This is a genomic window from Streptomyces sp. TAA486, assembly GCF_000426165.1.
Map to the genome: position 1 here is coordinate 1 of NZ_AUEV01000008.1, position 57,671 is coordinate 57,671.

The following is a 57,671-nucleotide window of genomic DNA, read 5'->3' on the forward strand; positions in this document are numbered from 1 at the left end:
AGGTGGAACGCCGGCTCACGGAGCTGGGCGACGACGCACCCCAGCACGAGAAGGCCCGTGCGGAGATGCTCGTCGCCGACGCCCGGAAGGCCGTGCAGGAACAGGAGAGCGTGGAGCAGGTCCGCTCGCTCACCTCGGAGCTGCAGCAGCTCTTCCACTCCCTGGGAGCCCGGGGAACAGGGCCGGAGCAGGCTGCCTCGACCGACGGCACCTCTCCGAGCGGCCCGTCCGAAGAGGGCGGTCCGGGTGACGACGTGGTCGACGCCGAGTTCGACAAGGGCTGAGGCGCGACATGTCGAGCGAACACGAGCCCATGGAGACGGAGTTTCCGTTGGACGAGGGGGACAGGGCCGACGAGCCCGACGTCCCCCGGGAGGGCGACGGTGGCCCGCAACAGGCCGCCGTGGCCGAGTCCGAGGAGCAGTCGCAGGCCGTGGAGGAACTGACGGAGCGCTGGCAGCGCACGCTGGCCGACCTGGACAACCTGCGCAAGCGTCATGCCCGTGAACTCGAGCGGGAGCGCTCCGCGGAGCGTGCCCGTACGGCCGCAGCCCTGCTGCCCCTCATCGACCACCTGGAGCTGGCTCTCGAACACGCCGAGGCCGGCGAGTCCTCCGTCATCGAAGGCGTCAGGGCTGTGCGTGACGAGGCGGTAAGCACCTTCGAGAAGCTCGGTTTCCCCCGGCACGACGAGACCGGGGTGCCCTTCGACCCCACACGTCACGAGGCGGTGAGCACCGTCGAGGACGACGGAATCGGCCCCGGCATCGTCCGCGAGGTTGTGCGCCCGGGCTATGGCGACGGCGTGAATCAGCTGCGTCCCGCGGCCGTCACCGTCACCGCCCGGCAGGAGTGACCTGCCATGGCTCAGGACTACTACGAGGTCCTCGGACTGCACCGGGGTGCGAGCGCCGACGAGATCCAGCAGGCTTACCGCACGTTGGCCCGGAAGTACCACCCCGATGTGAACAACGACCCCGCGGCGGAAGAACGGTTCAAGGAGCTCAACGAGGCCTACAGCGTTCTCTCCGACCCCAAGACCCGTGCGCGCTACGACCGTTACGGGCCGGCGTTCCGTCAGATTCCCGAGGACTACGACGAGCGGGTGGCCGCCGGCGCAGGCGCGGGGAGAGCCGGGGCATGGCGTGGCGGCGGCCCGCGTGTGCGCGTCTCGCAGGACGTCGGGGACGGCTTCGGCGGTTTCCAGGACGTCGGGGTCGACTTCGAGGACCTCTTCGGTTCGATGTTCGGCGCGGGCGGCGCCCGCGGACCGGTCCGCGGCGCGGACCAGGAGGCGGAGATGCCGCTGAGCGTCGAGGACGCCTACCGAGGGGGCCGCCGGAGCATCACCCTCGGCGGCGCGGAAGGAGGCCGCACCTACCAGGTCGACATCCCACGCGGTGTCGTCGACGGTCAGCGCATCCGGCTCGCGGGTGAGGGCGGCCGGGGCAGTCAGGACGCCCCTGCCGGTGACCTGTTCCTGCGGGTGCGGATCACACCCCATCCGCAGTTCCGGCTCGACGGCCGCGACGTCCACGTCCAACTGCCGGTCACACCTTGGGAGGCGGCGCTCGGGGCGACCGTCCCGGTGCCGACTCCCGACGGGCAGGCGAAGGTGACCGTGCCTGCGGGTTCCTCCAGCGGCAGGCGGCTGAGGCTGCGCGGCGAAGGCATGCCCAACCCCAGCGGGACCCCCGGCGACCTCTACGCCGAGCTGCGCATCGAAGTGCCGCCCGAGCTCACGCGTCGTGAACGCGAGCTGTTCGAAGAGCTCGCCGCCACCTCCGACTTCGACCCGAGGAGGCAACGATGATCACGCGATCGAAGCCCGCCTCCCACATCACAGATAGGGGTGTGCTTCGGCCGACCTACGTATTGGCGCCGGTGCACCGGTTCAGCCTGGAGGCTGTCGCGCGCCGCTCGGGGCTGCATCCCGACGTGGTGCGGCGGTTCGTCGCGCTCGGCCTGCTCGACGACGTGCACCGCGACGCCGAGGGACGTCTGTGGTTCCCCGCGTCCGCCTCCCTGACACTTGCCCGCATCCAGCGGCTGCGAGCCGGCTTCTGCCTCAACTACGCGTCGCTGGGCCTCGTTATGGAACTGCTCGACCGCATCGCCGAGCTCGAAGCCGCACTGCGCCGCAGCGGCGTGAGGAGTGATGACTCGCCATGGATATGAACCGTCTGACTCAGAAGTCGCAGGAAGCGCTCCAGGAAGCGCAGTCCACCGCCACGAGGCTGGGGCACACCGAAGTCGACGGCGAGCACCTGCTGTCCGCTCTCCTTGGCCAGAGCGAGGGCCTCATTCCGCGCCTCGTCGAACATGCAGGAGCCGATCCCTCGGCGCTGAGGGAGGCGGTGGAGAGCGAGCTGGGCCGCAAACCCAAGCAGACCGGCGCCGGGGCGGCTTCGGGCGAGGTCCGTGTGACGCAGCGTCTGGCGAAGCTGCTCGAGTCCGCGGATCAGGAGGCCCGCAGGCTCAAGGACGAGTACGTCTCCGTGGAGCATCTGCTGCTCGCGATGACGGAGGAAGGCCCGGCGACCGGAGCGGGTCGGCTCCTGAAGGAGCACGGCGTCACCCGTGACGCCTTCCTGAACAGCCTCACGCGTGTTCGCGGCAGCCAGCGCGTCACCTCCGCGACTCCCGAGGGTGCCTACGAGGCGTTGGAGAAGTACGGCCGCGATCTGGTCGACGAGGCGCGGGGCGGGACCCTCGACCCGGTCATCGGCCGGGACGCGGAGATCCGCCGGGTGATCCAGATCCTCAGCCGCAAGACGAAGAACAACCCGGTGCTGATCGGCGACCCGGGCGTCGGGAAGACCGCCATCGTCGAAGGGCTGGCGCAGCGCATCGTCAGCGGCGACGTTCCCGAGGGGCTGCGGGACAAGACTGTCTTCTCCCTCGACATGAGCTCGCTCGTCGCCGGAGCCAAGTACCGCGGCGAGTTCGAGGAACGGCTCCAGGCCGTGCTCAGCGAGGTCAAGGCCGCCGAGGGCCGGATCCTGCTCTTCGTCGACGAACTGCACAACGTCGTCGGGGCAGGTGGCGGTGCCGAGGGCGCCATGGACGCCGGAAACATGCTCAAGCCGATGCTCGCCCGCGGAGAACTGCACATGATCGGCGCGACGACGCTCACCGAGTACCGCAAGCACGTCGAGTCGGACGCCGCACTGGAGCGCAGGTTCCAGCAAGTCATGGTGGACGAGCCGTCGGTCGAGGACACCGTGTCGATCCTGCGCGGACTGCGGGAACGGCTGGAGATCTTCCACGGCGTCAGCATCCAGGACACCGCGCTGGTCGCCGCGGCCACGCTCAGCCACCGCTACATCTCCGACCGGTTCCTCCCCGACAAGGCCATCGACCTCGTCGACGAGGCATGCGCCCGACTGCGCACCGAGATGGACTCGATGCCCGCCGAGCTGGACGAGCTGACCCGCCGCGTCACGCGTCTGGAGATCGAGGAAGCCGCCCTCTCGAAGGAGACGGACGCGGCGAGCGCAGCGCGCCTGGAGGAGCTGCGGCGGGAACTGGCCGATCTGCGGGCCGAGGCGGACGCCAAGCAGGCCCAATGGGAGGCCGAACGCCAGGCGATCCGCAGGGTGCAGGAGATACGCCAGGAGCTGGAGCAGGCACGGCAGGAGGCGGAGGAGGCCGAGCGCTCCTACGACCTGAACCGGGCGGCGGAACTGCGCTACGGCAAAATCACCGAGCTCGAACGCAAGCTCGCCGCGGACGAGGACCAACTGACCGACAAGCAGGGCGAGTCGCGGCTGCTGCGCGAGGTGGTCACCGAGGACGAGATCGCCGAGATCGTCGCCGCCTGGACCGGCATCCCGGTGACACGTCTCCAGGAGGGCGAGCGGGAGAAGCTGCTGCGGCTCGACGACATCCTGCGGGAGCGGGTCGTCGGACAGGACGAAGCCGTGGGGCTGGTCGCCGACGCCGTCATCCGCTCCCGTTCCGGGATCCGCGACCCCCGGCGGCCCATCGGGTCCTTCGTCTTCCTCGGCCCGACAGGCGTCGGAAAGACAGAGCTTGCCAAGGCCCTCGCGGAGGCCCTGTTCGACTCCGAGGAGAGCATCGTGCGGCTCGACATGAGCGAGTACCAGGAACGGCACACAGTCAGCCGACTCGTCGGCGCACCTCCCGGATACATCGGCTACGAGGAAGGCGGACAGCTCACCGAGGCGGTCCGGCGCAAGCCCTACTCCGTCGTGCTCTTCGACGAGATCGAGAAGGCGCACGCCGACGTCTTCAACACCCTCCTCCAAGTGCTCGACGACGGAAGGATCACGGATGCTCAGGGCCGCACCGTCAACTTCCGCAACACCGTGATCATCCTGACGTCCAACATCGGCTCGGTGCACCTGCTCGACGGCGTGACAGCCGAAGGGCAGATCAAGGCGGACGCCCGCAGCCGCGTCATGGACGAGCTGCGCAGCCACTTCCGGCCCGAGTTCCTCAACCGCGTCGACGACATCGTCCTGTTCAGCCCGCTCGGCCAGGAACAGATCGAGCAGATCGTCGAGCTCCAGTTCAACGACCTGCGCTCCCGCCTCGCCGAACGCAGGATCACCGTCGAACTCACCGAGGACGCACGTCGGCTGATCGCACACCAGGGCTACGACCCCGTCTACGGCGCCCGGCCCCTGCGCCGCTACATCTCGCACGAGGTCGAGACGATCGTCGGCCGCGCCCTGCTGCGGGGCGCCGTCGAGGACGGCGCATCGGTCCTCGTCGACGCGGCCGACGGGGAACTGACCGTCACCTACGAGGCATCGGCGGAGGAGCGGGCCGCCGACGACTCTCTCGCCAGGGCAGCGTGAGATCCATGAGCACACCGCAGAACAAGACGGTGTCCTGCCCTTCCTGCGGGCGGACGAACCGTCTCCCGGCTTCCGCAGCCGGAACACCCCGGTGCGGCAACTGCCGGTCTCCACTGCCCTGGATCGTCTCCACCACGGACGACTCCTTCACCGACACCGTGGAGCGCGCCGATCTGCCCGTACTCGTCGACCTGTGGGCCCAGTGGTGCGGGCCCTGCCACACGGTGAGTCCCGCGCTGGAACAGGTCGCAGCCGACCTCGCAGGCCGCATCAAGCTGGTGAAGGCCGACGTGGATCAATGTCCGCAGCTGGCCCGGAGATTCGAGGTGCAGGCGGTGCCGACTCTGCTGATCCTCGACCGGGGTGAGGTGATCGGGCGCCGTGCCGGTGCCCTGCCCGCGGCGAGCCTGCGCTCCTGGGTGGAGGAGACGCTCGCCCGACACGACCAGGCGGCCTCCGCATCCCACGGCCAGGAGGTGTGATCCCCGGTGGCCATCCGCATCGATCTGCAGTCTCGCGTGCGCTGCTCGGCGCCGTGCGCTCACAGGCTGCCGTCCGGTACGGGAGAGGAGCTGATCTGATGTCCACCGAGACCCCGGACATGCACGGCGCCTATCCACGGCTGACGGACGAACAGGTTGAGCTGCTTGCCGCGTCAGGTGAGCGGCGTCCGACAGTGGCGAGCGAGGTGCTGTTCCGCGAGGGCGAGTCGAACCGGGAGTTCCTGGTGGTCCTCAGCGGTCTGGTCGACGTCGTGCACGACTTCGGCCTGCCGGAGGAAGGGCTTGTCGCCACCCACGGTCCGGGTCGCTTCCTGGGTGAACTCGGTCTGCTGGAGGGGCAGCGGGCCTTCTACACAGCCGTTGTCCGGGAGGCCGGTGCAGTGCTCGCCCTTTCGGTGGACAGTCTCCGTGAATTGGTCGCGAACGATGCCGTCCTGGGGGACCAAATCCTCCGCGCCTACCTCGGACGCCGTGCCCGACTCATCGGTGCCGGCGCGGGCTTCCGGATCCTCGGTTCGTGCCGCTCGCCGCAGACCCGGCGGCTGCGCGAGTTCGCCGCACGCAACCGTCTGCCGCACCGCCTGGTCGACCTGGACAGCGACGACGAGGCCGAGGCGCTTCTGCGCCGGTTCGGCATCACCCCGCAGGAGACACCGGTCGTCATCTGGAATGGCCGCCAGGTGCTGCGGAATCCGGACGCGGCCGACCTCGCGCGTCTGGTGGGCCTGCCGGCGCCATCCGGAGATGCGTCCGTCCATGATCTTCTCGTTGTCGGTGCGGGTCCTGCCGGACTTGCCGCCGCTGTCTACGGGGCCTCCGACGGCTACTCGACGGCCATGATCGACGCCGTCGCCACCGGTGGCCAGGCAGCCAGAACATCTCGCATCGAGAACTACCTCGGCTTTCCCTCCGGGATCTCCGGGGGCGAGCTGATCGAACGCGCCGTGCTTCAGGCTCACAAGTTCGACGCCGACATCCTGGTGCCGGCCGAGGCGGAGGCCCTGCGACGCGACGGAGATCACTACACCGTGGCCCTCGCCGACGGGAGTGACGCCGCCGGACGCACGGTCGTCCTGACCACGGGAGTGCGCTACAGGCGACTGGTCGTCCCCGGCAGCGAACACTTCGAAGGCAGCAGCATCCACTACGCAGCAACCGCCCTCGAAGCGCACATGTGCGGCCAGAATCCCGTCGCGGTAGTGGGCGGCGGCAACTCCGCCGGTCAAGCGGCCGTCTTCCTCGCGGACAACGGTTCCCGCGTCCACATTGTCGCGATCGACGACTCCCTGGAGCGGAACATGTCCCGCTACCTCATCGACCAGATCGAACAGCGCCCCGGCATCGAGGTGCATCTGGAACAGGAAGTGGTCGAAGTGATCGGCGAGGACACGATCCGGCGGGTGAAGGTCCGTGACTTGCAGACACGGCAGGAGAATGACCTGGAGGTGCGGGCCCTCTTCGTGTTCATCGGCGCTCGTCCCTGTACGGACTGGCTCGGGGAAACGCTCGTTCTCGACGAGCGCGGATTCGTCGTCACCGGAAGCGCACCCGGCGAAACCCGTTACGAGGGCCCGTGGCGGCAGCTGGAACGGGAACCGCTGCCCCTCGAAACGAACTGGCCTGGAGTGCTCGCAGCGGGAGACGTACGCAGCGGCTCGGTCAAACGCGTCGCCTCCGCCGTGGGAGAGGGTGCCATGGCCGTACGCCTCGCCCATGAACACCTTGCTCGAACCCCTGCGAGAGCCATGTCCGCCCTGTGATCGGAACGAGAGGTCCGTCATGAAGAGCGACCAATTCCTCGCCCGCGTGCGCGAACGCGGCAAGTACCGGGACCAGGCAGAAGCGATGCAGATCACCGAAGCAGTCCTCGATGTACTGAGCTCCCGGATCACCGGTGGTGAGGCCAAGGACCTGGCCTCTCAGCTGCCCGAGCCGATCGACCGGCCACTGCTGGACAGGAGCACGGAGGCGGCCGAGTCCTTCGGCGTCACCACATTCCTCGCCCGGGTCGCCGAACGGACCAGAGTCCAGACCAGGACAGCCGAATGGGACGCAAGCGCTGTACTGTCCACCGTCGCCGAATCGGTTTCCGGCGGAGAGTTCAACCAGCTCCTCACCCAGCTGCCATCCGGCTACGCGGCGCTGTTCGGGGAACCGGAGCTGAGCGACTGAGCGTCGGCGAACCGGCACACCGGACCGGCGGCCGGTGCGTTCGCTGGACTCGCTCCGAAGGGGCTGGTGTGCTGGGCGGATGCACACTCCCGACAAGCCGGTCGAGGGCGACGTCGGCGAAGCGACGATCGAAATCGTCGTCGGCGTTGCAGCCTCACCGGGGATGGTCTCGGAGTTCGTCGGGGGGATGGAGGCGGAGTTCGCCGACCGGATGACCGCACGGGTGCCCGATGTGCGCTGGAGGTTCCAAGCCGTCTCCGACCGGCTCGCCGTGCCACCCACCGACGTGGCAGAGATCATCTCGGCGGGCCGGCAGCGCCTGCTCCGGGAAGGCTGGGATCTCGCGGTCGTGGTGACGGACCTGCCGATCGCGACCTCACGCCGCCCCGTGATCGCGCACGCCAGCGCGAGCCACGGGGTCGCGGTGGTTTCGATGCCGGCGCTCGGCGCGATGGGGGTCAGACAGCGGCTCGCCGAGACCGTCACCCGGCTCGTCGCGGCCCTCATCGGGGACATCAGTGCGGCGGAGGTGGATCAACACGGAGTTGTGCATCGTTTTGGTCCACCCCCCGGGGTGATGCGCAGAGTGAGGGAACTCGGCCACAAGATCGAAGAGGACGAATCCGACGTACGCATGGTGGCGCGGGTCACCGCGGGCAACATGCGGCTCCTGGTGGGAATGCTGCGTGCCAATCGCCCGTGGCAGCTCAGCATGCACCTCACTCGTGCGTCCGTCACCGCCCTCGGGACGGCGGCATTGGCGCTGGTCACCAGCGACATCTGGCAGCTGGCGGACGACCTGGGAGCATTGCGGCTCGGCTTGATCACCGCTGCGTCGGTTCTCACCACGATCTGCACGTTCATCATCGGCGCCCAGCTGTGGGAGCGCAGTCCCCGGCCCGAGGCACGAGAACAGGTGATCCTCTTCAACATCGTGACCCTGGCAACGGTCACGATCGGCGTCCTCTCCCTCTACGGCACTCTGCTGGTGCTGACATGGCTCGGTTCCCTGCTTCTCGTGCCGACAGGGCTGCTCTCCGAGACGCTCGGCCACCCTGTCCGGATCGGCGACAAGTGGGAACTCGTGTGGCTGACAAGCTCCCTGGCCACGATCGGCGAGGCCGTCGGGGCGGGCTGGGAGAGCGATGAATCGGTGCGGGAAGCGGCCTACACCTACCGCGCGGACGATCAGGCTCTCCCCGAGGAGACATTCACGCAGGCGAGCACCTGACCTCCCGTCCTTGCCTTACTTACCCTTCGGACTCCTGTGACGGTTCCGCACAGCACGAAGGTGCATCGTGACGCCCACACGGGTGACGGCCTGCAGGACCGGTGCTCTACCGCAGTGTGACCGGGAAAAGCCACCGGGTGCCGGACGTCCGTGAAGCCATCGCCGGTGTCCTGCACCGCCGCAACGACCCTTCGGTCATCCAGACCGTCCGTTCCTCAGCGGCGGCTGTGCTCAGCTACCTGGCTGCACTCTGGCTGAGCAGCGCCCAGGTCCCGCTCCTCGCCCCGCTGACCACTCTCCTCGTCGTACAGCTCACCGTCTACGCCACGCTGACCCGAGGCATTCGGCGGATCATCGCTGTGGTCGCCGGCGTGCTTCTGGCTGTCGGTTTCAGCTCACTGGTGGGGCTGAGCTGGTGGTCGCTAGGCGTGCTCATCCTTGCCGCCCTGATCCTGGGCCATCTGGTGCGCGTCAACGAATTCGTTCCCGAGGTCGCAATCAGCGCCATGATCGTGCTGGGCGTAAGCGTGACAAGAGTGGCGGAGACCGCCCTGGACCGGGTGGTGGAGACCCTCATCGGCGCAGTCGTGGGCTTGCTGTTCAACGTCCTCTTCGTTCCCCCGATTTGGACACAATCCGCCGGTGAGTCCATTGAGGACCTTGCCGAACGAATGAGAGATCTTCTGTGGAGCCTGGGCGAAGAGGTCGGCCGGCCCACCCCGGTGGAAGAAGCCGAGGCACGCCTGGAGGAGGCGCGCCGACTCGACCACGACATCGTGCGGGTCGATGCCGCTGTTGCGCAGGCCGAGGAGAGTCTGAAGCTCAACCCCCGGGTCAGGGAGGGCACACTCTCACGGCTCGTTTTGAGGACAGGCCTGGACACCCTGGAGATCTGCGCGGTCGTACTCAGGGTCATCGCCCGAACGCTGACCGAACTCGCCGAGGAAGGTGCGCATGAGTCGCTCTTCCCTCCCGAGACAACCGCTGCACTGCAGGAGCTGTTCGCTGAACTGGCCGCTGCCATCGATGCGTTCACCGTACTCGTCACCAGCGACGTCACCGCGGACGCAGACGACGCGGAGGTCGCGCTGACGGACAGGCTCCGCGATGCCCACGATGCCCGCGACCGGATTGCCCAGCTGCTGCTCGCCGAACAGCAGCGCCATCCGGAACAGTGGCAGCTTCACGGCACGCTCCTCACCCAGATCGACCGGCTCCTGGACGAACTCGCCGCGGAGAAACGCTCCGCGCGGTTGACCGAAGAGCTGGACTTCCAAAGCCGCCAGCCCTTCGCCCGGCACCCCCAGCTCGCGAAGCTCACTCGCTATGCACCGTTCCGCCGCGTTCTCCGCCGACGTCGAAAGGAGACCTGAGCGGATGGGGTCCGCAGCCTCGTGGGCGCGCGAACGCGCCGAAGTTTCGAGCGCAGCGCGGGTTCATTCATCCCGTCTCAGCGATGACGGGTCGGCGATTCATCTTGGCAAGTCATCCAGGCAGCAGTGATCGTCGAGCTTTCCCGCGGGAGGGTCGGAGATTGGGAAACGATCACTCGCGGATCGGGGAACGATCTTCTGGTGCTTGCGACGCCGCTGGTCAGACGTACTCGTGAACACCCCCCGGACCGGAAGGGCCGCCACGGCCGACTCCGGCTCTCACCCCGGCGAGTGCACCATCGGTGATGGCGCCGCCGTGCGACAGCAAGTCTCGTCGGGCGAAGCCCACAGCGATCTGGTCGCGGGCGCCGAGGTGCGGCACGGACCTTGCACCCAACGCCTGAGACGACCCGGCTTCTTTCACCCCACGCGGCACGGTGAAGCCGGTGTCATTACTGAGGCAAGCCGGAACATTTCATTGCGACAATTGCCGTCCCTGCTCTGGCAGCTGGTCTTCCTCGGGAATCAGCCACCACGTATCGACCTCCTCGGCATCCCAGGGCAAGATCCGCGAAGGTGCGGTGGGTAGCGCTGGGCGCGAGCCTGCGTGTGGCTCGCAGACAAGAGCGGTGGTTGCTGTGGCACTTGCACATCGGCGGCAGGCGTCTGCCAGGCGCCAGCACCTTGCGTCCTGGGTCAGCGCGAGGACGATGTCTCCTCCGCAGCCGCGATGACGGGCGTGCCAGCGGCAGCCCCCTGCGCTGCACCGACACGTGCGCAGGTGGGGTGGTAGCCAACTGCCGCGCGCGTGTTGCGCGAGATGCCCCAACGCGTCCTGTCGCGGGCCGGCCGTGCCGGCGGGACGGCTTAGTGGACCGCAGGTGGTGCATCTCAATCTCGTCGAACCGCGGTGTGGAAGAACCTCGACTGTCCACGCCCGGGGTGGTGGCGTCACTGAGGTCGGTGCGGTGACGGTCACCGGACCCTCCTTGTCGAACAGAGCTTGCCTGCAGGAACCAGCAGGCGGCGGCACTGTAGTGCAGATGTCTGCCCTGCGCGGAGGTCGACTGAGGCTGTGTCAGATAGGGCAGATGTCTGCACTGACAGGGCAAGGGTCTGCACCGTCCGATTACTGAGTGACGATCTTCCCGCCCGAGCCGGACCTCGAAGCGATGCGCTTGGAGCTCTCGCGCTTGCGAGCGGAGCGCGGCTGGACCTACGACGAACTCGCCGAACGTAGCGGCCTGGCCAGGCGCACGCTTATCGAGATCGAACAAGGGCGCACCGTCGGCACCCTGAGGACCTGGCACGCAATCGCCCATGCACTCGGCGCTCCGGTGGGTGAGCTCCTTTCGCACCTGTGCGATGACCATCCGCCGCCGGTACCGCCAGGCGAATAGCGGCTGATCGCGGGTGGTTCGCCCTCGGAGTCGGCACTGTGGGTTCTGCCCGAAGAGATGACCGGGTGAGAATGTGTGCTCGATCAAGGGAACATTTGAGCGCTCCTGGTGCTGCGTCAGAGGGACATAGCGGCTAGGTCAGGACTGTTGCGGCGTGGCGGCTGACACCTTCGCGTCAAGCACGACCCCTGTTCCTGCCCGAGCTGTGAGTCAGCTGTCGGTGAGCGGCCACTACTGCCCGGGCGTGAACACCACGGTCCGTGCTCCGTACTTCTGCCGCTTCGATAGGAACTCTGCGCATGCTGCACCCCACCGACGAACAATCGGCTGCTGTCGAGGCCTTCCGCGACGGCCACCACCTCGCCTTGCAGGCCGGAGCGGGAACGGGAAAGACCACCACGCTGGTCATGCTGGCTGAAAGTGTCACCAGCCGAGGCCGCTACATCGCCTTCAACAAGGCCATCGCAACCGCTGCAGCCCGAACCTTCCCGCGCCACGTGCTGTGTAAGACCGCCCACGCCATGGCTTTCGCCGCGGTGGGCCACAAGTACCTGTCCCGCATGAACGCACCCAGAACAGCAAGCTGGCGAACCGGGCAGAGCCTGGGCATCACCAAAGACGTCCGCATCGGAACACGGGATGTGAGCACGCGTGCCCTCTCCCACTGCATGCTGCAGACCGTCACCCGCTTCTGCCACTCGTCAGACCCAGAACTGGCAGCACGTCACGTGCCGCCTCTGCGAGGCATCGAGGCTTCTGAAGAACGAGCGGAACTGGCTGACTTGGTACTGCCGTATGCCCGTAAGGCCTGGGAGGACCTCCAGCAGTCCGACGAAGGCATCGTGCGCTTCGAACACGACCACTACCTGAAGATCTGGGCGCTGACGGAACCGCGGATCCCCGCCGATTTCCTCCTGCTCGACGAGGCCCAGGACACCAACCCCGTTCTGGAGAAGGTCTTCAATGACCAACGCGACCACGCACAGCTGGTGATGGTCGGAGACTCAGCCCAGGCGATCTACGGTTGGCGCGGCGCACGTGACGTCATGACGGGGTTCGACGGAACGCACCTGCACCTCTCACGCTCATTTCGCTTCGGCCCCCGCCTGGCGGAAGAAGCCAACAGGTGGCTCGCCATCGCCGAGGCTCCCATCCGCCTCACTGGAACACCCGACATCGCCACAACGGTCAGCCCAGCCACGGCATCACCGGCCGCGGTACTGTGCCGAACGAACGTCGGCGCCATGATCGAAGTCCTTCAATACCTCGACGCCGGCAGGCGAGTTGCCCTCGCTGGTGGTGGAGGGGCTCTTCAAGCACTTGCCGTCGCGGCCCGGGACCTGAAATCCGGTCGCCGCACCACGCACCCAGAACTGATCCTCTTCCGGTCCTGGGGTGAGCTACAGGATTACGCCGACAAGGACCCTTCCGGCAGCGACCTTGCCCCCCTGGTGGACCTCGTCGACGAGCACGGTGTCGACGCCATCCTCACTGCCGTCGACCAGCTCACTCACGAAGACCGTGCCGAGATCACCATCTCCACTGCCCACAAGGCGAAAGGGCGGGAGTGGCCTTCGATCCGTATCGCCGATGACTTCACCCCACCACCGGACGACGAGGAGAGCCAGGACGAGCACGGCAACCCGCTCCCCGGGCCGATCGACCTCGGCGAAGCCCGACTCTCCTACGTCGCCGTCACCCGCGCCCGCCAACACCTCGATCTGGGCGGGCTTTCGTGGATCCATGAGCACCCTCAAGGCATCCCCAAGTAGTGGTTGAACCCCGGCTTCTCGCTCTCAAGTCGGCCGGGGCGACGGTTGGAGCAGTAGTGCACTGCACAGTGGTCCGCCCGTGTCCTCGGACGTGAACGAATCCCGATTCGCCTCCGTAACAGCACCACGCGCTATGTCACGGTTCAGGTTGGACTGCAACCATTCGGCGTTCTCGCATGTCGCAAGTTGGTACATCGATCAACCAACGTGATTTCGTGGGAGCTTCCTTGTCGTTCCGATTCAACCCGCCACCTTCCTGGCCTCAGCCGCCGCAGGGCTGGATGCCGCCCGCCGACTGGCGCCCCGACCCTTCCTGGCCTGCGCCGCCGGAGGGTTGGCAGCTGTGGGTGCCCGTTGACCTGGCGACCGACGTGCCGCAGCCCGTTACCCCGGTCGCGGTCCCTGCATACGGTGGAGCTCCGTCTGCTCCAGCCAGGGCCGACGGCGGTGTAGGCGTCTTCGGCAGAAGACGTAAGCAGGCGGAAGCCGAAGTGGACCGGCTGACGAGCGAGTTGCATCGCTTACAGGCGGAGCTCGCCCGGCAAGGGGCTGAGAAGACCGCCCTGCATCAGCAACTCTCGCGAGTGCAGGGCGAAGAAGCAGCCACGCTGATCGTCGACACCGAACGGCTTCGCGCTTCCTACCAGGAAGCGGACGAGCTGCTGCTCGCCAAGATCGACCGAGCCTCCGACCAACTGCATCAGGCACTCAGCGAGGAGCAGCACGCGTACGACGATCTGGTGCGTCGAGCTGCAGACATCCAGGCGGAGACGGCGGGGACCGAGCAGCGCTTGGAGCAGCTTCGCGGTCAAGTGGTGCACACCGAAGAGGCAGCCATGCTCCAGGAAGCCGGGATCTATGAGTACCGGCATCCGCTGGAGGATGCGATCGCGTACAAGTCCGAGCTCAACCGCCTCAAGGACGAGGCCAAGGCGCTGGTCAAGGGCAACCGTGCGGTCCAAGCGGCCACTGACTGGCACGTGAACGGCTCACTGACCGAGGGCAGGAAGATGGTGCGCGACTTCTCCAAGTTGATGCTGCGCGCTTACAACGCGGAAGCCGACAACGCCGTGCGGACAATGCGGCCTCACCGCCTGGTCTCACTCGTCGACCGGCTCGAGAAGTCCCGGCAGACCATCGCCCGACTCGGCGCCACGATGCACATCCGCATCTCCGACAAGTACCACCGTCTCCGTGTACGCGAGCTGGAACTGACCGCGGACCACCTCGCCAAGCAGGAGGAAGAGAAGGAACGGCGACGTGAGCTGCGGGAGCAACAGCGCGAAGAGGAACGCCTGCAAAGGGAGTTGGAACGCGAGCGAAGCCGGCTGGACAAGGAGCGGCAGCACTATCAGTCGGCCCTGGAACGGCTGCGTGCCTCACGCGCCGACGGCGGGGCCGGCGCCGCGGAATTGCGGGACAAGCTCGCCGAGATCGAGGCGTCCATGGCTGCGGTCGACGCCCGCGAGGCCAACATCCGCGCCGGCTACGTCTACGTCATCTCCAACATCGGTGCCTTCGGCGAGCGCATGGTCAAGATCGGCCTGACCAGGCGCCTAGAGCCCATGGACAGGGTCAACGAACTCGGAGATGCCTCCGTACCGTTCCGCTTTGACGTGCATGCCTTGATCTTCAGCGAAGACGCTGTCGGACTCGAACGCAAACTCCACGACGAGTTCGAGGACCGCCGCGTCAATCGGGTCAACGTCCGCCGCGAGTTCTTCTACGTCCGCCCCACCGAAGTCCGTGAGGCACTCGAGCGGTTCGCAGGTCAGCACCTGCTCGAGTTCAGAGAGGACTCCGAAGCACCGGAATGGAGAGCCAGCAGCGCGCCATCGGAGCCAAGCACCACCGCTGATGCAGGCGCGGCGGGGCGCCGCAGAGAGGGCTCTTGATGCAGGTGTAAATAGATTCTTCACGATCGAGGGTGTAGTCGGGGTTTCCGATCCATAGCCGACCTGTCATCGAAGGAACCGGACGGACCCGATGAGTTCGTGGCCCGCGGCCGGTCGAAGCTCGTGACACCGGAGGAAGGACACCGCCATGTCAGAGCTTCTCGTCGACTTCATCACCTCCCTCGACGGCTACGCATCGGGAGAGGGCTGGCCCGGGTTCTGGGGTCTCGAGGGCCCGGAGTACCTCGCTTGGCTCGGTGAGCAGCCCGAGGTCACCCACCTCATGGGGTCGAACACCTACCGCTTGATGTCAGGTTTCGCCGCCGGCGAGGTCCCGGATGGCCAAGACGAGTTCAGGGCCGAAGAAGAGGCGTCCGTCGACGAGCTCACGCAAGCTTCCAAGGTGGTGTTCTCCTCCTCGCTCGAGGAGCCTCTGACGTGGGCCAACTCCACGCTCGTCCGGGACGATGCCGTCGAGACGGTCCGCGCCATGAAGGAGAACGGCTCGGGGCTCCTCAGCACGATCGGGAGCCTCAGCCTGTGCCGGTCCCTGCTACGGGCCGGACTCGTCGACCGTTTCCGGGTCGGGATGTTCCCGGTGATCACCGGGGCAACGGGCGCAGAACGTATCTACGACGGGCTACCCGGACGTCGCCCTCGAGATGACCGAGCACCGGACCTTCGACGGCCGCATCCAGCTGGTCGAGTACAAGCCACGCGTGCTCGAACACCCGCCGCTCGGCGCCCCTGCGTGACGTCGCCCGTCCGCACGTGTCGAACGCCACTGGCGACCGCTTCGTCCAGCTGGTCGAACCGATGGCGGTCGTCACGTACCTGGCGCCTGAGCCGGCCAAAGCAGTGATGGCGCTGGACGCCGAGGACGATGTGGGACGTCTACTTCCGCGCCCAGGGGGCCTCTACGCCGCAGTGCGGAGGCTGCCCGTGCCCTCCGAGCCGCTGGCGCGGCCTGGCACGGGGGCAACCTGCTGCGCGACCACCGCGGCGACGGCCACGTCGCCGCGCTCGTGGGCGCGGGCATTGGTGGGACGGAGGCGCAGGTGCTCCACGCCCTCGCCAAACGGCTCTTGGGGCGAGAACGCATTCACTACGTGGTGGCCCTGATCAGCGAAACCTCAGCTCAGCACGAGCAGTGCTCGCGGCTCTGCAGCTCTGCCTCTGGGGCGGCAGTTTTCGCCAAGCATGTCCCTTAACCGACGGATTCCGGCCCTGGGGCGGCAGAAGCCTCTCTTCTGCCAACTACAGCCTGTCAAACTGCATTGCCAGAACGAGTGAGTAAACGTCGGGAGCACTCGGGGGGACTCAGGATGGCGAGCCGCAAGGGTTATTACCGTGCAGCGCACTACGTCAGGCCATCTGGCCTGTCTGGACGTTCAAAGAAGCCAGCGACGTGGGTGATCGTCGTGGTTGTTGTGCTGATCATTGCCGGGTGGAACACGCTGTTCGGTAGTGACTCGGACAAGTCCAGGCCGGCGCCGGAGAAGACCGGGCCCTCCGCTCCTGCTTCTCCCGGCCAGTGAGAACCTGAGCAGCGGCGAGGGAAACCAAGTCTGGGGAGCAGGCTTCAGTTGGGGGCATCAACGCTGGCCGCGGGCCTGGATTCGCCGTGTCAGCTTGCCCCAGATGCCCGCCGTCGGTGGCCGGGTCTGCTGTTGCTGCTCGTGTGCCGGGGGGTCCTCTGGAGCGGGACGAGATGATTCCGCTCGGAGCCTCTGCCAGGCAGACTTCCACTGAGCCACCTGATCCTCCGGCACACCGCATGCAGATAGATAGATGGCAGTTGTCTTCCATGTCTTCGGCAACGCTGTTCGGTTCGATAAGGCGCTGACCGTGCTCTTTGAGATCTCTCCGCCGGAGCGCCGGCTGACTCCCTCTTGTGTGAGGCCGGACACCCTGCGGACGTCGGCCAGTTTCTCGATAAAGCCCTCGGCGGTACGAACGTTGGTCGGCTGTGGCCACTTCCGTCGATCGAGGTCTGGGGCAGAGACACTGACCGGCTGAGCCGGCAGAAAGGCTTGGTTGCGCCCGAGTGCGAGTCGCCCGCCGGTATTGCGGTTCCGGGCCTGTGGCAGCGGACGTCCCTTGGCCCCCAATGACAACCGCAGGTGTCGGTAAACGACATCAAGCTCCAGCAGTTCGGGGCCGTTACGGATGCCGCTGCGCAGGACGTCGAGCAGTTCTGCTGTGAATGCGGTGTACGTTTCGCCCGCCGGCGCAAGCGCCGGGCGCGTCTCCGAAGCCGCGGCCAACAGGTAACTACCTTCTACTGTTGCTTGGTTCACCAGCTCCGAGGCGCCGCCGCCCATGGTGCCCAGGGCCAGACCGCCGTAGCAGCAGTCCAGCACGACGACGTGTCGCTCTGCCTGACTGCCGCTTAGCGCTTGCCGCAGCCAGTCATAGGGCAGGCCAGTTTCAACCAGCTGCTGCTTCGTTTGGGGCCTTCCAAGGAAGAGCCCACCCTGCGGATCCACGAGTCCGTGCCCGGCGTAGTAGACGAAGAGAGTGTCGCGCGCTTGCTTCCCCGAGTCCCGGACAGCTGCCATCACTTCTTCTGAGCTCATTGGGTCAGAGATGATTGCGCAGTTCTGCGGCGGCAGGCCCCAACAGGCAGGGCTGGCGAGCGCTTCCGCGAGCGCCGTCAGGTTGTTGGCGACGGTTGGCAGCGGCTCGAGATGGTCGTACTGGCTCGTGCCGATGAGTACGGCTCGTGAGGCCCCCGGGTCCGGCAGCTCACTCACTGATCGGCAGCCTCTCCCGTCGGCTGTTGGTTAAGGAAGCGGATCACTCGTTCAACTTCCTCGTCGCTACAGTTGGTGAGCGTGACGGATGTATCGCCGTGGTTGATCGTGATGTTCGGGTTCTGTGGGCGAGTGCGCTTCCACGCGACCAGCGCCATAACGAATGATGCCGCGCTCCAACTGTTGTCGGTCACGAGTTGAAGCACGTCGACGAGGGAGCCCATCTGCTCGGGCCGTGGGGGTGCTTCCCTGAGCTCCAAGCCGACAGACCGGCGTATGTCCGCGTCGCCACGAAGCCAGGCGTGTAGCGAACGGAGCTCACTGGCGTCCTGATCTACGCACAACTCGGCCTGCAAGAGTCCCCCTCATGGCTAGGTCAACGGTGTTGAGCCGTCTCTCCATGGTCGGCCATTTCGGTCCTGCGAGAGGCGTACACGGTGAAAGAGGCAGACCTGTTGGGGCTGCTTGGCGGCGCACGCGGTTTGAGCCGTACGCGGCCGGTGCGACCGTATGCCTCAGCGAAAGGACTTGGAGGCCCACGGTTTTCATCTGCCCCGGCCGGGGGACTGGAGATGTCGCAGACGCACGCCTCATCTGCTGGCGTGCGCGGCTATCTGCGAGCAGCGGTACCGGGTCGCCTAGCACCTCGAACATCGCAGCGGCACGATCCGCCTCTCAGCCGTCAGCGGTCGCACGGCCAGCACGGTGCCACGTCCGTTCTTATCAGCGGCCACGCCTTCAGCCCGAGACGAGCGCGAAGTTCAAGTGCCCGGTCGTCGGCACCCGATGCGGTGCTGAATGGGGCTGTCGCCCTTGAACAGGTAATGCGACCTTGGACCGGCAGGTGTTCGCCTCCGATGGCTGGTCCCAGATGAGGGTCGAGCAGGTCGTGTTCACTGCTAGGTGAGCGGTTCCCCGTTGTCGATGCTGCGGGCCAACTGGGTCGCGTAATCGGTAAGGACATTGCGTAGATCGGCGTAGTGAGGGATGGCATCAGGGCGGGTCAACAGGTGCCAAGTCGTGTTGCGCGTGCGTGCCCACTCGCGCTGGACGTCGGGCGTCTGAGCAGCTTCGATCGGTCTCGGGGCGAAGACGTGCTGGCCTCGGGTCACTTGAACCCAGACGAAGACAGAGGCTGATTGCCGCTTCCGATCGTCGAGCAGCAATGGCGAAAAATGGTGACCAGGGATCGGTGCCAGTCGCTTGGTGATGTGGTCCCAAGCGTCCTGATCAAGAGCCCAACTCTGAAGGGCCTCTCGGCGTCGATGGTAGTCGATCGGATAGGGCGTCGAGGAGATTTCTTGGGCAATTCCTTCAAGCGCCCTGTGAAACTCAAATGGATCGACCCGCTTGATCGCCGCTGACGAGAAATTATGACGTTTCAACGGAATTCCCAGGTATGCCGCAGAAGCCCCCATTGATCCGTCGAGCACCCACTGTACTAGACGAACAGCCGCATTCATGCGTAGGACCTTGGGTGTCGCGCCATGAAAATGGTGAAGGTGGCGTTCGAACCAGCCTTCCTCCAAGAACGCGGGAATGTGCGCGGGTCGGTAGTCATTGCGCGTTGCCGAACGGAGTCTGGAAGAGCCTCCGGCTCTCCGAAATGTTCGCGTCAAGGGTTCAACGGCGATTCGGAATCTAGGCGTGCAATTTTCCTCGTGTCGAGATAGGAGTCCTTCCCAAGAATACCGTTCGTCTCGATCCTTGAATCCTTCGCGAATTAAGGGGGATAGGCTTTCGCGAAGATCTTCGGCATTAAGGACTGAACGTGACGCTAACAAGAGTGCTGCGCTCGCAGTAGCGTCTCGCGGGAGCGCGTCAATCCGGTACCTCCGGGCCCTTCCCCGGGTTGTTCGCCGGTAATCAGTCTGGCCTGACACATGGAAATCAACACTCTCTCTGTGTTCAGACTCGATGAGGTGGCTGCTTGCCGGCCAAGCCGCAGTGAGGGCAGCGACGACGAGCCGGAGGTCAGTGAAAAAGGACGCGGAATCGTGATGCGACGTTGTGAGGTTGAGGGTCTCGATGATCTCCTGTTGCAAGGCGAACATCGAATCCGTGGGCTTCGCGTAGTGACGCGCCGCAGGGGAATCGTCGAGGCGGTTGCCGCATGCCTCACTCATTCGTTTCCGGGCTCCGGGCGTCTCGAACGTCCACCGACACTGCGCCGGATGCAGGGTGTGGTCGTTCGGTCGCTGCATCAGCATGGCGCTGTCTTGTGCCGGCTGACCACAGCGAGGGCACTTGTGGCTCAGGAATACGCGGTGTTCCATGCAGGCGAAAGCAACAGGGAGGTGCCATTCTTTCTTCCACGGTCCTCCGCACGGCATTCGCGTATTTGCTTCTTCGTCCGCGAGGCACTGCGGACAGAAGCGTGGAACACCGAAGAGCCACGTATCAAACAGGGTACGCTGTGCAGGCCCAGGAAGAGAGCGAAGAATTGGAGGGTATCGATACTTCCATGAGGACAGGGTAAGAGAAGTGGCCTCCTCTCGGGTAAGCCGCGTCGCCTGACTGAAGGTAGTGACGGTGTCTCCGTCGAGCTCCATCAATGCATGTCGCCCCATGCGATTGTCCAGCTGATTGGCGTTGTGCAGGCCCGTGACGCTGGCGAGATGCACTGGAGAGATTCCGAGGCGATATGCGAGCCTTCGCAAGTAGCTCCCCATTGATTCATCTCGGAGCGGGTCCAAGCTCCGGGGTAAGGGATGCATTGCTTGGTTCAACTCCCTGTTGCCTCGGCCGGGCCGTGGTCGTCGAAGACGGTGTTCCGGCGCCGTTTCACCTGCCGGGTCTTCTTACCGACGACAGTTGAGTCGGCCGGGATCACCGGCTCGTCCGGCGCCTGTTCGGGCTCGTCCCGGCGAAGCACGATCTCGTCCAGCAGGCTCTCGTCGATCAGCTCCTTCCCCGACTCGATGGCCTCGTGGGCACCGTCCTCGAGCAGGCGCCCCAGGAGGCCGACGACGCCTCCGGTACGACGCATCAGGTACTCCGGCATGGTGCCGCCGGTGAGCATGCCCTCCTTCGCGTTCAGAAGCCGCAGGTGCTGCTCGATTCCCTGCAAGTGGTTGACGAAGGCCTGGATCTGCTGCCGGGTGGTGTAGCGGAAGCGGTCGAGTTCGATGAGTTCGAAGCGGTGCTCGGTCTGGGTGATCTCCAAGCCGTGGATGCGGGTCGACTCAAGCGGTGGCATCTCCCACTGCCGGGTCCTCTTGTTCCACTTGGCCTCACGCAGCAGCCCAATGCCGGAAATGTTGACACCGATCAGGATCAGGGTGACGTTCAGGCTCATGAAGGCCCGGATCAGGTCGAGGACATCCTGGTCGTCGGCTCTGTGCATCCGCAGCCGGCTGATGTCGTCCAGGATCAACGCTTTGACGCCGTTGTCGTGGAGGGAGTCGGCGACCTGCCGGACAAGCTCCGGCAGTGTGGCCGACTTCCGGGTCAGGGCGCGGAAGAAGCCCAGGATTGACGCGCAGAGACTCTTCGGGGTCGCTGTCACTGGGGTTGAGACATAGACGACCGGCGTGTGGAGATCACGCGAGCACGGCAGAGCGGCGGGGTTGAGGTAACTGTGCACCTTCAGCCAATTGTCTTCGAATACGGCGCCCGCGGAGCAGGCGGAGACGGTCTTGCCGTAGTTGCCCCAGCCGCTGACCATGACGCCGGCGCGCGTCGGGTCATCCTTCTTCATCGTGTTGCCCTTCAAACGACGCCGGATCAGCTGGGCGACCTTGTGATGCATGGGAGTGTCCTGCAGCGGGAGGTTTGCGTTCGTCAGCTGCCGGTATAGGTCATAGTCGGTTCGGCGGCTCTCGGGGATCGTTGGCCACTGCTGCAACGAGATCACCGGGGAGGGGACGAGCAGGCCCCAGTGGGTGCGAAAGTGCTGCCAGCCGGCATAGGTGTCGCGGGGCGGGTATTCGCCCAGGATCAACTCGGCGATCTTTGCTCGTGAGGGCAGGCCGTCTAGCGGATCGTCGTGGGAGAGGGCTTGGGTCACGTGTCGTCCTCCCGGACAATGGTGTCGGACTCTGAACCTTCGCGGGGCGGCGGCAGGAACATGGGTCGACGGCTCAGGGACTCGTGCAGTGTCGGCGGGGCGGAGGGTCTGGTTTCGGCGAGTGCTTCGTCGCGACGTCGGCGGCGGTCGGTATCGACCGCGCGGTCAATCGTGCGGGCATGCTCGGCCCAGGGCGCAGGCATCTCCGTCGGGGTCGGCTCGACTGGCGGAGTCGGGGCGGTTGGGCGGTCGGCGGACGCGGCTTGTGCGCGAGTGATCTCGCGGGCCTGGGCGGCACGCCGCTTCTTCCCGACCTTCTTCGTGGCCTGGCTTGGCCATTGATCGACCGGGGTGACCGATCCGAGGATCTCCAGCAGATATTCCAAGAGCTCGCTCTCGGAGTGGATCTTGATGTTGTTCGCCTTCACGTGTGTCAGGAGGGCGTCGGCGGTCTTGTCGGAGAAGGCGGGGATCTCACCTTCGGGCGGGAGCCCCCTCCAGCGCAGGATGTGCCAAGTCTCGTGGTTCTCCGGGTCCTGGAAGAACACCTGTCGACGGTCCCTTCGGTCACTGCGGACCACCCACTTGCCCGTGTGCTTGCCGCCTCGGGCGGAGGGTTGCAGGAATGGCGGCTCGTCGAGGACGGGGTCGTGATACCAAAGCCCGAGAATCTTCACTCCGCGCCGCGGATGGATCTTCACGTGGTGCTTGCGCAGGACCTTGTAGTAGAGGCTCGGCTCGGGGAAGTCCAGGTCGAAGCCGCCCTGTTCCATCGCCGCTGCGAACAGGGTGTTGGGGCTGTGGTCCTCACCAGGTGCCCAACTCGGAGCATATTCGCCTAATTTGCGGTTCTGCCAGATCCGGACGATCCAGGTTGCGATGACGTGTTCCGCCTGTGCGAGCGTGAGGCTCGCGTCGCGTTCCGGGTCGGCCCCTCGGTCGGCTACGTCGCCGCCGGTGAAGCCGAGCAGGTGCTCGAAGAGCATGGTCTGGATCGTGAGGAATTGACGCTCGACCGCGAACTTGTCGGTCTGCCGCAGGACGCGGGCGGGCAGGATCCGGCAGCCGATCTCCCTCTCGGCTTCCACCAGGTCGTGGTTCTTGTACGGGCCGCCGTGGTCGGTGGTGACCGTCTCCGGGGTGAAGAACGGCAGAGCGGCGACCTGGTGTCCGGTGAACTCGGCGATCACGTCAGCTGGGACGCCCGCGTAGGGCCATTCCATCTCCGGGCTCCAGCCGTCCCGCATCGGGAGCGGCAGCATCACGTCCCGTAGCAGCATCGCGACATCGACCGAGGTATCGGACAGCAGCGTGAGTCGAAAGGCCGGCAGCCCGTGCGTGTAGAGATCCAGCGCGAGGGTCAGTGTCGCGGTCACCGCATCACCGAACACGGTCTCGCGCAGCTTCACCGGCATCGGGGTTGAGTCCAGAGCCAGAACCTGGCCCGGTCGATGGACCACCATCCGACCGGAGACCCCGGCTTCCGCGGCGGCTTCGGCCGTCCGCCTGTAGCGCGACCGGGCGCCGCCAGACCCGAACCACTCCTCCCAGACGTCCGCGAGCGTCCAACGGGATGGGATCTTCTTGGTCGGAAACTCCGGGAACCGCTCATGCATGTACTGGTGCATCAACCGGTGCCTCGCGGCCAGACTCAGGCGGGCGCGTTCGCTGCACTCACCCTTGACCGCGAAGATCGCCTCACGGACCTCCTCGGTGATGCAGCGGTGCCCGCTGCGTCGCCGTGTCCAGCGCCCGTCCGCACAGGCCAGCAGAAGACTGTCGCCGGAGAGAGCCGAAAGACGCTCCAGAGTCCGGTAGCCAAGGTGCTGCAGACCGAGCCGGACCGCCTCCGGACGGGGCATCGCCTTCGTCTCCGCCGCCTTCGCATGGCGACGCTGGGTCAGCGTCGTGCGGTCCGGGTCGTAGGCAGGCCGGGGCTCACCCGGCAGCGCTCGAGCCGGGTGGCCTTCCCGGAAGCCCGTCTCAGCTTCCAACACATGCGCCGCCCGAAGCCGGGCACGCTCCAGCTGGTCCGTGGTCAGGTCGGCGAGTGTCCTCGGCTGACGGGAGACCGGCAAGTGTTGCCTTGAGGCTTCGATCGTCGGCAGGAGCCGCAGGTCGGGATGGTTGATGAGCCAGCGGAACGAGCGGGTCTCCGCGCGGCCGTCGTCATCCACGAGAACGAGTCGGCCGAACTGGCCGTGGACGTCCTCGATTGTCCACCCGACTCCGTTGAGCGCGAGCCGCCTGCCTGGAGCGACCTGCAAGAACCCTCTCGACGCCATCACACCCCCCAGATCAGGGAGCTGTCCCGCAAGGGACTGCCAAGATCAACACCGAGCTCGCGTTGCCAGAGCAGCCGGACGATGTTGGCACGACCAACGGAGGGGACGCTGGTCGCGTCCGCCAACTCACAGAACGGCATCACCCGCCCCTCCCGACTGCCGATAGCCGTGAGCAACTGATCCCGCATGCCCAGCAGATCCTTCGCAGGCCGCCGCCTCGACGACAAGTGATCAAGGACGCTCCACACATGAGGACGCCAGCCCGCGACCACCGAGTACCGCCAGCCGCATGCCGCCGCCACCTCCCTGGCGGCCGCGAACTTCAGCGCGTCCGCATCCTTGACCAGCTCCATCGGTCGGACATCCAGTAGCCACATCCCGCCGCCGATCATGGCCAGGTAGTCCGGGATGTGCCACGCCTGTCCGTCCATGTGCTCGAAGTCCAGCCGGAACGGCTGCGACAGCACCTCTGAAGCACCCAGGAAGTCCAGCGCGACCAGCAGCCGCATCTCCTCCAACGACTCGAAGCCGTGCGCTCTGCCCGTCGACGCCATCACCTCAAGCCCCGGGCGATGCCGCTGCTTCGCCCGCCACGTGAATCCCCGCATCGGCCGAGAAGACAGCGCCGGTACGTGAGCCATATCGCGGACCGGCCAGCACACCTCGCCAGCACCGATCCGCCATGTCGAACTCCACCGACGCAACCAGTCGCCCCCGAGGCCCAACCGATCCCGTACTCCGGCATCCCCGTCGAACTCCACGACCAACTCGTCCAGGTGACTTGAATCCGAAGCGATCTTCGCCCTCGCTACCTCGCTCACACACCCACAGCAGCACTCACCGGCTGGCGACGGGGAACACTCTTCGGAACTGATCGCAACACAGCGTTACGGGACCAAGATCCGCCAACTAAAGTGCTCGTCCGCCAACTAAAAATCTCGGTCGCAGGTCACAGCTGCATCGCTCTTCTTTCCTTTGCATAAAAGTGCCATGCCACGTATAGTCATGCTATCGACGAGGAGGGATCGATGGCAGTACGAGCAGCGGTCGCGGGGGCGAGCGGATACGCGGGCGGCGAGATCCTGCGCCTGCTGGCCGCACATCCCGAGATCGAGGTGGGGGCGCTCACCGGCAACTCCAACGCGGGCAGCCGGCTGGGCACGCTCCAGCCGCACCTGACGCCGTACGCGGACCGGGTGCTGGAGAAGACCACGGTCTCGGCCCTGTCGGGACACGACGTCGTCTTCCTCGCGCTGCCGCACGGACAGTCCGCCGAGATCGCACGCGAGCTGGGAGAGGACGTGCTCGTCGTGGACTGCGGCGCGGACTTCCGCCTCTCCGACGCACAGGCGTGGCAGCGCTTCTACGGCACACCTCACGCCGGCACCTGGCCCTACGGCCTTCCTGAGCTGCCCGGGGCCCGCGCCGCGCTGGTGGGGTCCAAGCGCATCGCGGTCCCGGGCTGTTATCCGACCGCCGTCTCCCTGGCGCTCGTCCCCGCGTACGCGGCAGGGCTGGCCGAGCCGGAGGCCGTCGTGGTCGCGGCGACCGGTACCTCGGGTGCCGGCAAGTCGCTCAAGCCGCATCTTCTCGGCAGTGAAGTGATGGGTTCGATGAGCCCGTACGGAGTCGGCGGCGTACACCGGCACACGCCGGAGATGGTGCAGAACCTCTCGGCGGCGGCCGGGGAACGCGTCAGCGTCTCCTTCACACCGACGCTCGCCCCCATGTCACGCGGCATCCTCGCCACGTGCAGCGCCCGGGCCAAGCCGGGCGCCGGGGCGGAGGAACTGCGTGCCGCCTACGAAAAGGCCTACCAGGACGAGCAGTTCGTCACGCTGCTCCCCGACGGGGAGTGGCCGTCGACGGGGTCGGTGTACGGCTCGAACACCGTCCTGATGCAGCTTGCCCTCGACGCGGACGCGGGCCGCGTTCTCGTCGTCAGCGTCGTCGACAACCTCACCAAGGGCACGGCGGGCGGCGCCGTGCAGAGCATGAACATCGCCCTCGGACTGCCCGAAGGGCTGGGGCTGCCCGCGGCCGGGATCGCGCCGTGAGCGAGGTCCGCGGTACGTCACGCGGGCAGCGCGACGGAAGCGGCGGCACCGGCCCGCAGCCCGGCGGCAGCGAAGCGAACGGAGAAGCAGAGTGAGTGTGACAGCGGCGAAGGGGTTCACGGCTGCGGGCATCGCGGCCGGTATCAAGGACAGCGGGGGAGAGGACCTGGCGCTCGTCGTCAACGACGGGCCGGGCCGTGCGGCCGCCGGCGTGTTCACGGAGAACCGGGTCAAGGCCGCGCCGGTGCTCTGGTCCCAGCAGGTACTCAAGGGCGGCCGCGTTTCGGCCGTCGTGCTCAACTCCGGTGGCGCCAACGCCTGTACGGGCCCGCTCGGCTTCCAGGACACACACGCCACGGCGGAGCAGGCCGCCGCCGCCCTCGGTCACAGCGCGGCCGAGGTGGCCGTCTGCTCGACGGGCCTCATCGGCACGCGGCTCCCGATGGACAAGCTCCTGCCGGGAGTCGACGCCGCCGCGGGCCGGCTCTCCGAGCACGGCGGTGAGAAGGCCGCTCTGGCGATCAAGACCACAGACACGGTGCACAAGACGGCCGTGGCGCAGGGCTCCCGCGGGTGGACGGTCGGCGGTATGGCCAAGGGAGCGGGCATGCTCGCACCGTCCCTGGCCACCATGCTGGTGGTGCTGACCACCGACGCCGACCTGGACTCCGCCGCACTCGACGAGGCGCTGCGCGAGGCCACCCGCACCACGTTCGACCGCATCGACTCCGACGGTTGCCTCTCCACCAACGACACGGTGCTGCTGCTCGCCTCCGGCGCAGCCGAAGTCGTCCCCGACCGCGGGGAGTTCGCCGAGGCCCTGCGGTCCGTCTGCGACGACCTGGCCCAGCAGCTCATCCGCGACGCCGAAGGCGCGTCGAAGGACATCCGCATCGAGGTCAGGGGGGCGGCGAGCGAGGTCGACGCCGTCGAGGTCGGACGTTCCATCGCACGGAACAATCTGCTCAAGTGCGCCGTGCACGGGGAGGACCCCAACTGGGGCCGTGTGCTGTCCGCGATCGGCACGACCGGCGCGACCTTCGAACCGGACCGGATCGACGTCGCCGTCAACGGCGTGTGGGTGTGCCAGAACGGCTCCGTCGGAGAGGACCGCGGCAAGGTCGACATGCGCTACCGCGAGGTGCGCATCACCGCCGACCTCGCCGCCGGCTCCCAGTCCGCCGTCATCTGGACCAACGACCTGACGGCCGACTACGTCCACGAGAACAGCGCGTACAGTTCATGACCGATTCCGTGCACCCCACCCGCAGGCACACCGCGCTGCCCAAGGCGCGGACGCTCATCGAGGCCCTGCCGTGGCTCACGCGGCACAACGGCAAGACCGTCGTCATCAAGTTCGGCGGCAACGCCATGGTCGATCAGGAGCTGAAGGCAGCCTTCGCCCAGGACGTGGTCTTCCTGCGGCAGGCCGGTCTGCGTCCCGTCGTCGTGCACGGCGGCGGCCCGCAGATCAGTGCCCAACTGAGCCGCCTCGGCCTGGAGTCGGAGTTCAAGGCGGGCCTGCGCGTGACCACGCCGGAGACGATGGACGTCGTACGGATGGTCCTCTCCGGACAGGTCCAGCGCGAGCTGGTCAACCTCCTCAACCGGCACGGCCCGCTCGCCGTCGGCATGACCGGCGAAGACGCCCACCTCATGGCTGCGACGAAGCGCTACGCCCAGGTCGACGGTGAAGAGGTCGACATCGGCCGCGTCGGCGACATCGACAGCATCGAGACGGGAGCCGTGCAGGCTCTGCTGGACGACGGCCGGATCCCCGTCATCTCCTCCATCGCGCGCAGCGCCGACCCGTCCGACAGCGAGGACGCGGCGGGAGAGGGTGGCGGAGTCTTCAACGTCAACGCCGACACCGCCGCGGCCGCGCTGGCCGCCGCTCTCGGCGCGGAGACGCTGATGGTGCTCACCGACGTCGAGGGCCTGTACGCGGACTGGCCGGACAGCGACGAGGTCGTCAGCGAACTCACCGCCACGGAACTGGAGAAGCTGCTGCCGGAGCTGGCCAGCGGAATGGTCCCCAAGATGGAGGGCTGTCTGCACGCCGTACGCAACGGGGTCCGCACCGCACGCGTCCTGGACGGCCGCGTACCGCATTCGATCCTGCTGGAGATCTTCACCGACGAGGGCATCGGCACGATGGTCGTGCCGGACAAGCGCGAGGGAGAGCCCACGCCATGACCACCACGGAAGGAACGGCCGGCGCCCCGGGGGCGACGGCCACCGCCAACTCGGCGCTCACCGGCCGCTGGCAGTCCTCCCTGACCGACAACTACGGCACGCCGCGGATACCCCTGACGCACGGTCACGGCGCCACGCTGTGGGACGCGCAGGGCACCGCCTACACCGACTTCGTCGGAGGGATCGCCGTCAACGCGCTGGGCACGGCACACGACGCCGTCGTACGGGCCGTCTCCGACCAGATCGCCACGCTCGGACACGTCTCGAACCTCTTCATCGCCGAGCCGCCCGTCGAACTGGCCGAGCGACTCCTGGAGTTGTCGGGCCGTCAGGGTCGCGTCTTCTTCTGCAACTCCGGTGCCGAAGCCGTCGAGGCCGCGGTGAAGGCGGGGCGTCGCACGGGCCGTACGCACATGGTCGCCACCGAGGGCGGCTTCCACGGCCGCACCATGGGCGCCCTCGCGCTGACCGGGCAGCCCGCGAAGCAGGCACCGTTCCAGCCGCTGCCCGGTGACGTCACCCACGTGCCCTACGGCGACGCGGAGGCGCTGCGTGCCGCCGTCACCACGGACACGGCGCTGGTCATCGTCGAGCCGGTGCAGGGGGAGAACGGCATCGTGGTGCCGCCCGAGGGCTATCTCGCGGCCGCCCGCGACATCACGCGTGCCACCGGGACGCTTTTCGTCATCGACGAGATCCAGACAGGTATCGGACGTACCGGCCACTGGTTCGCCTGCCAGGCGCAGGGTGTGGAACCGGACATCATCACCCTGGCCAAGGGTCTGGGCGGCGGCCTTCCGCTGGGCGCGACCATGTTCTTCGGGGAGGCGGAGGGGCTGCTGACACCGGGTCAGCACGGCTCCACCTTCGGCGGCAACCCGGTCTCGTGCGCTGCGGCGCTCGCCGTGCTGCGGACCCTCGAAGAGGAGGCGCTGCCCGAACGCGCGGGGCAGCTCGGGGAGCGTCTGCGTGACGGGATCTGGTCGATCGGGCATCCGCTCGTCGAGCAGGTCCGCGGAGCGGGACTGCTGCTGGGTATCGTGCTCACCGAGCCCGTCGCACCGCATGTGCAACAGGCGGCTCAGGATGCGGGGTTCCTGGTCAACGCGGTCGCGCCGGATGTCGTACGGCTCGCACCGCCGCTGATCGTCACCGAGGACGAAGTGGATGCTCTCGTCCGCGCCCTCCCCGCCATCCTGGACGCCGCGGATGGCGGGAAGCAGAGCCGATGAGCCGAAGGGGACCGCGCCGATGACCGAGGGCTACGCGCAGGAGCAGGAGCTGGGCAGCGGTTACGGGGGCCAGGCCGTACCGCAGACCCGCACCGCCCGGCACCGCAGGATCGTCGACATCCTCAACCGGCAGCCGGTGCGCTCGCAGAGCCAGCTCGCCAAGCTCCTCGCGGACGACGGGCTCTCCGTCACGCAGGCCACGCTCTCCCGTGACCTGGACGAGCTGGGCGCGGTGAAGATCCGCAACACCGGCGGCGAGCTGATCTACGCCGTCCCCAGCGAGGGCGGCGACCGTACGCCGAAGGCACCGCTGGGCGAGTCGGCGAGCGAGGCGCGCATGGCCCGCCTCGCGGGTGAACTCCTCATCTCCGCCGAGGCGTCGGCGAATCTGGTCGTCCTGCGCACACCGCCCGGCGCCGCGCAGTTCCTCGCCTCCGCCATCGACCAGGCGGGCGTCCACGACATCATCGGCACCATCGCCGGCGACGATACGCTCCTGCTCATCAGCCGTGCCGCCGATGGCGGGCCGGCCCTGGCGGGACATCTGCTGAACCTGGCTCAGAAGGAGCACTAGGGGCTGCCGCCAAGGTGGAGCGAGGTCGTGGACGATCAGGCGCCGTGGCTCGCGGGGGTCAGGGGTGGTCTGACGGGCGGCCGGTCTTGGCGTCCGAAGCCGTCGTTGCCTCTGAGTCGAGCGCTGGGCCCGGCTCAGCCTTCGTCCAGCACCGTCCGGATCACGTGCCGAGCGTTGTGCGCCATCGCGGGGTTCGTCCTCCGGTAGTAGGGCAGCGCGATCAGCGCCTGCGACAGCGTCCGGCCGCGGCCCCGGATCCAGGCCGCGTCGTCCACGCCGAGCGCCTTGCGGAAGACTTCTCTCGCCTCGCGCGGCAGCAGATTCCACGCCGGGAACAGGTCGCAGGCCGGATCCCCCGTCCCCATGCACCCGAAGTCGATCACCGCAGTCAGCCTGCCGCCCTCGACCAGCAGGTTGCCCGGCATCAGATCGCCGTGCAGCGACACCGGCGGCCCGTCCCAGTCGGGAGCCCGCAGGGCCTCCTCCCATACGGCGGCTGCGGCATCGCAGTCCACGTCCTCTTCGGGGATGCCGCGCAGCTCCTTGATCGCCGCCCGGGTCTCGTCGTCCAGGGAGGCGACAGGCCCGCCCCGGTGTGCCTCGGGCGCTTCGGGCAGGGTGATGCTCCGCATCGCCGCCACGAAAGCGGCGAGATCCTCGGCCAGCAGCACGGGCTCGCTCAGTGCCCCCGGTTCGGGATGTTCGCCCGTGAGCCACCGGTACACCGACCACGGCCACGGATACCCCTGGGCGGGCTCCCCGGCGCCGAGCACCTCAGGGACGCGCGTGGGCAGTTGATGCGCGACGCGGGGCAGCCACTCCTGCTCCAGCAGCACGTCTCCGGCCCCGCCCTGCACCAGCGGGAGCCGTACGACCATGTCGTCGCCCAGCCGGTACATGGCATTGACCGTGCCGCCGGACGGCCACCGCTCCACCGCCAGTCCCGCCCACTGGGGGAACTGTCCGGCGAGCAGCCGGCATACAAGGTCGTCGTCAACGGGATGCATACCAGGATGCATCTGCCCCGTGCTCATGGATGTCACCGAACACCGGAGGCCACCGGGCGTCAAATGACTTTTCGGGCAGGGCAATTGGGCAACTCGACCTGCACGCTTCGGGCGTGAACTGCCCCCACTGGCATGCCTGTACGCGAACGGCGGCACCCGGAGCGGCAGTTGAGAACCTCGCCCCAGGATGCCGGTCCGTCGCGTCAGGTGGAGCAGGGCCATGGAGCTAGGCCGCCTCCTGCGGGCGTGGCCCGGGCGCCTGCACCGTGAGGATGCCCAGCGTCGACTGCGAAGGAAGCATGCCGGCTCCGAGGACAGCGCCGAGCAGGGGACCGGTGAGTTCCGCGAGCCGCGCGCAGCCTTCGGTGCCCAGCGCCCGGTACGGCCCCTCGGCCAGTTCGTCCGTCCTCCGCTCGATCTCGTCACGCTCACGGCGTCCCAGGTCCGTGGCGGTGCCTGACGCGTCCAGCCAGCCGCGCGCGGCCAGGCGTTCCCGCGCCTCGTCCCACTCCTGTTCGCTCCATCCACGGGAGTCGAAGTTCGCCCGCGGTGCCGCGCCGATGCCTGCGAAGGAGACCAGGGCTTCGCACCCGTCCAGTCCGGCCGCGAGCAGGGCCGCCAGATGCCCGTCGCCGCGGTGCTCCCGCAGCACGGTGGTGGCCTGCCACAGGACGAGGTGCGGTTCCTCGGGCCAGGGCAACGCGGCGTTGGCGGCGGCCAGCGGGCGCCCCGGCAGTTCCGCCGCCTCGGCGGCAGTGCGTGCCAGCTCCGCCGCCTCGGCGATGCCGGCGGCGTCGATGCCACCGCCCAGCAGCTCCTTCAGCGTCCGGTCCACGCCGCGCATGCGGGCCTCAAGTACGTGCCGGGGAGCGGCGGTCCGCCACACAGCCGGGACGTGCGTGGCGACGGTGCGCGCGCTGAAGCTGTAGAAGGACGCGGTCACGACCTCGGGGGCCACGGGGCCCAGCGGTGCCGCACGCAGTGCGAAGTACCAGGGCCAGCGCTCGCCGGCGGGGTAGCCGAGTGCCGCTCCCTCCTCGGCGACCTGTGGTGAGAAGTAGACGAAGGCATGGAGAGGTTCGAGCTGATGCCACAACTTACGGGCGAGTCCTGCGATATCGGTCATGACGGGTAAGCGAACCAGTCAATGTGAACGCTGTCAACATGTACTCGGGCTCGTCGGCTCGACCCGATGGGTGTCAGGTCCACACGTTCGCGCGCGTGGTCGTCGTCGGTGTTCGAGGGTGAAGTCGCCGACGCGGCAAGGCGGTTGAGGTCCACCCCTGTTCAATGTATCGACTGTTTGACACATTCAGCCGCGGCCGCTTACTGTACCAACGACCTGATACAAGTGAGCCAGAACGGCTCGTCAAGGGGGAATCCGATGCTCAACGTCCCTGTGGTCCTGCTCGTTTCCGTTCCGATCGTCGCGGGGTTGCTCCTTCTCCTGATACCGACCCGCACACCGGCAACGGATCCGGCGGGACCCACGCCGCCGCAGCCCCGTCGCATCGCCTACTGGCGCCGGGGGAGCCTCGTTGCCGGACTCGTCGCCGCCGCCGCTCTCACGCAACTCAGCACCGGTGGCAACGACGTTGCCGCCTTCCTGGCCGGTCCGGCACTCGGCGTCTGTGTGCTGGCCGGCTGCCTGGCGGGTGAACTGTGGTTGCCCGCGCGGAAGGCGCCGGTGCGTGCCGCGGCGCTGCGTCACCGTCGTGTCCGCGACTACTTCCCCCGCCGTCTCGTGATCCGTCTAGCCGCATTGACGGTGCTGCTCGCGGGCATGCTGACGCTCACGCATCTGCACTTCGCGGGGGTCTCAGCGGCCGGCTGGGTGTGCGGCAACCGACACAGCCTGGTGCTCTACATGTCGGACGGGTTCGGGCTCTCGTATGCGATGCCCGTCCTGGCAGCGCTCGGAGTGGGCGCCGCCCTCTCCTTCCTCGCGCTGCGACGCATCGCCGGACGTCCACCGCTCGACTCGGATCCCGATGCCCTGGACGCGGACGAGCGGCAGCGAGAGACGTCGGCCCGCGCCGTGATCTTCGCCTGGGGAGCTGCCGTCTCCGCGACCCTCGCCGCCGGGGCGCTGGCCCCCGGGGGTGTCCTCGATGGCTTCTGCCCCACATCCTCTGCCGACCTCCCGAGCATCCTGGCCACACTTTCGGGAGCGGCGGGGATCATCTGCCTGGTGCAGTTCCTGGTGCAGCTCGTCCGCATCCCCGGCGGGGGCAAGGACGCCGGATGAAGCCGCAGACGGTCCATGTGGACACCACGAGCCCGACGCCGCCGTACGAGCAGGTCCGCGCGCAGCTCGCCGACCTGATCATGGGCGGGTATCTGCGGGTCGACGCCCGTCTTCCGTCCGTACGTCAGCTGGCCACGGACCTCGGCCTCGCGCCGGGTACCGTCGCCCGCGCCTATCGGGAGCTGGAGTCAGAGGGACTGATCCGGTCGCGGCGCGGTGCCGGTACCAGGGTCACGCCCCCGCAGGACCGCGTCCGGCATGAGGAGGAGCTGCTGGCGGAGGCCGCTCGGGCCTACATCACCGCGGGGCGCAGCCTCGGAGCGGACGACGAACTCCTGCACGTGGCGCTGCGCGCCGCGCTCCGGGCGGAGGAGGCGGATCTGCCGGCGCCCTCGGACGGGGCGCGTGACCCGGACGGCCGGAAGACCCCGCCAGGCTGAGTGAGCCTGGCGCACCGGCCCCGGGCCGCCGATGCGCGGCCCGGAGGCCCGTGTCCCACCCTTGAGGCATGACGAAGCCGAGGAGTGTGAGGGTGCGCCGCGTGTACGAGGAGACCCGGCCCCGCGAGGACGGGCTGAGGGTGCTGGTGGACCGGGTGTGGCCGCGCGGGATGAAGAAGGAGGATGCCCGGCTGGACGAGTGGGCCAAGGCGATCGCCCCGTCCACCGAGCTGCGCAAGTGGTACGCCCACGACCCGGAGCGATTCGGGGAGTTCGCCGAGCGCTACCGCGCCGAGCTGGCGGAGCCCGAAGCGCGCGAGGCGCTCGACCGGCTCCGCGAGCGCCTGGACGGAGGGACGGTCACCCTGCTGACCTCCGTGAAGGAGGAGCAGCTGGACCGCAGTCATGCGGCGGTGCTCAGGCAAGAGCTCGGCGGCACCGGCTGAACGAACCTTCGCACGGCACGGCACGGCACGGCACGGCACGGCACGGCACGGCCGCGCGGCCGCTCCGCACACCTCTGACCAGCCGCGTTGACGAAGCATACAGAGCAGTGCATACTTATGCCCATCAGCGTATGCACTGTAAGGAGAACCCCGTGACTGAGCGCGTCGTACTCGCCTACTCGGGCGGCCTTGACACCTCCGTCTGCATCGGCTGGATCGCCGAGGAGACCGGGGCCGAGGTCGTCGCCGTCGCCGTCGATGTCGGCCAGGGAGGCGAGGACCTGGACGTCATCCGCAAGCGTGCCCTCGCCTGCGGTGCCGTCGAGGCCGAAGTGGCGGACGCCAAGGACGAGTTCGCCGACGAGTACTGCCTCCCGGCGATCAAGGCCAACGCGCTCTACATGGACCGCTACCCGCTGGTCTCCGCCCTCTCCCGGCCGACCATCGTCAAGCACCTGGTCGCCGCCGCGCACAAGCACGGTGCCACCACCGTCGCCCACGGCTGCACCGGCAAGGGCAACGACCAGGTGCGGTTCGAGGCCGGCATCTCCTCCCTCGCGCCCGACCTGAAGTGCATCGCCCCGGTCCGGGACTACGCGATGACCCGGGACAAGGCGATCGCCTTCTGCGAGGACAAGGGCCTCCCGATCGCGACGAGCAAGAAGTCCCCGTACTCCATCGACCAGAACGTCTTCGGCCGGGCCGTCGAGACCGGCTTCCTGGAGGACATCTGGAACGGGCCGATCGAGGACGTCTACGAATACACCGAGAACCCGGCGACCCCGCGTGAGGCCGACGAGGTGATCGTCACCTTCGAGAAGGGCGTCCCCGTCGCGATCGACGGCAAGCCGGTCAGTGTCCTCCAGGCGATCCAGCAGCTCAACGACCGGGCGGGCGCCCACGGCGTCGGCCGGATCGACATGGTCGAGGACCGGCTGGTGGGCATCAAGTCCCGTGAGGTGTACGAGTCCCCGGGCGGCATCGCGCTGATCACCGCGCACCAGGAGTTGGAGAACGTCACCGTCGAGCGTGAACTGGCCCGCTACAAGCGGCAGGTCGAGCAGCGGTGGGCCGAACTCGTCTACGACGGACTTTGGTTCTCCCCGCTCAAGCGCGCCCTGGACGGCTTCATCGACGAGGCCAGCGAGCACGTCAGCGGCGACATCCGGATGACGCTGCAGGGCGGACGGGCCGTCGTCACCGGCCGGCGCTCCCAGCAGTCGCTGTACGACTTCAACCTCGCGACGTACGACAGCGGAGACACCTTCGACCAGTCGATGTCCAAGGGCTTCATCGAGCTGTTCGGCATGTCGAGCAAGATCGCCGCCAAGCGGGACCAGGCCCAGTAGTCTCACCTCCCGGCCCGCCGGCCAGGGCCGTACGCACCACCCTTCAGCCGCCTCCCCGTCGCATCCGGCGGGGAGGCGGCCTGTTACGAGCACCGAGGAGAACACCCCATGACCGGGAACGAAGCGCCGCGGACCCCAGGCGCAGCCGCAGACCAGGACGTAAGGCTGTGGGGCGGGCGCTTCGCCGACGGACCCTCCGAAGCGCTGGAGAAGCTCTCCGCGTCCGTGCACTTCGACTGGCGCCTCGCGCCGTACGACATCGCGGGCTCCCGGGCCCACGCCCGCGTACTGCACAAGGCCGGCCTCCTCACCGCCGAGGAGCTGCGGCAGATGATCGACGGACTCGACCAGCTCGAACGGGACGTCGCCGACGGCACGTTCACCGGCACCATCGCCGACGAGGACGTCCACACGGCCCTGGAACGAGGACTTCTGGAGCGGCTCGGGCCGGACCTCGGCGGGAAGCTCCGCGCGGGCCGTTCACGCAACGACCAGGTCGCCACGCTCTTCCGCATGTACCTCCGCGACCACGCCCGCATCATCGGCGGCCTCCTCGCGGACCTCCAGGAAGCGCTCGTCGGTCTCGCCGAGGCTCACCCGGACGTGGCCATGCCGGGCCGCACCCACCTCCAGCACGCCCAGCCCGTCCTCTTCGCCCACCACGTGCTCGCTCACGCACAGGCCCTCTCGAGGGACGCGGAGCGGCTGCGCCAGTGGGACGCGCGCACCGCGGTCTCCCCCTACGGCTCCGGCGCGCTCGCCGGGTCGTCGCTCGGTCTCGACCCGCAGGCCGTCGCCGCGGATCTCGGCTTCGAGCACGGCTCGTCCGCCAACTCGATCGACGGGACGGCTTCCCGGGACTTCGTCGCCGAGTTCGCCTTCATCGCGGCGATGACCGGCGTCGACATCTCGAAGATCGCGGAGGAGATCATCCTCTGGAACACCAAGGAGTTCTCCTTCGTCACGCTGCACGACGCCTTCTCCACCGGCTCGTCGATCATGCCGCAGAAGAAGAACCCGGACATCGCCGAGCTGGCACGGGGCAAGTCCGGGCGCCTGATCGGCAACCTGACGGGGCTCCTCGCCACGCTCAAGGCGCTGCCTCTCGCGTACAACAGGGACCTCCAGGAGGACAAGGAGCCCGTCTTCGACTCCTGCGACCAGCTGGAGATGCTCCTGCCCGCCTTCACCGGCATGCTCGCCACGCTCACCGTCCACCGGGAACGCCTCGCCGAGCTGGCGCCCGCCGGTTTCTCCCTGGCCACGGACATCGCTGAGTGGCTCGTGCGGCAGGGGATCCCGTTCCGCGTGGCCCACGAGGTCGCGGGGGAGTGCGTGAAGGTCTGCGAGCGCGAGGGCATCGAGCTGGACGAGCTCACGGACGAGCAGTTCGCCGCGATCTCCCCGCATCTGGGCCCGCAGGTTCGCGAGGTCCTCACCGTCCCCGGGGCCCTGGCGGCACGTGACGGCCGCGGCGGCACCGCCCCTTCGGCCGTGGCCGTCCAACTCGCGGAGGTACGGGATGATCTTGCCGCGCAGCGCGAATGGGCCGCTGACCGGCGGTGATATCGGCGCAGGCGTAGCCGCGCCGGGGGAGGGCACCCGGTTGGCCTCCCGATAACGAAGCGAGGCGAAGCGATGATCGGATCTGTGCGTCACCGGCCCGACGAGACGAACCACAAGACCGTCGCCGAGCTGACCAAGCGTGCATCCGAGCAGCTCAGCGACGTCGTGCGCAGCGAGATGCGTCTTGCGCAGGCCGAGATGAAGGAGAAGGGCAAGCGTGCCGGCTTCGGCGGCGGCATGTTCGGCGGAGCCGCGATCATGGGGCTGCTGGCCCTGTGGGCGCTGGTCTTCGCGGCGATTGCGGGCATAGCAGTGGCGCTGCCCGTATGGGCCTCGGCCCTGATCGTCGCCGGCGGGTTGCTGCTGGTGGCCGGTGGGCTGGCACTGGCGGGGAAGCATGAGCTCGGCTCCGCCGGACCACCGAAACCCGAGAAGACCATCGACAGCGTCAAGGCCGATGTCGATGCGATCAGGGAAGGAGCCCACCGATGACGCGCAAGTCCGGCACCGCCGGTGACAGCCGGCAGCTGCGCGCGGAGGTCGAAGAGGCCCGTGAGCAGCTGGCCGGCACGGTCGCCGAGCTGGCGGGCAAGGCGGACGTCAAGGCCCATGCGCGGGAGATGGCGTCGCACGCCAGGTCAAAGGCTCTGTTCGAAGTGAACGAGGCCAAGGCCAGGATGCAGCACACGGCGGAGGAGGCCGCGGACCGTGGCTTCACCAAGCCCGGTGCCGCCATCGGAGCCGTAGGCGCCATCGGCGCCGCCGCCCTGGCCGTGTACATGATCCTGCACCGGCAGCGCGCGAAGCAGGAGCATCATTGGATGTGCCTCAAGCACTGGAAGGGGTGACCGGCGTGGCCAAGCTCCTCTTCAAGCCCTTCGCGATCCTCTCCGGCATCCTCGGCGGAGTGATCGCCAGTGCGGTCTTCAGCAAGGTGTGGAAGGCCGCCACGCACGAGGACGACACCCCGGACGCCTCCGACGAGGAGCGCGGCCTGAAGGAGATCCTGTCCGCCGCGGCGCTCAAGGGCGCCATCGCGGGTGTGGTCAAGGCAGTGCTCCACCGGGGCGGCGCCAGCGGGGTACGCGGCCTGACGGGGACCTGGCCGGCCTGACCGGAGGGTCTCCCGCCCCGGATGTCACCGGACGGAGGGGAGGGGCGCTTCGGGCCGCCGGCTCGAGGCGCCCCCTTCGCGTCCTTCGCCCGCGTCCTGGCGTCCGCCGGAGCACTCGTCGAGCGTGCCCGGCCCGGACTCCCGGGTGACCGGGGAGCGGGACGGGACGGCCGTCCGAGTTCGGGTCAGGCGGCCTTCGCCTTCGTGGCGTAGACGTCGACGTACTCCTGGCCGGAGAGGCACATGACCTCGCTCATCACCTCGTCCGTCACGGCACGCAGCACGTAGCGGTCGCGGTCCATGCCCTCGTAGCGGGTGAAGTCGAGCGGCTCGCCGAAGCGCACGGCGATGCGCCGGCCGGGAGCGGGACGCGGCAGGCCCTTGCCGCCGGGCTGGAACGCGTCGGTCCCGATCATCGCGAACGGCACGACGGGTGCTCCGGTCATCAGCGCGAGACGGGCGATCCCCGTGCGGCCGCGGTAGAGGCGGCCGTCGGGGGAGCGGGTGCCCTCCGGGTAGATGCCGAAGATCCGGCCCTCCTCCAGGATCCGGCAGCCCGTCATGAGCGCCGCGACGCCTCCCCGTCCGCCGTCGCGGTCGACGGGGATCATGCCGACGCCGGTGAAGAACCACGCCATGAAGCGGCCCTTGAGGCTGCGCCCCTTCACGTACTCGTCCTTGCCGATGAAGAAGACCTGGCGGTCGGTGACCAGCGGCAGCACCATCGAATCGATGAAGGTGAGATGGTTGCCGGCGAGAATCACCGGACCGGAGCCGGGAATTCGCTCCGCCCCTTCCACCTGCGGGCGCAACAGCACCCGCAGGAGCGGGCCGAGCAGTGCCTTTATCAGACGGAAACGGGACAACGGTTCCTCCGGTCGGTGACGGTTGTGCGCGAAACCGCGCAGGTGAGGACGATACTTGCCGCTCGAAGCGGCCCGCACACCGGGGTCATGAGACCGATACACGGAGTTGACACGGAATACCGTCTCTTCACCGTCTCTCGTACGTCATGCCGGAGTGCGTCAGAGTGTCATGTTGGCCGTGTTTCCCGCATGTTCGGCCCTAAGCCTCCCTCCCGTACGGGCGGCCGACCTACGATCGGCCAGTCGTCCGCCAGGACAGCCGCGTTCAGGCAGACGGAACCGATGGACACGAGCTGAGGAGAGTTCATGGGACAGGAGCAGCAGCCGGGTCGGAGACTCGTGCTCGGAGCGGCCGTGCTGGGCGCCGCCGGCGCCGCCACGGTCGGCACGGGCGGGAGCGCACTCGCGGAGGACAAGGACGGGGGACGCGGGAAGGACCGGCACGGCGGACGGCTGCCTGTGCCCGCTGTCATCGCGCACCGCGGTGCCAGCGGCTACCGCCCCGAGCACACCTTCGGCTCCTACCAACTCGCCCTCGACATGGGGGCGGACGTCATCGAGCAGGACCTCGTGCCCACGAAGGACGGGCACCTCGTCTGCCGTCACGAGAACGACATCACCGCGACGACGAACGTCGCGGACCACCCCGAGTTCGCCGGCCGCAAGACGACCAAGACCGTCGACGGCAAGGCGCTGACGGGCTGGTTCACCGAGGACTTCACCCTCGCCGAACTGCGCACGCTGCGCGCGCAGGAGCGCATCCCGCAGACCCGTCAGCGCAACACCCTCTACAACGGGCGCTGGGAGGTGCCCCTCTTCGAGGACGTCCTCAAGTGGGCGCAGAAGCAGGGCAAGCGGCGGGGCCGCCCCGTTTGGCTGCACATCGAGACCAAGCACCCGACCTACTTCCGCAAGCTCGGTCTGGAACTGGAGCCCCGGCTGGCGAAGCTGCTGCGCAAGTACGGGCGCCACCGCGCGGACTCGCCGAACTTCGTGCAGTCCTTCGAGCCCAGCAGCATCCAGAAGCTGAAGAAGCTCGTGGACTGTCCGGGTGTCTGCCTGCTGGACGCGCCCACCTCGCGGCCGTGGGACTTCGTGGAGGCGGGCGACCCGAGGACCGTCGCCGATCTGGTCAAGCCCGAGGGGCTGAAGTGGATGGCGCGCTTCGCCGACGGCATCGGGCCGGTGGTCGACCTCGTCATCCCGAAGAAGCCCGACGGCAGCCTCGGCGAGCCGACGACGCTCGTGCGGGACGCCCACGCGCAGGGCCTGATCCTGCACCCGTACACGATGCGCAACGAGAACACCTTCCTGCCGACGGAGTTCAGGAGGGGCACGGACCCCAACGCCTACGGCGACGCCTTCGGCGCGTTCAGCGCCTACTTCGCCACGGGCATCGACGGGATCTTCTCGGACAACGCCGACACCGCGCTGCTCGCGGCGGAGGACTTCCGCGCGGGCTGACCAGGCCGGCCCGTACGTCTGAACAACCGGCCGGCGGCGCTGTCACCCGCAGGGGTGGCATCGCCGCCGGCCGGCAACCGGCGGCCGTCTCCCGCACGTCCCGGCCTGCATGAACCACCGCTCCGCAGAAGTCGGCGCCCGAGCCGGCGAGACCGTCCGGGAAGCGCCGCCGACCGACTCCTCGTTCGCCGCGCTGCGACGGCTGGTCGCCGCCGAATGTGCGGCAGAGGCACCGGCCGCGGGCGAGGACCCCGAAGAGCTGCAACAGGCCGTGTGGCTGCGCTGGCTGGAGGCCGGGAGCCCGGTCGCACCAGCCGGTCCCGGCACTCCGGCCGGAGCCTGCGGGCACACCGATGCCGTGCCGTCAGCGCGATGGCTGCGCGACGCCGTCCGCGCCGAGGCACGGCGGGCCCGCCGACGCGTCAGACGCGAGATCCCGCTGCCCGACGGCGCCCTCACGGCCATGCCCGGAGCGGACACCACCGTCCTCGCCGCCGAGCAGCGGCACCTGCTCGCCGCGGCGGTGGCACGGCTTCCCGGTCCGTGCCCGGAGGTGATGCGCGCGATGTTCTCCGGCAGGGACCTCACCTACCCCGAAATCGCAGGTGAGTTGGGAATGTCACAGGGAAGCCTGGGCCCGGTTCGTTCCCGATGTCTGGGTTGCCTGCGCACAATGCTCGCGGCGTCGGATTGCGGTACGTGAACTTGGGGGAATGCTGCGGGGAGAAATCGACGTCACCAGGGCAGACAGCCCGGGCACGGCCACCCTCGAACCCGGCCCGTGCCCGGGACGCATCATGACTAGGGGAGGCAGGCGGACATGGGTATGAGCGTGACGATCTCCGCGGCGGCCGACGGCGACGCCGAACACATCCTCAAGCTCCAGTACCTGTGCTTCCAGAGCGAGGCGGAGGCCTACGGCGACTACGCCATCGCTCCCCTCACCCAGACCCTCGAGGGGCTGCGCGCCGAAATGGCCGCCGGCTGCATGATGGTGGCCCGCCTCGGTGACGAGGTGGTCGGCTCCGTACGGGGCGCGGTCGACTCCGACGGCACCGCTCGCATCGACAGGCTCTGCGTCCACCCGCGCCTTCAGCGGCACGGTCTCGGCGGGCGGCTCCTCGCCGCCATCGAGGACCGGCTCGCGGCGGAGCGCGACGCCAAGCGCTACCACCTCGTCACAGGAAACCGCAGCGAACGGAATCTGCGGTTGTACCGCAAGTCCGGCTACACCACGTCCGGCACCCCCGAGTGGGACCGGAAGGTGAAGCTGACGTCGATGACGAAGGACGTCTCAGGCGCCGCGGGCGGCTCCGCCGCTGCCGTGGCGAGCGCCTGACGGTGCCTCAGGCTGCACCGGCGCGGGAACGGCGCAGCCACAGCAGCCCCGTCACCGGCAGGATCACCGGGATGAAGAGATAGCCCATGCCGTAGTCCGACCACACGGTCGCGTCGGGGAAGGCGGACGGCTCCACAAGCGTCCAGGTGCCCACCGCCAGTACGCCCAGCAGTTCGACGCAGCAGCAGCCGAACGCCGCCTTGCGTGCCCTTTCGCCGCCCCGTACGAGGGAGAAGGTGATGAAGGCGTAGACGAGGGCAGCCACGGCCGACAGGAGATAGGCCAGCGGCGCCTCGTCGAACCGGGTCGTCAGCTGGACGATCGAACGGGAGGCCGCGCCGACGGTGAAGATGCCGTAGAGCGTGACGAGCAGCGTGCCGGGTCCCTTGCCAATGGGGGCCCGCCGCGCCGCCGGCTCCGGTGAACCGGCGTCGGCGGGGCCCTTGGGGTTCTGCGGTCTCCGGGCGTCCCGGGACTCGGGCGACTCCCGCGGTGATGTGTCAGGCGCCACGTCCGCCTCCCCAGATCTCGTGCAGCCGTGCCTGGAGCACCGCCAGCACCAGTGCCCCGGCCGCGACGGTGAGCGAACCCCACCTGGTCCGCTCCGTCAGCGAGATGAGGCCCACCACCGGGACGCAGGCGGCGACGGCGACCAGATACGACACGAAGATGAGCGTGCCCTCGGCGGCGTCGTCTCCGCCGGCGAGCCGCACGATGCCGACGACGAGCTGCACGAGCGCGAGTAGCGAGACCACCGCCATGCCGATGAAGTGCCAGTCCTTCGTGGGCTGGTCACGGTAGGCCGCCCAGCCGCACCAGACGGTCAGGGCGAGCGCGGTCACGGCGAGGGCAACGGTGAGCGGCGTGAACACGGTGCGAAGTCTAGGAGGGGGTCCGGACGGCGTACGCACCGGCTGCCCGCCGGGGCAGGGACAGTCGCACGCGGCCGGACGGCGGGCCCGCCATGAGGGCTGGCCGTCCATGCCCCGGACGGGGTCCCGGCTGATCGGGCACCCGGCCAGACTCTCCGACCTGACTGCGCACGAACGCGGGGAGTAACCGATTCGGCTCACGGCTGCGTCCGCGGGATTCATCGGCGTCTCGGCCCCGGCGCGTCCCACGTCCGGCGACGGACTCCGGGTCGGAGGTGCGCCGCCGTCAAGCACGGAACGCGGGACCGACCCCTGTGGGCGGAAACTCGCATTGCCGCTCAACTCGCCCCACCTGAGGCAACGCGTCGAGGAGCACGGCAAGGCGCGATCCTCCCGTGCTCCGGGCGGATGCCGGGCACCCCCGCCGGAAGCGTCCGGGGAAGCCGATGCAGGTGCCTGTATCGACAAGTCGGTATGCCGCGCCGCGTCTCGCCTGCGAAGGGCTCTCTGACACTGCGCACACACCGTCCGATGCTGCATGCTGTGCACTGCGGCAATCGTCTGGTGCACCCAGGACCCCCTGCCGGCGGTCCTCTCACAGCGGCCGGCAGACCCCGCGGTGGTCTTCTGGGGAGCGACACCCCCAGCCCCCTCGATCCGTATGGAGCGGCACATGACTTCGATCTTTCCGGACGTCACGATCAGCACGGACCGCCTCGTGCTGCGCCCGTTCGAGGAAGCGGACGTGCACTCGCTCACGGAGATGATGCGCGACGAGCTCGTTGCCGCCTGGACGACCGTGCCGGTGCCCTATCGGGAGGCCGACGCACGCAAGTTCATCCTGCGGCAGGCCCGGGCCGTGCGCATGGACGGTGACGGCATCGTCTTCGCCGTCGTCGAGTTCCTCACTCAGCGCCTCGTCGGACTCCTCCGACTCGACCACACCGACTGGCGCATCCTCGCGACCGAGGTCAGCTACGTCACCGCGCCTTGGGCGCGGGGCGAGGGATACGCCTCCGAATCGGTGATGGCGCTGGCCCAATGGCTCTTCCATGACCGCAAGTTCGAGCGGATGGAGCTGCGCACGGCGGCGGACAACACCGCCGCGCAGCAGGTCGCGCAGAAGCTCGGCTGCATCAGCGAGGGCGTGCTGCGCAACGCCTGGATAGCGCGCACCCGCACCGAGGACGGCGGCTGGGCGGAGATCCGCACCGACCTGCTCGTGTGGAGCCTGCTGCCCGAAGACCTCGACGGACTCCCGGAACAGCTCGCCGACGCGGGCGGCTACGCACCGTACCCGGACTGGTTGCACTCGCCCCGTTAGGTCCCGGCTCAGGGGCGCGGCCCCCGCAGGGGCAAATCCCGTCGTACACCTGCATATCCGGAACCGTCGGTACCCGGCCTGAGGGTCCGGCCGCCGCAGAGGTACGCTCGATGAGCCCGACCTGCGACGAGCCCAGGAGAGACGGACCGATGGCCGACCGCGTCACCGTGATCGGGTGGGACGGTTCGCCCTTGTCAAGCGCCGCCCGCTCAGCCCTGGGTGCCGCCACGCTCGTCGCCGGAGCCGCACACCATCTGCAGCTGCCCGAAGTTCCGTCCCGCGCCGAGCAGGTCAGGCTCGGCAGCGTGTCGCTCGCGGCGGAGCGCATCGCCCGCCACCGCGGCACCGCTGTCGTGTTCGCGGACGGCGACCCGGGCTTTTTCGGCGTCGTACGGACGTTGCGCTCGCCCGAGCACGGCCTCGAGGTCGAGGTGGTCCCAGCGGTCTCGTCGATGGCCGCTGCCTTCGCCCGTGCCGGGATGCCCTGGGACGACGCACAGTTGGTGGTCGCCAACTCCCGTACGCTGCGCCACGCGGTGAACGTCTGCCGCGCCCACACCAAGGTCGGCGTGCTCACGTCGCCGGGCGCCGGCCCCGCCGAACTGGCGCTGTTGCTCGGTCCGGTGCACCGCACGTTCGTCATCTGCGAGGCGCTGGGCACATCGCATGAGGAAGTCACAGTCCTCACCTCCGACAAGGTCGCCGACCATTCCTGGCGGGACCCGAACGTCGTGATCGTGGCGGGCGGTTCGACGGGTCCGGCACCGCATCACGGTCCGGCAGGATCCGCGACCGGTACCGGCCCGGGCCCCGGAGCCGCACAAGGCGGCCACGGCGGCGCATGGCTCGCCGCCCACGGCCCGGACTACCCGCCCGCCGTGCGCGGCTGGGCACTCCCGGTGTCGCACTACGCGGACGGCGAGACCGCCGGAGGCGAACGCGGCCCGGCGGCGCCCCCGCGTGAGAGCGAGTCGCAGCAACTCCGCGCCGGGCAGCTCGCCCGTCTGGGCCCGCGCATCGGGGACCTCGTGTGGGACATCGGCACGGGAAGAGGAGCCCTCGCCATCGAGGCGGCCCGCTTCGGCGCCGCCGTCATCGCCGTCGACCGGGACCTGGACGCGTGCGTCGGTGTCGCCGCCGCGGCCCGGCGTTTCGGCGTGCAGGTGGACACCGTGCACGGCACGGCACCTCAGGTCCTCGAGGATCTGCCGGAACCGGACGTGGTGCGTGTGGGCGGCGGAGGCGTCCCCACCGTGACGGCTGTCGTCGACAGGCGACCGGGACGCATCGTCACCCACGCCGCGACGCGGGACGAGGCCGAGGCGATCGGAAGAGCGCTCAAGGATGGTGGTTACACCGTGGAGTGCGCCTTGCTCCAGTCCGTGGAACTGGACACCGCGCAGTGGGTGGAAAGTGAACGAGCTGTCGTTTTCCTGCTTTCCGGTGTCCGGATCTGAATCTCTGTGGCCAGTGCGTGACGAAGCACGACGAAGTGCTGTTTCTCACCCCTCCGTGGACGGAGGTCGGCTCCGCCCCGGGTAGGCTGACCGATCGATGTGCCGCCATGCGGTGTTGACGGTTCGTCCGTCAATGTCCGGATGGCGCGTGGCTGGAGAAACGTGCCGCACCGTGTGCACGCTCGTTCTTCATCTGCGGGGCCCGCGGCTGTTCGCAGGGCTGGAAGAAGCACTACCGATGGGGCGAGGGGTACGCATGACTGACACCGGCCAGATCCCGGGTGAGGGGCAGCCGGAGAATTCAGGCGGGCAGCCGGACGGCCAGCAGCCGGAGTTTGCGGTGAACGGTTACCCCTACGCGGCCCATGGCGACGCCCTCGGTGACGCGCAGGGTCCCGGAGTCGCCTCCATGGACCCGGAGTTGCTCCTGCCGGGATCGCACGGTGCGTGGAACGATCCCCATGCGGTCGCGGCGGCCCAGGCCCATCCGCAGGTGGCCGTCCCGCAGGACGTGTACGGCGGGCAGGGCCCTTACGCTCAGCATGACCCGTACGCCCCTCACGATCCGTACGCCCCTCACGATCCGTACGCGCAGCACGATCCGTACGCTCAGCAGAACGCCTATGGGGAGATGGACCCGTACGGCGGGCAGGTGCAACAGCAACAGCCCATGCCGCAGGAGCAGTTCGTGCCGGCGCAGGAGCAGCCCGCCCACGTGCCGGGGCCGCATGAGACGGACGGACGTGACTCCGGGGCCATTGACTGCGGCGCCGTACGTGCCGCGAACCCCGAAGGCCAGGAGACCCCCGCCAAGGGCACCCGGCGCGCCCAGACTCCGCCCCGCCGGCCGCTCCACCTCGGCCCGCCCGTGCCTGAACAGTCCGGAGCGGTACGTCCGCTCTCGGACCGTGGACTCGGCGGCCGGGCCGGCGGTGCGTCGCAGAAGGGGGCCTCCGCGGAAGCTTCGCCGCAACCGCAGCCGGAACCGCAGGCACAGCCGCAGCCGGAGGCGCTGGCACAGCCGGAGCCGGAGCCGCAGCCGCAGCCGGTGCAGGCTCCGCCTCAGCCGCAGGCCGAACCGGCCCCGCAGCAGGGCGAGTTCGCGCCTCAGTACGACACCGCGGCGCCCCAGGACGCGAGTGCGACGTCCGGCGGTCTCGAGTACCTGGACTTCACCGAGGCCAATGCCGACTCGCTGCCAGGTCCCCAACTCGGGGCGCTCCCACCGGAGAACGAGATGTGGGCGGTCCCACCGGGGCAGCAGCTCGGTTCCGGGGAGGCGCCCGCTCAGGGGCAGGACGACGTGGCGACGGCGGGTCACCAACCGGCCGCCGTCGCTCGGGAGAACGCCCCTCAGCCGGTCGCGCTCCCTGAACAGTCCGCAGCGCCCGCTGAGTCCACTCCGTCCACTGAGCCCGCGATTCCCCAGATGCCGCCCGCTGTTCCCGAGGCTCAGACCCCTGTTCCCGAGGCGCAGACTCCTGTCGCCGACGCGCCCTCCGTCGTTCCCGAGGCGCCGGCCGCCGTTCCCGACGGCACCGAGCCGCAGCCGGAGGGTTCCGCGGCGTCCGGCCCGGATGGGGGCTCCGCAGCCGCAGCACCCGAGGGACAGGCGCCGGCGTCACGGTCCGGCGGCGGCCGGAAGCGGAAGCACCGCCGTGCCAAGAGCGAGAGCAGCAACGAGTCCACGGGCACCGGCAACACCTGGGTCTCGTCGCCGGGTTCGACGGCGGTGGAGGCCATCGAGCCCTTGCAGCAGGGCACAGCCACTGCTGTCGAGGGCGACGGCGCTGTCGCGCCCGCCCCAGAGAGTGCGCCGGACACGCAGGCGGCCGACCCGGCCGTGGACGGTGCGAAGATCCCCGCTCAGCACACGGGGGAGCCCGCCAAAGCTGAAGCCCTGCCGATCCAGGACGCGGTGCAGGACGGATCCGCCACCGGTGAGCCGGCGGGTGCGGTCCCGGGTATCCCCGCCCAGCAGGCCCGTCACGCGGATTCACCGGCGGGGCAGGGCCAGCAGGATCACCAGGGAGACCAGGGCCAGGAGGCCGCCGGCACCGGCGAGGGCGTCCCGGCAGCCGGCCCGCCGCCGGAGCAGCCGGAGGCCGGTGCCGCCGTCCCGAGACAGGGGCAGCACAGCGGACAGCCGGAAGCGGAAGCGGAGTCTGGGCCGGAGCCCGCCGCAGCGCAGGACGCCCAGGCCGTGCCTGTTCCCGCTCCTGCCCCGGAGCCGGAGCCGGCTCCCGAGACCGAGGCCGCCACGGCGGCGAAGGAGGACGGGAGCGCGGACTCCGCTACAGTGCCCCAACCCGCCGCGGACGCAAGGGAAGACGGCCCGCAGGCGGCCGCAGCCGCCCCCGCCGGCGGCGCGACCCCAGGAGGAGCCGTGGACACACCGGAGCCGTCCCCCGTGACGGACGTCCAGGCATCCGCCCCCGGGTCCGACCAGGAGGCCGAAGCAAAGCCCGGCCAGGAGACCGAGGCTGAGGCAGGCACGGAGACCGCTGCTGAGTCCGGGACGCAGCCGGAGCCCGCGCAGGAGACCGAGGCCCCGGCCGGCGCTCCTGAACCGGCCGGCTCCCCGGCCCCCGGCTACGCCGACGAGGAGCGCGAAGCCGTTCACCGTCTGATGCGCGAGCGCCGCGACATCCGCAACGGCTTCCGCCCCGACCCCATCCCGCACGAAGTTCTGCTCCGTGTGCTCGAGGCGGCCCACACCGCGCCCAGCGTCGGACACTCCCAGCCATGGGACTTCGTCGTCATCCGCTCCGAGGAGACCCGGCGTGCCATGCACGAGCTGGCCGAGCGCCAGCGCGACGCGTACGCCGAGTCCCTGCCGAAGGGCCGCGCCAAGCAATTCAAGGAACTGAAGATCGAGGCGATCCTCGACACCCCGGTCAACATCGTCGTCACAGCCGACCCGACCCGCGGTGGCCGGCACACGCTCGGCCGCCACACCCAGCCGCAGATGGCGCCTTACTCCTCGGCGCTCGCCGTGGAGAACCTGTGGCTGGCGGCCCGCGCCGAGGGGCTCGGTGTCGGCTGGGTCAGCTTCTTCGACGAGCGCGAAATGGTCCGCGCACTGGAGCTGCCCGAGCACCTGGAGGTCGTGGCCTACCTGTGCGTCGGCTACGTCGATGAGTTCCCACCGGAGCCGGAGCTGGCGCAGGCGGGCTGGTCCAAGCGCCGTCCGCTGTCGTGGGTGGTGCACGAGGAGTCGTACGGGCGCCGTGTGCTGCCCGGTGCCGAGCCTCAGGACCTGCTCTCCGACACCGTCGCCGCCATCCGCCCGCTGGACGCCAAGGCGCTCGGCGAGGCCTGGGAGCGGCAGAAGCGGATGACCAAGCCGGCCGGTGCGCTGGGCATGCTGGAGATCATCTCCGCGCAGCTGTGCGGGCTCTCCCGCAAGTGCCCGCCGCCGCTGCCGGAGCCTGCCGCCGTCGCCATCTTCGCGGGCGACCACGGTGTGCACGCCCAGGGCGTCACCCCATGGCCGCAGGAGGTGACGGGCCAGATGGTCGCCAACTTCCTCGGTGGCGGCGCCGTCTGCAATGCCTTCGCCAACCAGGTCGGGGCCGAGGTCTGTGTCGTCGACGTGGGTGTCGCGAGTGAACTCCCGTCCACACCAGGGCTGTTGCCCCGCAAGGTCCGTGCCGGCACGGCCGACATGACGCAGGGCCCGGCGATGACCCGTGAGGAGGCGCTGCGGGCCGTCGAGGTGGGCATCGAGACCGCGCGCGACCTGGTCGCCGCCGGCAACAAAGCACTGCTCACTGGCGAGATGGGCATCGCCAACACGACCGCGTCCGCCGTCCTCATCTCCGCCTGCACCGGCACCGATCCCTCCGAGGTCACCGGACGCGGCACGGGCATCAACGACGAGACGCACGCCCGCAAGGTCGAGGTCGTACGCCGCGCGCTCGAGGTCCACCAGCCCGACCCCGAGGATCCGCTGGGGATGCTGGCCGCTGTCGGCGGCCTCGAACACGCGGCGCTGGTCGGCCTCATCCTCGGCGGTGCCTCCCTGCGTACGCCCGTGATTCTCGACGGGGTCAGCGCGGGCGCCGCCGCCCTCGTCGCGCGCTGCGTGGCCCCGGAGGCGCTGGCCGCGTGCATCGCGGGGCACCGCAGTTCCGAACCCGGGCACGTCGCGGCGCTCACCAAACTCGGGCTGCGCCCGCTGGTCGACCTGGATCTGCGCCTCGGTGAGGGCACAGGTGCGCTGCTGTCGCTGCCCATGGTGCAGAGCGCGGCGCGTGCCATGCACGAGGTCGCGACGTTCGACTCCGCCGGAGTGACGGGAAAGGTCTGACCGCGCAGTACCCCGGCACCACGCACACGCGGAACCGCATGTACGTGGTGCCGGCGGGCATCCGTGTGCACGCATGGCTGCGCGGGGCCCGGCTGCGCGGGCCCGCGGCGACGTCGGCGCCCGTGCCCCCGGTGGTGATCGTCCCGCAGTGATCCGCGGAACAGCGGCCGCACGCCGCGAGCCATAGGCTGTACGCGAGTCCGTACGGGACGCCCCGACGCACCTCATCTGCCGCTCCAGCGCCGTAGCGGCCCGCCCCGCAAGCAAGGAGCCGCACCCGCATGCCCGAGTCCGAGTCCGTCACCGGGACCGGTCATCAGCCCGATGCCCGGACCGACCACCCCGCCTATCCCGTGGGACTCCGCCTCGCAGGGCGCCGGGTCGTGGTCGTCGGCGGCGGAAGCGTCGCCCAGCGGCGGCTGCCCGCACTGCTGGCCGCGGGCGCGGACGTGGTGCTGATCTCCCCCTCCGCGACCCCGTCCGTCGAAGCAATGGCCGACGCGGGTGAACTGACCTGGCAGCGCCGCTCGTACACCGACGGCGACCTGGACGGTGCCTGGTACGTGCTGATCGCCACCGACGACCCGGCGACCAACTCCGCCGCCTCCGCCGAAGCGGAATCGCGCCGGGTGTGGTGCGTGCGCAGCGACGACGCCTCGGCAGCGACCGCGTGGACCCCGGCCACGGGGCAGAGCGAGGGTGTCACCGTCGCCGTCTTGACCGGACGCGACCCGCGCCGCTCGGCGGCCGTACGCGACGCCGTCGTCGAGGGACTGCACACCGGCACTCTCGGCGCGCCCCGGCATCGCGGCCGCACCGGGGGAGTGGCCCTCGTCGGCGGCGGCCCCGGCGACCCGGAGCTGATCACGGTGCGTGGCCGCCGGCTGCTCGCGGAGGCCGACGTGGTCGTCGCGGACAGGCTCGGGCCGCGCGACCTGCTGGCCGAACTGCCCCCGCACGTCGAGGTGATCGACGCCGCGAAGATCCCCTACGGGCGCGCGATGGCGCAGGAGGCCATCAACGACGCCCTCATCGAACACGCCAAGGCAGGCAGATCCGTCGTACGTCTCAAGGGCGGCGACCCGTTCGTCTTCGGCCGCGGCATGGAGGAGGCGGAACAGCTCGCGGCGGCAGGTGTCCCCGTCACCGTCGTGCCCGGAATCACCAGCGCGGTGAGCGTCCCGGCCTCCGTCGGCATCCCGGTCACGCATCGCGGTGTCGCGCACGAGTTCACGGTGGTCAGCGGTCATGTCGCCCCCGACGACCCTCGGTCGCTCGTCGACTGGCCCGCGCTGGCGAGGCTGCGCGGCACGCTCGTCCTGATGATGGCCGTGGAGCGGATCGGCGCCATCGCCGAGACCCTGATGCAGCACGGCAGGGACTCGGACACGCCTGTCGCCGTCGTCCAGGAGGGGACGACCGCGACCGAGCGCCGCGTGGACGCCACACTGGCGACCGTCGCGGCGCGCGCCTCCGCGGAGCAGGTGCGCCCGCCGGCGGTCATCGTCGTCGGGGACGTCGTCTCGGTCGGTGCCGCCGTCTCGCGCGCGGCGGCGGCCGGGAACCCACCGGGAGCAGGAACGGACGACGACGCCACCGGCAGCGACGGCGGAACAGCTTCCCCACCCGGCGTGGATTCAGGGACCGGAAGCTGAACCGGGGCCGACCGTGGCTGAAATCATCCCTGTCGACGATCCGGACGACCCCAGGCTGACCGACTTCACCGGACTCACCGACGTCGAGCTCCGCAGGAGGCGCGAGCCCGCGGAGGGCCTGTTCATCGCAGAGGGAGCGAAGGTCATCCGCCGTGCCGCGGAGGCCGGTTACCCGATGCGCTCGATGCTTCTCTCCGAGAAGTGGGTCCCCGTCATGCGGGACGTCATGGACGAGGTGCGGGCACCCGCGTACGTCGTGAGTCCCGAACTTGCCGAGCAGGTCACCGGATACCACGTCCACCGAGGCGCGCTCGCCTCCATGGGACGCACACCGCTGCCCGCGCCCGAGACGCTGCTGGCGTCGGCGCGGCGCGTGGTGATCATGGAGGCAGTGAACGACCACACCAACATCGGCGCGATATTCCGCAGTGCCGCGGCGCTCGGCATGGACGGTGTGATGCTCTCGCCGTCCTGCGCCGACCCGCTCTACCGGCGCTCCGTGAAGGTGTCGATGGGCGCCGTCTTCTCCGTCCCGTACGCACGGCTCGGTGCTTGGCCGCACGGCCTCGCCTCCGTCCGCGAGGCCGGGTTCCGGCTGCTGGCGCTCACGCCCGAGGCCGAGGCGATCCCGCTCGACGATGTCGGCGCGCACCGGCTGCCGCGGGTGGCGCTGCTGCTGGGAGCGGAGGGGGACGGGCTGTCCCAGCGGGCGATGCGGGCCGCCGACGAACGCGTCCGCATCCCGATGGCGCACGGTGTGGATTCGCTCAACGTCGGTGCGGCCGCGGCCGTGGCCTTCTACGCCATGACGAGGACCTGAACCGGCCGGACGGAGGGGCGAGCCCGACGGGCAGCCGGCGGTCCTGGCGGAACAGAAACAGAGCGGCGGATCGCTGCTGGCCGCCGACTGCGGTACGGACTAGGACCTGTCCGGCGGATCCTCTCGGGCCCGCGACGCCTGGCACGCACGCTCGCTGCGTTGTCGGAGTCATCCGAGTACGCCCAGTACGAGGATGATCCTCCGCCTTGCGATCGCACGCACCAGGCGCCGCGGGCTGGTCCTCAAAGATCCGCCGGACAGGCCCTAGGGCAGTTCGCGTGCCGGCCGCACCCCGTCAGAGCCCTGAACCTCGTGTGCGGGGGCGACCGACGCCGGACGCTCGGGCCCCTGCTGTTTGCCGAGGCCGCGCGCCGGCCCCTGGCAGCCCTGCGCCGCAGCGATCCCGAGAGCCACGAGCAGGGTCACCGTCACGAACACGATCAGCCGCTGTCGCAGCAGCCTCCGGTCGACCACGCGCCGCGCCTGGCCTGGTCCGTGGTCGCGGCCTTCCGTGCCCGGCCGCCGGACCTGACCGGTGCGCCCGGCACCGGAGTTGCCGCCCGCGCGCGTGGAGGCCCGAGGAGCGGGACGGCTACCGGTCTTGGACGCCGCGGAACCCCCGCCGGTGCGGGGCGTCGAGGCGCGCGGCGATCCCACATGACCCTCGGCACCGGACGAGCCGTCAGAGGTGCCGTGGTCACGATGGTGCTCGCGATGCCGGTCCTTGCGGGGGCCGTCGGCACGCTGCCGTCCGCGTTCCTCGGACCGCCGCAGTCGGGGGCGGTCGCCCGGCGGCCTCGACCGGGGCACCACTCCGCCTCGGGCACCGGATCCGGCCGAACCGGCGGACGAGCTCGGCCTGTTGGCGTTCATATTGACGCCGGTGGCCCTGGTGGCCGGGCCACGCGTGCCTCCGGCCTGCCCGCTGTCGGAACCCGCTCCGCTGCCGCCGGTGCCCCTGCCGCCCGGCCGGTCGGAGCCGTACGAGCCGTGGGAGCCCGTCGAGGCACCACCCCTGCCCGCCGTGTCCGTACCTGCCGCACCGCCCGTCTGTTCCGAAAGGCCGCGCGCCTCACGAGCCGCGATCTCCTTCAGCCGGAGGGAGAGCTGAAGCGGGCTGGGACGCTCCTCCGGTGACTTCACCAGGCAGGCGTGGATGAGCGGAGCGAGCGCCGCGTGCACACTCTCCAACTGCGGCTCCTCGTGCACCACTCGGTAGAGCATCACCTCGGAACTGCCCTGTCCGAAGGGGGAGTCGGCGGTCGCCGCGTACGCCAGCGTGGCCCCCAGCGCGAACACGTCGGTCGCGGGGGTCACAAATGCGCCCCGTACCTGTTCGGGCGCCAGGAAGCCGGGGGAGCCGACGGCCGTGCCGACATGCGTCAGCGTGCTCGCTCCCGTCGCCCACGCGATGCCGAAGTCGATGATGCGGGGGCCCTTGGGCGAGAGCAGGATGTTCGACGGCTTGAGGTCCCGGTGCACGACGCCCGCCTCGTGCACGGCGACCAGCCCCTCCGCCAACGACGCCCCGATGGAGGCGACTTGGCTCGCGGGGAGGGGACCGGCCTCCGTGACCTTGTCGTGCAGCGACGGACCCGGCACATACTGCGTGGCGAACCAGGGCCTGTCCGCTTCCAGATCGGCGGCCACCAGACGGGCGGTGCAGCCTCCGCGGATCCGCCGTGCGGCGGACACCTCGCGGGCGAAGCGCGAGCGGAACTCCTTGTCCTCGGCGAGATCCGGACGGATCACTTTCAGTGCGACCCGCTGCCCCCGGCGGTCGGAGCCGAGGTAGACGACGCCCATCCCGCCGGCCCCCAGCCGCCTGTGAAGCCTGAACGAGCCGACGACTCGCGGATCCTCGCGTCGGAGCCGCATCATCGCCATGTGTTCCCCTGCCTGCGGTGGTGAGGTCTGCCTGCCCCAGCGGGGAGACCCCGACCGGTACGGGTGGACCCCCTGGTCGTTTCCTAGCGCGTCCGTCTGACGAGGCACAGCTTACGGACTGCTGCCACGCGGCGACGACAGGCCGCGCACGTGCCGCTCCACCTGTTGCCGGGGCAGGGAACCCGCCTGCCGGCTGGCTCAACTGGCGTGCACCGTCCGGACGGAGCCTCTACTGCGTCACCCAACGTCCTCTCCTCGCAAGCGACTTGACGGCCCGGAAGTCACCCGGCGAGCAGACGTCTGAATGTCCGGGCCGCCCTCCCCGGACGCGTGTACTGGAGGCCCGGAGGCGGGACTTGACGACGTGACAGCGTCGGAGCCAGTGCCAGGGTGGTGAGCGATGTCACCTGTTCACACGACCGGGTTCCCTCCCCGACGCAAGGGCCGTGCCGCACCCCTCCCACCGGCGCGTGCCCTGCGCCGCAGCATGGCCGGCGCGGCCCAGCAGGCCCGGCTGCGCCCCCTGCGCGGGTACCCCTCCGGGAAGACCCCAGGACAGGGGGCGTCCGCCTCCACCCTGGGGAGTATCCGGCGGCTCCCGCCGTCATCCTGGGGGAGGCCCCGCAGTCGATACGCGGGCATGACGCTTCGCAGGTGCCCGCGCGCCTAATCTTTCTGCAAGCGGCGGGCGAAGCACTCGTCCCCCGAGGTCAGTCGCCCGCCGCCCCAGGGAGAGACGGGAGCGGACCATGGCGCACACGGCAGAGCGCGCGGCACGCAGAGCGCGGGGACGGTTGGCGGCCATCGCCGACATCGGCACCCGTGGGAGCGGCCGGCGTCACCCGCTGGTGGCGGCCGCGATGGTTCTGCCCCTGGCCATCGTTCTGGCCATCGCCTTCGGTGCGGTGGAAGCGGTGGTCACACAGGCGTCGTCCGTGGCCGGAATGCTGGGGCACTGATTCGTGCTCCAGGCTCGGGAGAGCGGCCCGAGTCGGGGATAACCCGGCCATCAGCCCCGTGGGGACGGGGGTGCGGCGGACGGCATTGAGGTCCGGGCAGCTGGGGAGCTGCCCGGACCTCACGTTTGTGTGTGCGCGTGCGCGCGTACGATCCGACGAAGGGCCGGCCGCCGCCATCCGTACGAGCGACGGACCCCGGCTCCGTTTCCCGATTCCGAACCGCCTCCGTCGCTGGGGGGACAGTGCCGACGACGCTCTCGCTCACGGAGCGGCTGCATGAACTCGCACGGGACGCGGCCGCGTCGCGGGGCCGGTCCGCCGTCCCTGCCCAGACCACGGCGGCCCTGCTCGCCGACCGTCCCGACGGAACGGTCGTGGGATGGGGCGACGTCGTCGCCAAGGCACACCCGCCGGCGTCCGAAGCCGAGGTCCGCGAACTGACCGTGCGCTTGAGCGTCGTCGCGCACCCCCGCCTCACAGGCATCATGCTGGCGCCGCTCGGTCCCGGCGGAAGTCCGGCGGAACCCACCAGCGAGATACGTCCGCTGCTCCTGGACGGGGAGCGTCCCGCGACCGTCTGGCCCCGCGGCGAGCCCGTCGATCCGGACGCACCCGACTCCGCCCCCTGGGAGGCGGCGGGCACGCTCCTGGCCCGCCTGCACTCCGTCCCCGCGGACGCGCTGGCCGCACAACTCCCGGGCCCGCTGCCGCCGATGAGAGGCCCGGCGAAGGCGGCACGCGCGGTCGAGCGGATGCGGATGGCACTCGGCGAGGGCACCGCCGCTCCCGCACTCACCGCGGCAGCCGTCGCCGCCGAGGGTGCCTGGGCGACGCTGCCCGCCTGGTGCAGGGACGAGAAGCCGCAGGAGCCGTCAGCCGCCGGCACGCTCTGCCACGGCGACTTCCACCTCGGCCAGTTGATCAGGCACCCCGCCGACGGCGGACCCTGGCAGCTCATCGACGTCGACGATCTCGGCCTCGGCGATCCGGCGTGGGATCTCGCCAGGCCGGCCGCCTGGTTCGCCACCGGGCTGCTGCCCGCGGCGTCCTGGAGCACCTTCCTGCACGCCTACCAGGCCGAGTCCGGCACGGGGGCCATGGACCCGTGGCCCCGGCTCGACGCCCCGGCGCGGGCCCTGACCGTTCAGACGACCGCGATCGCCGTGGCCAAGGCGCACGCCGCCCGGCGCCCACTGGACGAGGCCGAGGCGGCGTGTGCCGCGGCCTGCGAACGCATCGCCGCGGCCGCCTCCGGACAACCCGGCGCCCCGGGCTTTAGTCTTGACTCGCAGTAGCCGAGCGGTGATCACACCGACGTGGAGAGGAAGTTGACCATGCAGTGTCCCAAGTGCGGTGCGCCGATGCAGACGTTCAATCGCAACGGAGTCCAGATCGAGCAGTGCGGCGGCTGCCGGGGAATCTTCCTCGACTACGGCGAACTCGAGGCGCTCACACGCCTTGAGGGTCAGTGGTCGCAGCCCTCGGGCCCGCCTCCGGCCGCCCCGTACGGTCAGCAGGGCCACGCCCCGCAGGCATACCCGGCCGCGCCCGCCTGGGGCGGCTCGCACCACGGCCACCATGGGCATCACGGCCGTCACGGGCACAAGCGCGGCTTCGGCCACATGCTCTTCTCGTCATGAGCCCCGCCCCGGCGCGGGGTTGATCCGGGCACACGGCCCGTCGCGTGAGACACAGAAATGCCCCGGCCGCCATCGGCCGGGGCACTCTCACTGTGCGCGGTACTGGGATTGAACCAGTGACCTCTTCCGTGTCAGGGAAGCGCTCTCCCGCTGAGCTAACCGCGCGGGCTGTTGCGTCAGAGATATTGTCACGCTCTGACCTGCAAGACAAATCTGCTGGAGTGCGTGGGCGTCCGCGGCTGTCCGCGGCGGTTGTCACGCACTTGGTCACTCAGTGGAGCACGGGCCGGGGGGTTCACGGCCTGCCCGGTGTGCGCCCCATGTCCCCGCTCTGCGCACCCGTCCGACGCGGCCGTCTCGCGCACGGGTCGACCGGGCTGCTCTGTCCCTCGGCGGAAGGGACGGCCTGCGACTGGAACTCACACGGAACTCGGACCGGAGACGATGCCGGGCGAACTCGACCTGGACCTGGACGAGTTCGAGGATCACGAGGCCCACAGGGACCTCGCGCAGATACCGCCAGGGACGAGCTCCGTCAGTCTCCACTCGTCCACCGACCGGTCGCGCGGGGCGCCGAGACTGTGTGAATACGGGCGGCTGAGCTGTTCGAGGGTTGTTTGAAAGC

49 protein-coding genes, 1 tRNA gene and 3 pseudogenes are annotated in these 57,671 nt (G+C 69.2%); 39 read left to right on the plus strand and 14 right to left on the minus strand.

Going from position 1 to position 57,671, the window contains the following annotated elements:
- From I004_RS39860 to I004_RS40285, 15 genes and pseudogenes are all read left to right on the plus strand, one after another.
- A pseudogene (locus I004_RS39860) lies at positions 1–284 on the plus strand (molecular chaperone DnaK); the annotation flags it as partial.
- Between the two features lie 8 nt (positions 285–292).
- Positions 293–856, plus strand: a complete 564-nt coding sequence (locus I004_RS0112780) for a nucleotide exchange factor GrpE (protein WP_078511112.1) — start codon at positions 293–295, stop codon at positions 854–856.
- Positions 857–862: 6 nt separating this feature from the next.
- Entirely contained in the window at positions 863–1,813 is a 951-nt protein-coding gene (locus tag I004_RS0112785; protein ID WP_028435827.1) for a J domain-containing protein, read from the plus strand.
- The gene (locus I004_RS0112790) at positions 1,810–2,178 is read left to right on the plus strand and encodes a chaperone modulator CbpM (RefSeq protein ID WP_078511114.1); all 369 of its coding nucleotides are present in this window, start codon (positions 1,810–1,812) and stop codon (positions 2,176–2,178) included. Before I004_RS0112785 ends, I004_RS0112790 begins: the two co-directional genes overlap by 4 nt.
- Positions 2,169–4,826, plus strand: coding sequence for an ATP-dependent chaperone ClpB (clpB, locus tag I004_RS0112795; RefSeq protein WP_028435829.1), 2,658 nt, complete (start codon positions 2,169–2,171; stop codon positions 4,824–4,826). Before I004_RS0112790 ends, clpB begins: the two co-directional genes overlap by 10 nt.
- Positions 4,827–4,831: 5 nt before the next feature.
- On the plus strand, positions 4,832–5,308 hold the full coding sequence (gene trxA / locus I004_RS0112800; protein WP_028435830.1) for a thioredoxin: 477 nt from the start codon (positions 4,832–4,834) through the stop codon (positions 5,306–5,308).
- A 98-nt stretch (positions 5,309–5,406) separates the two neighbouring features.
- Complete coding sequence (locus I004_RS33665; RefSeq protein WP_051344993.1) at positions 5,407–7,089, plus strand: FAD-dependent oxidoreductase; 1,683 nt, start codon at positions 5,407–5,409, stop codon at positions 7,087–7,089.
- A 19-nt stretch (positions 7,090–7,108) separates the two neighbouring features.
- Positions 7,109–7,501, plus strand: coding sequence for a DUF2267 domain-containing protein (locus I004_RS0112810; RefSeq protein WP_028435831.1), 393 nt, complete (start codon positions 7,109–7,111; stop codon positions 7,499–7,501).
- 79 nt (positions 7,502–7,580) lie between these two features.
- Positions 7,581–8,732 (plus strand): hypothetical protein, encoded by a 1,152-nt coding sequence (locus I004_RS33670; protein WP_051344994.1) that lies wholly within the window; start codon positions 7,581–7,583, stop codon positions 8,730–8,732.
- 137 nt (positions 8,733–8,869) lie between these two features.
- The gene (locus I004_RS0112820; RefSeq protein WP_028435832.1) at positions 8,870–10,105 is read left to right on the plus strand and encodes an FUSC family protein; all 1,236 of its coding nucleotides are present in this window, start codon (positions 8,870–8,872) and stop codon (positions 10,103–10,105) included.
- A gap of 1,136 nt (positions 10,106–11,241) precedes the next feature.
- On the plus strand, positions 11,242–11,505 hold the full coding sequence (locus tag I004_RS0112825) for a helix-turn-helix domain-containing protein (RefSeq protein ID WP_028435833.1): 264 nt from the start codon (positions 11,242–11,244) through the stop codon (positions 11,503–11,505).
- Positions 11,506–11,804: 299 nt separating this feature from the next.
- Complete coding sequence (locus I004_RS0112830; protein WP_028435834.1) at positions 11,805–13,277, plus strand: UvrD-helicase domain-containing protein; 1,473 nt, start codon at positions 11,805–11,807, stop codon at positions 13,275–13,277.
- Between the two features lie 491 nt (positions 13,278–13,768).
- Positions 13,769–15,172: an SNIPE associated domain-containing protein gene (locus I004_RS33675; RefSeq protein ID WP_486579977.1), complete on the plus strand. Its 1,404-nt coding sequence runs from the start codon at positions 13,769–13,771 to the stop codon at positions 15,170–15,172.
- Positions 15,173–15,320: 148 nt separating this feature from the next.
- A pseudogene (locus I004_RS33680) lies at positions 15,321–15,927 on the plus strand (dihydrofolate reductase family protein).
- 231 nt (positions 15,928–16,158) lie between these two features.
- A complete protein-coding gene (locus tag I004_RS40285; protein ID WP_486579995.1) occupies positions 16,159–16,383 on the plus strand; it encodes a helix-turn-helix domain-containing protein in 225 nt (74 codons plus the stop codon).
- Between the two features lie 384 nt (positions 16,384–16,767).
- Here I004_RS40285 and I004_RS38155 read toward each other — a convergent pair whose 3' ends face one another.
- The 7 genes and pseudogenes from I004_RS38155 to I004_RS0112870 form a co-directional block, all read right to left on the minus strand.
- Positions 16,768–17,928, minus strand: a complete 1,161-nt coding sequence (locus I004_RS38155) for a caspase family protein (protein ID WP_078511118.1) — start codon at positions 17,926–17,928, stop codon at positions 16,768–16,770.
- Positions 17,925–18,284 carry an effector-associated constant component EACC1 gene (locus tag I004_RS0112855; RefSeq protein WP_028435836.1) on the minus strand — a complete coding sequence of 120 codons (360 nt, stop codon included), beginning with the start codon at positions 18,282–18,284 and terminating at the stop codon, positions 17,925–17,927. The genes I004_RS38155 and I004_RS0112855 overlap by 4 nt, the downstream gene beginning before the upstream one ends.
- 543 nt (positions 18,285–18,827) lie before the next feature.
- Positions 18,828–19,391: a hypothetical protein gene (locus I004_RS40290; RefSeq protein WP_486579999.1), complete on the minus strand. Its 564-nt coding sequence runs from the start codon at positions 19,389–19,391 to the stop codon at positions 18,828–18,830.
- Positions 19,392–20,195: 804 nt separating this feature from the next.
- A pseudogene (locus I004_RS40295) lies at positions 20,196–20,645 on the minus strand (TniQ family protein); the annotation flags it as partial.
- A gap of 8 nt (positions 20,646–20,653) precedes the next feature.
- Positions 20,654–21,937 (minus strand): TniB family NTP-binding protein, encoded by a 1,284-nt coding sequence (locus I004_RS0112860; protein WP_028435837.1) that lies wholly within the window; start codon positions 21,935–21,937, stop codon positions 20,654–20,656.
- On the minus strand, positions 21,934–24,222 hold the full coding sequence (locus tag I004_RS0112865; RefSeq protein ID WP_028435838.1) for a hypothetical protein: 2,289 nt from the start codon (positions 24,220–24,222) through the stop codon (positions 21,934–21,936). The genes I004_RS0112860 and I004_RS0112865 overlap by 4 nt, the downstream gene beginning before the upstream one ends.
- Positions 24,222–24,983, minus strand: a complete 762-nt coding sequence (locus tag I004_RS0112870) for a TnsA-like heteromeric transposase endonuclease subunit (RefSeq protein ID WP_486579978.1) — start codon at positions 24,981–24,983, stop codon at positions 24,222–24,224. Before I004_RS0112870 ends, I004_RS0112865 begins: the two co-directional genes overlap by 1 nt.
- 267 nt (positions 24,984–25,250) lie before the next feature.
- Between I004_RS0112870 and argC the strand changes: the two genes are divergently transcribed.
- The 5 genes from argC (at position 25,251) to I004_RS0112895 (ending at position 30,281) form a co-directional block, all read left to right on the plus strand.
- Positions 25,251–26,279, plus strand: a complete 1,029-nt coding sequence (argC, locus tag I004_RS0112875; protein WP_028435840.1) for an N-acetyl-gamma-glutamyl-phosphate reductase — start codon at positions 25,251–25,253, stop codon at positions 26,277–26,279.
- A 91-nt stretch (positions 26,280–26,370) separates the two neighbouring features.
- Positions 26,371–27,525, plus strand: a complete 1,155-nt coding sequence (gene argJ / locus I004_RS0112880; RefSeq protein ID WP_028435841.1) for a bifunctional glutamate N-acetyltransferase/amino-acid acetyltransferase ArgJ — start codon at positions 26,371–26,373, stop codon at positions 27,523–27,525.
- Positions 27,522–28,475, plus strand: coding sequence for an acetylglutamate kinase (argB, locus tag I004_RS0112885; RefSeq protein WP_028435842.1), 954 nt, complete (start codon positions 27,522–27,524; stop codon positions 28,473–28,475). The genes argJ and argB overlap by 4 nt, the downstream gene beginning before the upstream one ends.
- Positions 28,472–29,707 (plus strand): acetylornithine transaminase, encoded by a 1,236-nt coding sequence (locus I004_RS0112890; protein ID WP_028435843.1) that lies wholly within the window; start codon positions 28,472–28,474, stop codon positions 29,705–29,707. Before argB ends, I004_RS0112890 begins: the two co-directional genes overlap by 4 nt.
- Before the next feature lie 19 nt (positions 29,708–29,726).
- Positions 29,727–30,281: an arginine repressor gene (locus I004_RS0112895; RefSeq protein WP_028435844.1), complete on the plus strand. Its 555-nt coding sequence runs from the start codon at positions 29,727–29,729 to the stop codon at positions 30,279–30,281.
- A gap of 134 nt (positions 30,282–30,415) precedes the next feature.
- Here the strand turns inward: I004_RS0112895 and I004_RS0112900 are convergent, their stop codons facing one another.
- On the minus strand, positions 30,416–31,315 hold the full coding sequence (locus I004_RS0112900; protein WP_028435845.1) for an aminoglycoside phosphotransferase family protein: 900 nt from the start codon (positions 31,313–31,315) through the stop codon (positions 30,416–30,418).
- A gap of 199 nt (positions 31,316–31,514) precedes the next feature.
- Positions 31,515–32,414 carry an SCO6745 family protein gene (locus I004_RS0112905; RefSeq protein WP_028435846.1) on the minus strand — a complete coding sequence of 300 codons (900 nt, stop codon included), beginning with the start codon at positions 32,412–32,414 and terminating at the stop codon, positions 31,515–31,517.
- Between the two features lie 258 nt (positions 32,415–32,672).
- Between I004_RS0112905 and I004_RS0112910 the strand changes: the two genes are divergently transcribed.
- From I004_RS0112910 to I004_RS0112945, 8 genes are all read left to right on the plus strand, one after another.
- The gene (locus I004_RS0112910) at positions 32,673–33,536 is read left to right on the plus strand and encodes a hypothetical protein (RefSeq protein ID WP_028435847.1); all 864 of its coding nucleotides are present in this window, start codon (positions 32,673–32,675) and stop codon (positions 33,534–33,536) included.
- Positions 33,533–33,976, plus strand: a complete 444-nt coding sequence (locus I004_RS33685; protein ID WP_051344995.1) for a GntR family transcriptional regulator — start codon at positions 33,533–33,535, stop codon at positions 33,974–33,976. The genes I004_RS0112910 and I004_RS33685 overlap by 4 nt, the downstream gene beginning before the upstream one ends.
- A 68-nt stretch (positions 33,977–34,044) precedes the next feature.
- Positions 34,045–34,422 carry a DUF488 family protein, N3 subclade gene (locus tag I004_RS0112920; protein WP_028435848.1) on the plus strand — a complete coding sequence of 126 codons (378 nt, stop codon included), beginning with the start codon at positions 34,045–34,047 and terminating at the stop codon, positions 34,420–34,422.
- Between the two features lie 152 nt (positions 34,423–34,574).
- Positions 34,575–35,771 (plus strand): argininosuccinate synthase, encoded by a 1,197-nt coding sequence (locus tag I004_RS0112925; protein ID WP_028435849.1) that lies wholly within the window; start codon positions 34,575–34,577, stop codon positions 35,769–35,771.
- A gap of 108 nt (positions 35,772–35,879) precedes the next feature.
- Positions 35,880–37,337, plus strand: coding sequence for an argininosuccinate lyase (argH, locus tag I004_RS0112930; RefSeq protein WP_051344996.1), 1,458 nt, complete (start codon positions 35,880–35,882; stop codon positions 37,335–37,337).
- Between the two features lie 72 nt (positions 37,338–37,409).
- A complete protein-coding gene (locus I004_RS0112935) occupies positions 37,410–37,829 on the plus strand; it encodes a phage holin family protein (protein ID WP_106965332.1) in 420 nt (139 codons plus the stop codon).
- The gene (locus I004_RS33690) at positions 37,826–38,185 is read left to right on the plus strand and encodes a DUF3618 domain-containing protein (protein ID WP_037976075.1); all 360 of its coding nucleotides are present in this window, start codon (positions 37,826–37,828) and stop codon (positions 38,183–38,185) included. The genes I004_RS0112935 and I004_RS33690 overlap by 4 nt, the downstream gene beginning before the upstream one ends.
- Positions 38,161–38,451: a DUF4235 domain-containing protein gene (locus tag I004_RS0112945; protein ID WP_246531125.1), complete on the plus strand. Its 291-nt coding sequence runs from the start codon at positions 38,161–38,163 to the stop codon at positions 38,449–38,451. The genes I004_RS33690 and I004_RS0112945 overlap by 25 nt, the downstream gene beginning before the upstream one ends.
- A 185-nt stretch (positions 38,452–38,636) precedes the next feature.
- Here I004_RS0112945 and I004_RS0112950 read toward each other — a convergent pair whose 3' ends face one another.
- Positions 38,637–39,317 carry a lysophospholipid acyltransferase family protein gene (locus I004_RS0112950; RefSeq protein ID WP_028435853.1) on the minus strand — a complete coding sequence of 227 codons (681 nt, stop codon included), beginning with the start codon at positions 39,315–39,317 and terminating at the stop codon, positions 38,637–38,639.
- Between the two features lie 306 nt (positions 39,318–39,623).
- Between I004_RS0112950 and I004_RS0112955 the strand changes: the two genes are divergently transcribed.
- The 3 genes from I004_RS0112955 (at position 39,624) to I004_RS0112965 (ending at position 42,120) form a co-directional block, all read left to right on the plus strand.
- Entirely contained in the window at positions 39,624–40,781 is a 1,158-nt protein-coding gene (locus I004_RS0112955) for a glycerophosphodiester phosphodiesterase (protein ID WP_028435854.1), read from the plus strand.
- A gap of 109 nt (positions 40,782–40,890) precedes the next feature.
- The gene (locus tag I004_RS33700) at positions 40,891–41,484 is read left to right on the plus strand and encodes a sigma-70 RNA polymerase sigma factor region 4 domain-containing protein (RefSeq protein WP_486579979.1); all 594 of its coding nucleotides are present in this window, start codon (positions 40,891–40,893) and stop codon (positions 41,482–41,484) included.
- 117 nt (positions 41,485–41,601) lie between these two features.
- Complete coding sequence (locus I004_RS0112965) at positions 41,602–42,120, plus strand: GNAT family N-acetyltransferase (protein ID WP_028435855.1); 519 nt, start codon at positions 41,602–41,604, stop codon at positions 42,118–42,120.
- A 7-nt stretch (positions 42,121–42,127) separates the two neighbouring features.
- On the opposite strand, the gene I004_RS33705 is transcribed toward I004_RS0112965, so the two are convergent.
- Both I004_RS33705 and I004_RS0112975 read right to left on the minus strand, forming a co-directional pair.
- The gene (locus I004_RS33705; RefSeq protein ID WP_197354998.1) at positions 42,128–42,514 is read right to left on the minus strand and encodes a hypothetical protein; all 387 of its coding nucleotides are present in this window, start codon (positions 42,512–42,514) and stop codon (positions 42,128–42,130) included.
- A 106-nt stretch (positions 42,515–42,620) separates the two neighbouring features.
- The gene (locus I004_RS0112975) at positions 42,621–42,992 is read right to left on the minus strand and encodes a hypothetical protein (protein ID WP_028435856.1); all 372 of its coding nucleotides are present in this window, start codon (positions 42,990–42,992) and stop codon (positions 42,621–42,623) included.
- A gap of 673 nt (positions 42,993–43,665) precedes the next feature.
- Between I004_RS0112975 and I004_RS0112980 the strand changes: the two genes are divergently transcribed.
- The 5 genes from I004_RS0112980 (at position 43,666) to I004_RS0113005 (ending at position 52,560) form a co-directional block, all read left to right on the plus strand.
- Positions 43,666–44,316 carry a GNAT family N-acetyltransferase gene (locus I004_RS0112980; protein ID WP_028435857.1) on the plus strand — a complete coding sequence of 217 codons (651 nt, stop codon included), beginning with the start codon at positions 43,666–43,668 and terminating at the stop codon, positions 44,314–44,316.
- A 149-nt stretch (positions 44,317–44,465) separates the two neighbouring features.
- Complete coding sequence (cbiE, locus tag I004_RS0112985) at positions 44,466–45,773, plus strand: precorrin-6y C5,15-methyltransferase (decarboxylating) subunit CbiE (protein ID WP_028435858.1); 1,308 nt, start codon at positions 44,466–44,468, stop codon at positions 45,771–45,773.
- 256 nt (positions 45,774–46,029) lie between these two features.
- Entirely contained in the window at positions 46,030–50,085 is a 4,056-nt protein-coding gene (gene cobT, locus I004_RS0112990; RefSeq protein WP_028435859.1) for a nicotinate-nucleotide--dimethylbenzimidazole phosphoribosyltransferase, read from the plus strand.
- A 281-nt stretch (positions 50,086–50,366) separates the two neighbouring features.
- Complete coding sequence (gene cobA, locus I004_RS33710) at positions 50,367–51,740, plus strand: uroporphyrinogen-III C-methyltransferase (RefSeq protein ID WP_078511124.1); 1,374 nt, start codon at positions 50,367–50,369, stop codon at positions 51,738–51,740.
- A 13-nt stretch (positions 51,741–51,753) separates the two neighbouring features.
- Positions 51,754–52,560: a TrmH family RNA methyltransferase gene (locus tag I004_RS0113005; protein WP_028435860.1), complete on the plus strand. Its 807-nt coding sequence runs from the start codon at positions 51,754–51,756 to the stop codon at positions 52,558–52,560.
- A 264-nt stretch (positions 52,561–52,824) separates the two neighbouring features.
- On the opposite strand, the gene I004_RS40300 is transcribed toward I004_RS0113005, so the two are convergent.
- Positions 52,825–54,447: a serine/threonine protein kinase gene (locus I004_RS40300; protein WP_078511126.1), complete on the minus strand. Its 1,623-nt coding sequence runs from the start codon at positions 54,445–54,447 to the stop codon at positions 52,825–52,827.
- A gap of 749 nt (positions 54,448–55,196) precedes the next feature.
- Between I004_RS40300 and I004_RS0113015 the strand changes: the two genes are divergently transcribed.
- The 3 genes from I004_RS0113015 (at position 55,197) to I004_RS0113025 (ending at position 57,046) form a co-directional block, all read left to right on the plus strand.
- A complete protein-coding gene (locus tag I004_RS0113015) occupies positions 55,197–55,406 on the plus strand; it encodes a hypothetical protein (protein ID WP_028435861.1) in 210 nt (69 codons plus the stop codon).
- Positions 55,407–55,648: 242 nt separating this feature from the next.
- On the plus strand, positions 55,649–56,701 hold the full coding sequence (locus I004_RS0113020) for an aminoglycoside phosphotransferase family protein (protein ID WP_028435862.1): 1,053 nt from the start codon (positions 55,649–55,651) through the stop codon (positions 56,699–56,701).
- 39 nt (positions 56,702–56,740) lie between these two features.
- Positions 56,741–57,046, plus strand: coding sequence for a TFIIB-type zinc ribbon-containing protein (locus I004_RS0113025; RefSeq protein ID WP_078511128.1), 306 nt, complete (start codon positions 56,741–56,743; stop codon positions 57,044–57,046).
- A 93-nt stretch (positions 57,047–57,139) separates the two neighbouring features.
- Here I004_RS0113025 and I004_RS0113030 read toward each other — a convergent pair.
- Positions 57,140–57,211, minus strand: a tRNA-Val gene (locus tag I004_RS0113030).
- Positions 57,212–57,671 lie beyond the last annotated feature (460 nt).

Excerpts from the sequence above, each read along its gene's own strand:
- I004_RS0112780 (WP_078511112.1), top strand. The coding sequence starts at position 293 with ATGTCGAGCGAACACGAGCCCATGGAGACGGAGTTTCCGTTGGACGAG.
- I004_RS0112785 (WP_028435827.1), top strand. The coding sequence starts at position 863 with ATGGCTCAGGACTACTACGAGGTCCTCGGACTGCACCGGGGTGCGAGC.
- I004_RS0112790 (WP_078511114.1), top strand. The coding sequence starts at position 1,810 with ATGATCACGCGATCGAAGCCCGCCTCCCACATCACAGATAGGGGTGTG.
- clpB (WP_028435829.1), top strand. The coding sequence starts at position 2,169 with ATGGATATGAACCGTCTGACTCAGAAGTCGCAGGAAGCGCTCCAGGAA.
- trxA (WP_028435830.1), top strand. The coding sequence starts at position 4,832 with ATGAGCACACCGCAGAACAAGACGGTGTCCTGCCCTTCCTGCGGGCGG.
- I004_RS33665 (WP_051344993.1), top strand. The coding sequence starts at position 5,407 with ATGTCCACCGAGACCCCGGACATGCACGGCGCCTATCCACGGCTGACG.
- I004_RS0112810 (WP_028435831.1), top strand. The coding sequence starts at position 7,109 with ATGAAGAGCGACCAATTCCTCGCCCGCGTGCGCGAACGCGGCAAGTAC.
- I004_RS33670 (WP_051344994.1), top strand. The coding sequence starts at position 7,581 with ATGCACACTCCCGACAAGCCGGTCGAGGGCGACGTCGGCGAAGCGACG.
- I004_RS0112830 (WP_028435834.1), top strand. The coding sequence starts at position 11,805 with ATGCTGCACCCCACCGACGAACAATCGGCTGCTGTCGAGGCCTTCCGC.
- I004_RS40290 (WP_486579999.1), bottom strand. The coding sequence starts at position 19,391 with ATGAATGCGGCTGTTCGTCTAGTACAGTGGGTGCTCGACGGATCAATG.
- I004_RS0112865 (WP_028435838.1), bottom strand. The coding sequence starts at position 24,222 with ATGGCGTCGAGAGGGTTCTTGCAGGTCGCTCCAGGCAGGCGGCTCGCG.
- argC (WP_028435840.1), top strand. The coding sequence starts at position 25,251 with ATGGCAGTACGAGCAGCGGTCGCGGGGGCGAGCGGATACGCGGGCGGC.
- argB (WP_028435842.1), top strand. The coding sequence starts at position 27,522 with ATGACCGATTCCGTGCACCCCACCCGCAGGCACACCGCGCTGCCCAAG.
- I004_RS0112890 (WP_028435843.1), top strand. The coding sequence starts at position 28,472 with ATGACCACCACGGAAGGAACGGCCGGCGCCCCGGGGGCGACGGCCACC.
- I004_RS0112895 (WP_028435844.1), top strand. The coding sequence starts at position 29,727 with ATGACCGAGGGCTACGCGCAGGAGCAGGAGCTGGGCAGCGGTTACGGG.
- I004_RS0112900 (WP_028435845.1), bottom strand. The coding sequence starts at position 31,315 with ATGAGCACGGGGCAGATGCATCCTGGTATGCATCCCGTTGACGACGAC.
- I004_RS0112905 (WP_028435846.1), bottom strand. The coding sequence starts at position 32,414 with ATGACCGATATCGCAGGACTCGCCCGTAAGTTGTGGCATCAGCTCGAA.
- I004_RS0112910 (WP_028435847.1), top strand. The coding sequence starts at position 32,673 with ATGCTCAACGTCCCTGTGGTCCTGCTCGTTTCCGTTCCGATCGTCGCG.
- I004_RS33685 (WP_051344995.1), top strand. The coding sequence starts at position 33,533 with ATGAAGCCGCAGACGGTCCATGTGGACACCACGAGCCCGACGCCGCCG.
- I004_RS0112920 (WP_028435848.1), top strand. The coding sequence starts at position 34,045 with ATGACGAAGCCGAGGAGTGTGAGGGTGCGCCGCGTGTACGAGGAGACC.
- argH (WP_051344996.1), top strand. The coding sequence starts at position 35,880 with ATGACCGGGAACGAAGCGCCGCGGACCCCAGGCGCAGCCGCAGACCAG.
- I004_RS0112935 (WP_106965332.1), top strand. The coding sequence starts at position 37,410 with ATGATCGGATCTGTGCGTCACCGGCCCGACGAGACGAACCACAAGACC.
- I004_RS33690 (WP_037976075.1), top strand. The coding sequence starts at position 37,826 with ATGACGCGCAAGTCCGGCACCGCCGGTGACAGCCGGCAGCTGCGCGCG.
- I004_RS0112955 (WP_028435854.1), top strand. The coding sequence starts at position 39,624 with ATGGGACAGGAGCAGCAGCCGGGTCGGAGACTCGTGCTCGGAGCGGCC.
- I004_RS33700 (WP_486579979.1), top strand. The coding sequence starts at position 40,891 with ATGAACCACCGCTCCGCAGAAGTCGGCGCCCGAGCCGGCGAGACCGTC.
- I004_RS0112965 (WP_028435855.1), top strand. The coding sequence starts at position 41,602 with ATGGGTATGAGCGTGACGATCTCCGCGGCGGCCGACGGCGACGCCGAA.
- I004_RS0112980 (WP_028435857.1), top strand. The coding sequence starts at position 43,666 with ATGACTTCGATCTTTCCGGACGTCACGATCAGCACGGACCGCCTCGTG.
- cbiE (WP_028435858.1), top strand. The coding sequence starts at position 44,466 with ATGGCCGACCGCGTCACCGTGATCGGGTGGGACGGTTCGCCCTTGTCA.
- cobT (WP_028435859.1), top strand. The coding sequence starts at position 46,030 with ATGACTGACACCGGCCAGATCCCGGGTGAGGGGCAGCCGGAGAATTCA.
- cobA (WP_078511124.1), top strand. The coding sequence starts at position 50,367 with ATGCCCGAGTCCGAGTCCGTCACCGGGACCGGTCATCAGCCCGATGCC.
- I004_RS40300 (WP_078511126.1), bottom strand. The coding sequence starts at position 54,447 with ATGGCGATGATGCGGCTCCGACGCGAGGATCCGCGAGTCGTCGGCTCG.
- I004_RS0113015 (WP_028435861.1), top strand. The coding sequence starts at position 55,197 with ATGGCGCACACGGCAGAGCGCGCGGCACGCAGAGCGCGGGGACGGTTG.
- I004_RS0113025 (WP_078511128.1), top strand. The coding sequence starts at position 56,741 with ATGCAGTGTCCCAAGTGCGGTGCGCCGATGCAGACGTTCAATCGCAAC.